Source organism: Bacillus sp. FSL W7-1346 (assembly GCF_038593335.1).
Lineage (GTDB): Bacteria > Bacillota > Bacilli > Bacillales > Bacillaceae > Bacillus > Bacillus altitudinis.
The window spans coordinates 57,672-115,342 of the sequence record NZ_CP151988.1 but is presented as its reverse complement, the minus strand read 5'-3'; the positions used below and the strand labels follow the sequence as shown (position 1 = coordinate 115,342).

Below are 57,671 nucleotides of genomic sequence, written 5' to 3'. Positions count from 1 at the left end.
ACCACCCAAGTAGTGCAATGAAGTTAAACAAAGCTTCTGGTAAATAGCCCAAGTTCTTATACTGTTCGATGAACTGGATAATTGATTCATCACGCTTGCTTAATTTCTTGCGGTTCTCGTTTACAATCAGCGTCATATGTCCGAACAGCGGAACATCCCAGCCAAATGCATTGAAGACCATAATTTGTTTAGGTGTATTCGAGATGTGATCCTCACCACGAAGAATGTGAGTCATTTTCATCAAATGATCATCCACCGCTACAGCGAAGTTATACGTTGGTGTACCATCTTTCTTCACAATAACAAAGTCACCGATGCCGTCTGTTTCAAATGAAATCTCGCCTTTGACCATATCGTCAAATTTGATGATTTCTCCTTTAGGCACTCGGAAGCGGATGCTTGGCTCTCTTCCTTCAGCAATCAGCTTGTCCTCTTCTTCTTTTGATAAATGACTGCATTTACCAGAGTATCGAGGCATTTCACTGCGGGCAATTTGTGCTTCACGCTCTTCTTCTAGTTCTTCAGCCGTACAATAGCACTTATACGCCAAGTCTTTCTCTAGCAGCTCGTCATAATATTTTTTGTAAATATCATTACGCTCTGATTGTCTGTAAGGACCGTAGCCCCCATCTTTATCAATGCTCTCATCCCAATCAATTCCGAGCCACTGCAGGTGGCGAAGCTGACTTTCTTCTCCGCCTTCTACATTACGCTTTTGATCCGTATCCTCGATTCGAATAATAAATTTGCCGCCTTGGCTGCGTGCGAACAAATAGTTGAAAAGAGCCGTTCTAGCATTCCCAATATGTAAATGACCAGTTGGACTCGGTGCATAACGAACACGCACTTCATTTCCCATGAGTTTAACTTCCTTTCATCTGCATCATGTTGTCTGACACCAATTTTTTATAAACGTATTTTATCATCAAAACCCATTCTCATCAAAACGGATTTTACTTTTTCTGAAGAAGCACTGTCGCCTGAGAGGCAATTCCTTCGCCTCTTCCTGTAAATCCAAGTTTCTCTGTCGTTGTTGCTTTGACATTCACCTGTGTGACATCTGCCTCAAGAGCTTCTGCGATTTTCTCACACATTGGCTGAATGTATGGTGCCATCTTTGGTTTTTGCGCCATGATCGTGCAATCGATATTCACCAGTGTATAGCCTTTTTCTTTTACAAGTGCCCACACGTGCTGAAGTAATTTAAAAGAGTCTGCATCTTTAAACTCAGGATCCGTGTCTGGGAAATGTCTGCCGATATCTCCTTCTGCAATCGCACCTAGGCAGGCATCCGCCACAGTATGAAGCAGTACATCCGCATCTGAATGCCCAAGTAGACCCTTTTCATAAGGGATCGTCACACCGCCAATAATAAGAGGTCTTCCCTCTGTTAATTGATGTACATCAAAACCTTGTCCTATTCTAAACATGTTCTAGTACCCTCTTTCCGCATCCATAATTGCCTTAGCAACCAATAAATCATCCGGTGTTGTCAGTTTAATATTGGTATAGTCTCCTTGGACAATATACACACTCTCACCGTGTAATTGTTCCACAAGACTGGCGTCATCTGTTCCAAGAAAGCCTGTCCGCTCCGCATGTTCATGCGCTTCTTTTAAAATAGAATGACGAAAAGCTTGTGGGGTCTGGACTGCCCACAAGCTCTGACGTTCAATGGTTTGTTCCACTTTGCCTTCTTGAACGCGTTTGATTGTGTCTTTCACTGGTACCGCTACGACTGCGGAGCCTTTTTCAATCGCTGCTTTAACGAGCAAGTCAATCTGTGTATGCTTAATAAAAGGCCTTGCGCCATCATGAACAAGCACGATGTCCGCATCTTGCACAGCCTTCAATCCTTCGTATACACTTTGCTGCCGTTCTTCACCGCCAGTGACAAGTGAAACAGGCGTTTGAAAAGCGTGTACCTTCAGTAGCCTTTCAAAGTCACGACGCTCTTCCTCATTGATCGCTAAGATCATGCGTCTACATTGTGAATGAGCGTCAAACACCTTCAGTGTGTGGATGATGACCGGCATTCTTTTCAATTCAATAAAAAGTTTATTGCGGCCGGCCTTCATTCGCTTCCCCTGCCCCGCAGCCGGAATAACTACTTCATAATACATGTTCGTTCTCCCTTTAGAGCGCCTTCTCCAGAAGTTTTGGCTTCGCAAAAATCATTCTTCCAGCAGCAGTTTGCAGCACACTCGTGACGAGCACATCAATGTCTTTTCCAATATAATTGCGTCCTTCTTCGACCACAATCATCGTACCGTCATCTAAGTAAGCAACACCTTGGTTATGCTCTTTCCCATCTTTGATGACCTGTACCTTCATTTCTTCCCCAGGCAGTACAACCGGTTTGACTGCATTGGCTAGATCATTGATGTTTAACACTGCTACTTTTTGAAGTTCGCATACTTTATTTAAATTAAAATCATTTGTCACAACAACACCTGAAGTTAACTTAGCGAGTTTCACAAGCTTGCTGTCAACCTCTTGAATATCCTCAAAGTCACCTTCGTAAATTTCAACTTTAATATCCAGTTCTTTTTGGATACGATTTAAAATATCAAGACCTCTTCGGCCTCTATTTCTCTTTAATACATCAGAAGAGTCTGCAATATGCTGTAATTCCTCGAGTACAAATTGAGGAATGACCATCACACCTTCTAGGAATCCAGTTTGACAAATATCTGCGATTCTTCCATCAATGATAACACTTGTGTCTAAAATTTTCAGCTTTTTATCTTCTATTTCAGGTTCATCATCAGCTGCTCCTTTTTTCTTTGTGACCTTTGCAGATCGGGAGAACAACCCCATCATTTCATCCTTCTTCTTAAACCCTACCTGAAATCCAAGGTATCCTAAAAAGAAAGCCAGGAAAATCGGAATAATGGTACCAAAAATATGATATGGGATATTGTTTAGCGGGATCACGTTTACAATAAGATATGCTAGAATAAGTCCAAATACTAAACCGAAACTTCCAGATATAAGATCAGGAAGAGGCGCCTTCAATAGAGAATCCTCGATCCATTTCACCCAATTAACCACATAGCCTGTGCACCATTTACCAATGATAAAGAACACAGCGGCTCCTATTAGTGCTGAAGAGTAAGCATTTGTTATGAAAGGTATGTCCTTCACATTTAACAGCAGAAATAACTCTGGAATGATAAAAATCCCTACAACTGCACCGAAAATGATAAAAAACGCCTGAACGATTCTTTTTAACATACCTTCACCTCCTTTATTTTTCATCTGTCAATCCACCTTCATCTGACATTGATATATGCTTAAGTTTCCTATCATCATGAACAGAAAACAAAACCATCATTAATATACCCATATTCATCCATTTTTAACCGTATTTAAGAAAAATTTCTCTTTTTATAGCTGACGGTCGATATAATGTTTTTCTTGCAGTCTTTTTAATCCTTTTTTTATCTTTTTCGCTCTTACTTCTCCAATTCCTTCTACTTCATCCAAATCTTGTACATCCGCTTCCATAATTCGATCTAGCACACCAAATGCTTCGACCACGTTTTCAACGATTGGCATAGGCAGTCTAGGGATTTTATGAAGTAATCTGTAACCTCTAGTGTACACATATTCGTCAATATTTGTAGATGCTGGATAGCCGAGTAACTTGTACAAAATAGAGTCATCTAAAAGTTCAAAGCTCGACATATCTTGGAGCTGTTTCAGCAGTACATATGGATCTTTGATCTTTTCTTTCACGTAATCTTTAATAAATAATGCCGCTTCCTGCTCCATATCTGTAATCAGCTCATTGACTTGCAGACGGATCAAGTGTCCTTCTGTCCCAAGCTCTTTGATATACATATTGATTTCATTTTTAATTCTAAGTACCATTTCATAACGATGTAGCACGGATAATACATCACCAAAGGTCACAAGCTCTTCAAATTCTAAGGCGCTTAACGCAGAAATGGCATGATCTAAAATGGTTTTATATTTCTCAAGTGTTTGTATCGCTTGGTTGGCCTTCGTCAAAATAAAACCAATATCTTTCAGCGTATATCGTCGATTCCCTTGGTATAAGGTAATGACGTTCCGACGTTCAGAAATGGCAATGATTAAGCAACCTGTCTGCTTTGCTACACGTTCAGCCGTTCGGTGTCTCATGCCTGTTTCTGATGAATGAATGGTTGCATCCGGCATGAGCTGTGTATTCGCATACAAGATTTTTTGACCAGAGTCACTTAAAATAATCGCCCCATCCATCTTCGCCAATTCATATAAATGTGCTGGGGAGAATGCAGAATTAATATGAAATCCTCCATCTACCACACTTTTCACTTTATCGTTATAACCAACAACAATGAGCCCTCCAGTATTGGCTCTTAGGACGTTTTCAATCCCTGCCCGCAGGGGTGTCCCAGGTGCCACAAACTGGACAATATCTAAGAGATCGACTTCTCTCGCTCCTTTTTTCTCTTTTTCCATTTCTATGATCCCCCTAGTGAAATACGAAGTGCCTCTGCTACATTTTCTACACCGACTAACTCAATCCCTCTCGGTTTTTTCCATCCATCTATATTCGCCTGAGGAATAAACATTCGCTTAAATCCTAGTTTAGCAGCTTCCTGCACACGCTGTTCAATTCTTGATACTCTTCTGACTTCTCCCGTCAGACCCACTTCTCCTATAAAGCAATCTGCTTGATGCGGCGCTGCATCTTTAAAGCTTGATGCAATACTAACGGCAATAGCCAAGTCAATCGCTGGTTCATCAAGTTTCACACCACCTGCGACTTTTAAATAGGCATCTTGGTTTTGCAGTAGCAGCCCTACCCGTTTTTCTAAAACGGCCATAAGCAATGACACTCGGTTATGATCAAGGCCAGTAGCCATTCTTCGTGGATTCCCAAAGCTCGTCGGTGAAATAAGTGCTTGTATCTCCACTAGAACAGGTCTTGTTCCTTCCATTGAGGCAACAACACACGATCCAGATACACCTGCTGACCGCTCTTCTAAGAAGATTTCTGATGGGTTTAATACCTCTGTGAGCCCTTCCTCTCTCATTTCAAAAATTCCTAATTCATTCGTTGAACCAAAACGGTTTTTCACTGCCCTTAAAATACGAAACGTATGATGACGCTCCCCTTCAAAATAAAGAACTGTATCTACCATATGCTCTAAAAGGCGCGGCCCAGCAATCGAGCCCTCCTTCGTTACGTGACCAACGATAAAAATAGGAATACCATTCGTTTTGGCAATTTTCATCAGCTGGGCAGTGCATTCCCTCACCTGAGAAACAGATCCAGGAGCTGACGTGATATCGCTTTGATAAACGGTTTGAATTGAATCGACCACAACAAAAGCGGGTTTCATCTCTTGTATAGCAGACGTTATATACTCCATATCGGTTTCAGCCAAAACATGTAAAGAGGCACTTTCAATACCGAGACGGTCCGCCCTAAGCTTCGTTTGTTTGATTGATTCCTCACCAGATATGTATAACACATTCTGATTTTGATCTGATAGCTGTGCTGAAACTTGTAATAATAGTGTGGACTTCCCAATCCCAGGATCACCGCCAATAAGAACGAGTGAACCTTTGACAATTCCACTTCCTAATACTCGGTTAAATTCTTCTAAATTCGTTTTAATTCGGGGTTCTTCGGATGTTTCAATTGCAGATATAGGTGAAGGTTTTTGAATGGTTTGAACAGAATGATTAAACGCACTTCGACGATTTGCCGGCTCTTTACGAACGACCTCTTCTGTCATACTGTTCCAAGTGCCGCAGCCGGGACATTTCCCCATCCATTTGGCTGACTCATAACCGCACGATTGGCATATAAATTTTGATTTTGACTTAGCCATAGATTGAAGAATACAACTCCTTATACTGGTCAGAAAATAAGTAAAGGGAGGCATCCAACTTACTGGTATGCCTCACACTTTTTTCTTACTATATTAGTTCGTAGCAGCCGTTGCTTTTACGACAATTTCTCCATCTTCTACATCTAATACGATATGTTGGCCCTTTTCAATATTGCCTTTCAGCAATTCCTCAGAAAGTCGATCCTCGACGTGCTTTTGAATCGCTCTTCTTAACGGACGAGCACCATACTCAAGATCTACGCCTTCGTCGGCAATCTTGGCTTTTGCTGCTTCCGTCAATTCAATTGAAAGGTCCTGCTCTTTTAGTCGTTTTGTCAATTGATCAGACATGAGAGACACAATCTCTTTTAGATGTTTCTTTTCGAGTGAGTGGAAGACAATGATTTCATCAATACGGTTGATGAACTCCGGTCTAAACGCACGTTTCAACTCACCCATTACTTTGCCTTTCATATCTTTGTAATTTTGACTTTCATCCTGCACGTTAAAGCCAACATATTTATTGCGCTTCAGCTCACTAGCTCCAACGTTTGAAGTCATAATCAAAATCGTATTTCTAAAGTCAACAGTACGACCTTTAGAATCAGTGAGACGACCATCTTCTAACACTTGAAGTAAGATATTAAACACATCAGGGTGCGCCTTTTCAATCTCATCTAGAAGCACGACAGAATATGGCTTTCTTCTCACTTTTTCAGTCAGCTGACCGCCCTCATCATAACCCACATAGCCTGGAGGTGATCCAACAAGTCTTGAAGTCGAGTGTTTTTCCATGTACTCAGACATATCAATACGAATCATCGCTTCTTCATCACCGAAGATAGACTCAGCGAGTGCTCTTGCAAGCTCAGTCTTACCAACACCTGTTGGCCCTAAGAAAATAAAGGAGCCAATCGGACGTTTCGGATCTTTTAGTCCAGCACGGGCACGTCTTACAGCTTTTGCAACAGCAACAACTGCTTCATCCTGTCCAATGACGCGAGAGTGGAGCAATTGTTCCATGTTTAGAAGCTTATCTGTTTCTGTTTGAGCAATTTTTGAAACAGGTACTCCCGTCCAGCTAGAAACAACCATTGCGATATCATCAACAGAAACCTCTGAATTCTCTTGCCCCTGCTTTTCTTTCCAAGATTTCTTCGTCACTTCTACCTTTTCACGCAAACGTTGCTCCGTATCACGAAGAGAAGCGGCTTTTTCAAATTCCTGACTTTGAACAGCTGCATCCTTTTCCTTGCGTACTTCATCCAGCTTTTGCTCAAGTTCCTTTAGATTAGGCGGTGTTGTGAAAGAACGTAAACGAACTTTTGAACCCGCCTCATCAATTAAGTCAATCGCCTTATCTGGAAGGAAACGATCAGAGATATAACGATCAGAAAGCTTTACCGCCGCCTCAATGGCTTCATCTGTAATAGACACACGGTGATGTGCTTCATAACGGTCTCTAAGCCCTCTTAAGATTTGAATACTTTCATCAACAGATGGCTGGTCCACTTGAATTGGCTGGAATCGACGTTCAAGTGCAGCATCTTTTTCAATATATTTACGGTACTCATCTAACGTTGTTGCCCCGATACATTGAAGCTCACCACGTGCTAAAGATGGTTTTAGAATATTAGAGGCATCAATCGCACCCTCTGCTCCTCCTGCACCAATCAGTGTATGAAGCTCATCAATGAAGAGAATGATATTTCCAGCCTGACGGATTTCGTCCATGACTTTTTTCAAACGATCCTCGAATTCACCACGATATTTCGTTCCCGCTACAACGGTTCCCATATCAAGTGTCATGACTCGTTTATCACGCAAAATTTCAGGCACTTCGTTGTGAATAATTTGCTGTGCGAGGCCTTCTGCGATCGCTGTTTTACCAACACCAGGCTCTCCAATCAAGACAGGGTTATTCTTTGTTCTTCTACTTAGGACCTCAATGACACGCTGAATTTCTTTGCTACGGCCAATCACAGGGTCCAAACTGTCTTCTTTCGCAATAGCCGTTAAGTCTCTTGCCAAGCTATCCAAAGTTGGTGTATTGGCATTGCTATTAGATCCTGCCGCAGATGCACCCGTTTCATTGCTGCCTAGAAGCTGCAATACTTGCTGGCGTGCTTTATTTAAGCTCACTCCGAGGTTATTTAAGACACGGGCAGCTACACCCTCTCCCTCACGAATAAGACCTAAAAGAATATGTTCTGTCCCTACATAGGAATGACCAAGCTTTCTCGCTTCATCCATAGAAAGCTCCGTAACCTTCTTCGCTCTAGGTGTGTAATGAGGAATAGCTTGAGACACCTCTTGCCCTCTTCCAATCAAGCTCTCGACTTCTTTTTGGATTTTATCTGAAACAAGGCCCAGTGCTTCTAATGCTTTTGCGGCGATGCCCTCACCTTCACGTACAAGACCAAGTAAAATATGCTCTGTTCCGATGTTCTTATGGCCTAGGCGAATGGCTTCTTCTTGTGCAAGTGCTAATACCTTTTGAGCTCTTTCAGTGAATCTTCCAAACATCATATCGTTTCATCCTCCTGTCCATTCCTATGCATTTCTAAGCGCAGCCTTTCTCTGATAATTGCTGCTCGTTTTATATCTCTTTCATTTGGTTCCAAGGCTCCTCCTGAATATTGCTGAAGGAAGCCAGGCTGTGTCAAAATCATGAGTTCATTCAGTATATTACTTGAAAGCCCCTTAATGATACCTAAATCAATTCCAAGTCGCACATCTGACAAACACTTAGCCGTTTCCTTAGATTCAATCATGCGGCAATTAGCCAAAATCCCCAAGGAACGGTACACTCTGTCTTCAAGTTCAATTTTAGACGTCTGATATAATGCCTTACGTGCAGATCGCTCTTGTTCAATGAGCTGTGCCGTCACACTATTCAAGTCATCTACAATATCTTCTTCTGATTGACCCAGTGTCATTTGATTTGAAATTTGAAAGATGTTTCCTATTGCTTCGCTACCCTCACCATAAATTCCTCTGACCACAAGACCTAATTGATTAATTGCAGGAATAATGCGATTCATTTGTCTTGTCAGGGCTAATGCTGGTAAGTGCATCATGACTGAAGCCCTAATACCTGTACCTACATTGGTCGGACAGCTCGTTAAGTATCCTCGCTTTTCAGAAAACGCATAATCCACTTGCTCTTCAATCCAGTCATCTATTTGGTTAGCTGCTTTTAGTGCATTAGCCAGCTGAAATCCTGGGAACAAGCATTGAATACGAATATGGTCTTCCTCATTCAGCATGACACTGATTTCTTCATTTTCTGAAAGCAAACAGCCACCAAATCTTGATTCTGCTAAATTGGGGCTAATCAAATGCTTTTCAACAAGTACCCTTTTAGCCAAAGGCTGCGTGTCATTCATTCGAATCAGAACAAAGTTTCCAATGTCCTTCACTTCCTGGCTCGCAAACTTTTGCTCGAATTGCTGAAGAACAGCTTCAGCCTCCTCTTGAGAAAACTGAGTTGGGAAACGAACATGCTCTAGATTGCGTGCCAGCCGAATACGACTGCTTAGAACAATGTCACTTTCTGGTCCTTTCTGTTTCATCCATTGACTTAATGCGTCTTGAATAAAATGCTGGAGCGACATGTCGTTAATCTCCCTCCCTCTGCTGAGATTGCTCATGCTCTAATGCACGAATTTGATCTCGAACTTCCGCTGCTTTTTCAAACTCTTCCTGTTCAATCAGCTGCTTCAGTTCTTGCTGCATTAACTCAAGTTTCCGGCGAACATGCAGACTGCCGGCAATCCGTTTAGGGACTTTTCCATTATGGACTGTATTTCCACTATGGACTTTCCTTAAAACAGGATTTAAATACTGATCAAAGGTTCGATAACATTCTGCACAGCCAAAACGGCCTGTTTTCCTGAATTGCTGAAAAGTTAAGCCACACTTAGGACATTGATCCACTTCTCTTGCCTCTTGAAAAATAGATGATCCTTTATTCGCACTTGTGGTAAAGCTAGGATCAATATTCAATAAGCCTGATAATAAGTTGTGAATCGAGAAACCTTGGTTTCCACTCATAGCATATGAATCACTGTTTTCTTTTGCACATTGTTCACATATGTGCATTTCTTGTTTTTCTCCATTTATTACTTTCGTAAAGTGAAAAGTGGCTGGTCTCTCATTGCATTCTTGACAAATCAATCTTTTCACCCGCTTTACTTTAATTTCAAAGCATTCAACATCGCTTTCATCATCCGAGCCCGCAGTTCATCTCGTTCAGGTAAATCAATGTGTAAAACAGAACGGTCCATGACACTAATCATCATCTTTGCTTCTCTTTCGGATAAAATGTTGTTCTCAACAAGACGCATGATGATATGATCAGATGCAGCCTGTGATAAACGATGATATATTTGGGAAATAATGTTGTTCAATAAATCGACTTCATCATTCATTTTGACTTTAATGATACGGATATAGCCACCGCCGCCACGCTTACTTTCGACGATATAACCTCTTTCGCTCGTAAAGCGTGTATTGATAACATAGTTAATTTGTGAAGGTACGCATTGAAACTTATCTGCAATTTCATTGCGTTTAATTTCTAATATTTCTCGACCATTCTGATCCAAGACTTCCTTCAAATACTGCTCGATGATATCAGAAATATTTTGTGCCACTCCGCCTCCTCCTCCATTGACTTTGACTATATTTGACTTTAATCTTACTATAAATTTTTTCGATCGATTTTTCAAGATAATCGCTCAACTAACAATATTATTTCCACATTTATCTGGTGCCAAACGTCCCAAAAACACAAAAAAGACCAGTTCCGATTGGAACTGATCCTTTGACAAGCTTGGCGGCGTCCTACTCTCACAGGGGGAAACCCCCAACTACCATCGGCGCTGAAGAGCTTAACTTCCGTGTTCGGTATGGGAACGGGTGTGACCTCTTCGCTATCGCCACCAAACCTGATGGAGAGAATGTTCTCTCAAAACTAGATAACAATGTTCATTTTTCACATTAGAATATAGGTTAAGTCCTCGATCTATTAGTATCTGTCAGCTCCACGTGTCACCACGCTTCCACCTCAGACCTATCAACCTGATCATCTTTCAGGGATCTTACTTCCTTGCGGAATGGGAAATCTCATCTTGAGGGGGGCTTCATGCTTAGATGCTTTCAGCACTTATCCCGTCCGCACATAGCTACCCAGCGATGCCCTTGGCAGAACAACTGGTACACCAGCGGTGCGTCCATCCCGGTCCTCTCGTACTAAGGACAGCTCCTCTCAAATTTCCTGCGCCCGCGACGGATAGGGACCGAACTGTCTCACGACGTTCTGAACCCAGCTCGCGTACCGCTTTAATGGGCGAACAGCCCAACCCTTGGGACCGACTACAGCCCCAGGATGCGATGAGCCGACATCGAGGTGCCAAACCTCCCCGTCGATGTGGACTCTTGGGGGAGATAAGCCTGTTATCCCCGGGGTAGCTTTTATCCGTTGAGCGATGGCCCTTCCATGCGGAACCACCGGATCACTAAGCCCGACTTTCGTCCCTGCTCGACTTGTAGGTCTCGCAGTCAAGCTCCCTTGTGCCTTTACACTCTGCGAATGATTTCCAACCATTCTGAGGGAACCTTTGGGCGCCTCCGTTACATTTTAGGAGGCGACCGCCCCAGTCAAACTGCCCACCTGACACTGTCTCCCTGCCCGATAAGGGCAGCGGGTTAGAAGGTCAATACAGCCAGGGTAGTATCCCACCGATGCCTCCACCGAAGCTAGCGCTCCGGTTTCCAAGGCTCCTACCTATCCTGTACAAGCTGTACCAACATTCAATATCAGGCTGCAGTAAAGCTCCACGGGGTCTTTCCGTCCTGTCGCGGGTAACCTGCATCTTCACAGGTACTATAATTTCACCGAGTCTCTCGTTGAGACAGTGCCCAGATCGTTGCGCCTTTCGTGCGGGTCGGAACTTACCCGACAAGGAATTTCGCTACCTTAGGACCGTTATAGTTACGGCCGCCGTTTACTGGGGCTTCAATTCGCACCTTCGCTTACGCTAAGCGCTCCTCTTAACCTTCCAGCACCGGGCAGGCGTCAGCCCCTATACTTCGCCTTACGGCTTCGCAGAGACCTGTGTTTTTGCTAAACAGTCGCCTGGGCCTATTCACTGCGGCTTCTCGGGGCTTTAACACCCTAAGAAGCACCCCTTCTCCCGAAGTTACGGGGTCATTTTGCCGAGTTCCTTAACGAGAGTTCTCTCGATCACCTTAGGATTCTCTCCTCGCCTACCTGTGTCGGTTTGCGGTACGGGCACCTCTCACCTCGCTAGAGGCTTTTCTTGGCAGTGTGGAATCAGGAACTTCGCTACTAAATTTCGCTCGCCATCACAGCTCAGCCTTCACGGGAAACGGATTTGCCTATTTCCCAGCCTAACTGCTTGGACGCGGATATCCAATACCGCGCTTACCCTATCCTCCTGCGTCCCCCCATTGCTCAAATGGTGAGGAGGTGGTACAGGAATATCAACCTGTTGTCCATCGCCTACGCCTTTCGGCCTCGGCTTAGGTCCCGACTAACCCTGAGCGGACGAGCCTTCCTCAGGAAACCTTAGGCATTCGGTGGACGGGATTCTCACCCGTCTTTCGCTACTCATACCGGCATTCTCACTTCTAAGCGCTCCACCAGTCCTTCCGGTCTGACTTCACTGCACTTAGAACGCTCTCCTACCACTGTTCGTAAGAACAGTCCGCAGCTTCGGTGATACGTTTAGCCCCGGTACATTTTCGGCGCAGAGTCACTCGACCAGTGAGCTATTACGCACTCTTTAAATGGTGGCTGCTTCTAAGCCAACATCCTGGTTGTCTAAGCAACTCCACATCCTTTTCCACTTAACGTATACTTTGGGACCTTAGCTGGCGGTCTGGGCTGTTTCCCTTTCGACTACGGATCTTATCACTCGCAGTCTGACTCCCAAGGATAAGTCATCGGCATTCGGAGTTTGACTGAATTCGGTAACCCGGTAGGGGCCCCTAGTCCAATCAGTGCTCTACCTCCGAGACTCTTACCTTGAGGCTAGCCCTAAAGCTATTTCGGAGAGAACCAGCTATCTCCAGGTTCGATTGGCATTTCACCCCTACCCACACCTCATCCCCGCACTTTTCAACGTGCGTGGGTTCGGGCCTCCATTCAGTGTTACCTGAACTTCACCCTGGACATGGGTAGATCACCTGGTTTCGGGTCTACGACCACGTACTCATGCGCCCTATTCAGACTCGCTTTCGCTGCGGCTCCGCATCTTCTGCTTAACCTTGCACGGGATCGTAACTCGCCGGTTCATTCTACAAAAGGCACGCCATCACCCGTTAACGGGCTCTGACTACTTGTAGGCACACGGTTTCAGGATCTATTTCACTCCCCTTCCGGGGTGCTTTTCACCTTTCCCTCACGGTACTGGTTCACTATCGGTCACTAGGGAGTATTTAGCCTTGGGAGATGGTCCTCCCGGATTCCGACGGAATTTCACGTGTTCCGCCGTACTCAGGATCCACTCTGGAGAGAACAACATTTCAGTTACAGGGCTGTTACCTTCTTTGGCGGGCCTTTCCAGACCTCTTCGCTTATATCGTTCCTTTGTAACTCCGTATAGAGTGTCCTACAACCCCAAGAGGCAAGCCTCTTGGTTTGGGCTGTTCCCGTTTCGCTCGCCGCTACTCAGGGAATCGCATTTGCTTTCTCTTCCTCCGGGTACTTAGATGTTTCAGTTCCCCGGGTATGCCTTCTCATACTCTATGTATTCAAGTATGGATACTACTCCATTACGAGCAGTGGGTTTCCCCATTCGGAAATCTCCGGATCAAAGCTTGCTTACAGCTCCCCGAAGCATATCGGTGTTCGTCCCGTCCTTCATCGGCTCCTAGTGCCAAGGCATCCACCGTGCGCCCTTTCTAACTTAACCATTTCTTACTTTAGAAAGAATCACTATGTGTGATGAACTTTGCATTGCATTCAATGTGAATGTATTACTTATTGTTATCTAGTTTTCAAAGAACAATCCTGTCTCGCTAGAGACATGTTTGAAGGAATGATCCTTCAAAACTAAACAAGACGAAAACGCACGCTGCTCCATATATCCTTAGAAAGGAGGTGATCCAGCCGCACCTTCCGATACGGCTACCTTGTTACGACTTCACCCCAATCATCTGCCCCACCTTCGGCGGCTGGCTCCATAAAGGTTACCTCACCGACTTCGGGTGTTGCAAACTCTCGTGGTGTGACGGGCGGTGTGTACAAGGCCCGGGAACGTATTCACCGCGGCATGCTGATCCGCGATTACTAGCGATTCCAGCTTCACGCAGTCGAGTTGCAGACTGCGATCCGAACTGAGAACAGATTTGTGGGATTGGCTAAACCTTGCGGTCTCGCAGCCCTTTGTTCTGTCCATTGTAGCACGTGTGTAGCCCAGGTCATAAGGGGCATGATGATTTGACGTCATCCCCACCTTCCTCCGGTTTGTCACCGGCAGTCACCTTAGAGTGCCCAACTGAATGCTGGCAACTAAGATCAAGGGTTGCGCTCGTTGCGGGACTTAACCCAACATCTCACGACACGAGCTGACGACAACCATGCACCACCTGTCACTCTGTCCCCGAAGGGAAAGCCCTATCTCTAGGGTTGTCAGAGGATGTCAAGACCTGGTAAGGTTCTTCGCGTTGCTTCGAATTAAACCACATGCTCCACCGCTTGTGCGGGCCCCCGTCAATTCCTTTGAGTTTCAGTCTTGCGACCGTACTCCCCAGGCGGAGTGCTTAATGCGTTAGCTGCAGCACTAAGGGGCGGAAACCCCCTAACACTTAGCACTCATCGTTTACGGCGTGGACTACCAGGGTATCTAATCCTGTTCGCTCCCCACGCTTTCGCTCCTCAGCGTCAGTTACAGACCAGAGAGTCGCCTTCGCCACTGGTGTTCCTCCACATCTCTACGCATTTCACCGCTACACGTGGAATTCCACTCTCCTCTTCTGCACTCAAGTTTCCCAGTTTCCAATGACCCTCCCCGGTTGAGCCGGGGGCTTTCACATCAGACTTAAGAAACCGCCTGCGAGCCCTTTACGCCCAATAATTCCGGACAACGCTTGCCACCTACGTATTACCGCGGCTGCTGGCACGTAGTTAGCCGTGGCTTTCTGGTTAGGTACCGTCAAGGTGCAAGCAGTTACTCTTGCACTTGTTCTTCCCTAACAACAGAGCTTTACGATCCGAAAACCTTCATCACTCACGCGGCGTTGCTCCGTCAGACTTTCGTCCATTGCGGAAGATTCCCTACTGCTGCCTCCCGTAGGAGTCTGGGCCGTGTCTCAGTCCCAGTGTGGCCGATCACCCTCTCAGGTCGGCTACGCATCGTCGCCTTGGTGAGCCGTTACCTCACCAACTAGCTAATGCGCCGCGGGTCCATCTGTAAGTGACAGCCGAAACCGTCTTTCATCCTTGAACCATGCGGTTCAAGGAACTATCCGGTATTAGCTCCGGTTTCCCGGAGTTATCCCAGTCTTACAGGCAGGTTACCCACGTGTTACTCACCCGTCCGCCGCTAACATCCGGGAGCAAGCTCCCTTCTGTCCGCTCGACTTGCATGTATTAGGCACGCCGCCAGCGTTCGTCCTGAGCCAGGATCAAACTCTCCGAAAAAGTTCAAAACCGAAGTTTTGTTTTTCGCCAGTTTGACTGACTACCTATGAAATATCATAGGATTTTTTTATAAAAACTCGAATTAACAGGTACGTTTTGTCTTGTTTAGTTTTCAAAGATCATATTGGTGGAGCCTAGCGGGATCGAACCGCTGACCTCCTGCGTGCAAGGCAGGCGCTCTCCCAGCTGAGCTAAGGCCCCATAAAAGATGGTCGGGAAGACAGGATTCGAACCTGCGACCCCTTGGTCCCAAACCAAGTGCTCTACCAAGCTGAGCTACTTCCCGATCTTAATGGCGCGCCCGAGAGGAGTCGAACCCCTAACCTTTTGATCCGTAGTCAAACGCTCTATCCAATTGAGCTACGGGCGCTTATTTTATAATGCCGAGGGCCGGACTTGAACCGGCACGGTAGTCACCTACCGCAGGATTTTAAGTCCTGTGTGTCTGCCAATTCCACCACCCCGGCGTGGATGGTATAAGCGGAAGACGGGATTCGAACCCGCGACCCCCACCTTGGCAAGGTGGTGTTCTACCACTGAACTACTTCCGCATTACAGGATTTCTTTATGTTGTTTGGCAATGCGGGTGAAGGGACTTGAACCCCCACGTCATAAAGACACTAGATCCTAAGTCTAGCGCGTCTGCCAATTCCGCCACACCCGCATGAAAATGGTGAGCCATGAAGGACTCGAACCTTCGACCCTCTGATTAAAAGTCAGATGCTCTACCAACTGAGCTAATGGCTCGCTTTTAAAGCGACTTGTCTATCTTACCATATGAAAGTGGTGCCGGCAAGAGGACTTGAACCCCCAACCTACTGATTACAAGTCAGTTGCTCTACCAGTTGAGCTACACCGGCTTTATCTATCCTAACATTATGTAAGAATAAATATGGTGGAGGATGACGGGCTCGAACCGCCGACCCTCTGCTTGTAAGGCAGATGCTCTCCCAGCTGAGCTAATCCTCCATATTATGTCGTTTCGAATGTCTCTCGATCTGACAAATAGTATTATATAACGATAAGATATTGTTTGTAAAGACTTTTTTAAAATAATTTTTGAATTTATTTTAAAGCTATTTTTTCACATCTTTTCGTTAAGGCACCTAAAGAAGTTTACCACTTGTCTCTTCATTTTAAAAGTCTTTTTTTCATTTTTTTATGTTTTTTTGTTAAAAAGGGGATTAATAGCGCTTTTTCAATGTAAAAACAGCTCTTTTAAAGCTGAAAAATGTTTGTTTTATTCCTTAAATCCTCAGGTAACTTGTATATAGAAACGAATTTTTTTATTATTTTATTTTTCCGAGAAACCATTTTGTATATTTGCTTTATATTAAATTGATCATGGTCATTTTCCAAAATTCCTCTCAATGTTCCCTTTCCTCATCAAACATTTTGGTGCTTAACTCAAATCTTCCTCCTCTCTCATAGCAAACCAAGATGCCCTTTGCTCTATTATGTAGGTTTCAATGATCTAGCAGCAAGCGCAGTTCGCTACATATGGTTGCCAGAGGAGAAGATCCTTCTTAGACATGTTTACTCTTTCGATGTTGACTCTTAGCAAGATGAGCGAGCGACGAGATTGGATGATAAGAATTTTATAGAATGTCTAGAATTCCAGTGAAGGGGATGAAATGAATGAGTTATTGAGAATGTAGTGAAAGACCACCATTTTCAATATAAATAGATATATCATTTATTGAAACACAAAAAAGACCAGTTCCGATTGGAACTGATCCTTTGACAAGCTTGGCGGCGTCCTACTCTCACAGGGGGAAACCCCCAACTACCATCGGCGCTGAAGAGCTTAACTTCCGTGTTCGGTATGGGAACGGGTGTGACCTCTTCGCTATCGCCACCAAACCTGATGGAGAGAATGTTCTCTCAAAACTAGATAACAATGTTCATTTTTCACATTAGAATATAGGTTAAGTCCTCGATCTATTAGTATCTGTCAGCTCCACGTGTCACCACGCTTCCACCTCAGACCTATCAACCTGATCATCTTTCAGGGATCTTACTTCCTTGCGGAATGGGAAATCTCATCTTGAGGGGGGCTTCATGCTTAGATGCTTTCAGCACTTATCCCGTCCGCACATAGCTACCCAGCGATGCCCTTGGCAGAACAACTGGTACACCAGCGGTGCGTCCATCCCGGTCCTCTCGTACTAAGGACAGCTCCTCTCAAATTTCCTGCGCCCGCGACGGATAGGGACCGAACTGTCTCACGACGTTCTGAACCCAGCTCGCGTACCGCTTTAATGGGCGAACAGCCCAACCCTTGGGACCGACTACAGCCCCAGGATGCGATGAGCCGACATCGAGGTGCCAAACCTCCCCGTCGATGTGGACTCTTGGGGGAGATAAGCCTGTTATCCCCGGGGTAGCTTTTATCCGTTGAGCGATGGCCCTTCCATGCGGAACCACCGGATCACTAAGCCCGACTTTCGTCCCTGCTCGACTTGTAGGTCTCGCAGTCAAGCTCCCTTGTGCCTTTACACTCTGCGAATGATTTCCAACCATTCTGAGGGAACCTTTGGGCGCCTCCGTTACATTTTAGGAGGCGACCGCCCCAGTCAAACTGCCCACCTGACACTGTCTCCCTGCCCGATAAGGGCAGCGGGTTAGAAGGTCAATACAGCCAGGGTAGTATCCCACCGATGCCTCCACCGAAGCTAGCGCTCCGGTTTCCAAGGCTCCTACCTATCCTGTACAAGCTGTACCAACATTCAATATCAGGCTGCAGTAAAGCTCCACGGGGTCTTTCCGTCCTGTCGCGGGTAACCTGCATCTTCACAGGTACTATAATTTCACCGAGTCTCTCGTTGAGACAGTGCCCAGATCGTTGCGCCTTTCGTGCGGGTCGGAACTTACCCGACAAGGAATTTCGCTACCTTAGGACCGTTATAGTTACGGCCGCCGTTTACTGGGGCTTCAATTCGCACCTTCGCTTACGCTAAGCGCTCCTCTTAACCTTCCAGCACCGGGCAGGCGTCAGCCCCTATACTTCGCCTTACGGCTTCGCAGAGACCTGTGTTTTTGCTAAACAGTCGCCTGGGCCTATTCACTGCGGCTTCTCGGGGCTTTAACACCCTAAGAAGCACCCCTTCTCCCGAAGTTACGGGGTCATTTTGCCGAGTTCCTTAACGAGAGTTCTCTCGATCACCTTAGGATTCTCTCCTCGCCTACCTGTGTCGGTTTGCGGTACGGGCACCTCTCACCTCGCTAGAGGCTTTTCTTGGCAGTGTGGAATCAGGAACTTCGCTACTAAATTTCGCTCGCCATCACAGCTCAGCCTTCACGGGAAACGGATTTGCCTATTTCCCAGCCTAACTGCTTGGACGCGGATATCCAATACCGCGCTTACCCTATCCTCCTGCGTCCCCCCATTGCTCAAATGGTGAGGAGGTGGTACAGGAATATCAACCTGTTGTCCATCGCCTACGCCTTTCGGCCTCGGCTTAGGTCCCGACTAACCCTGAGCGGACGAGCCTTCCTCAGGAAACCTTAGGCATTCGGTGGACGGGATTCTCACCCGTCTTTCGCTACTCATACCGGCATTCTCACTTCTAAGCGCTCCACCAGTCCTTCCGGTCTGACTTCACTGCACTTAGAACGCTCTCCTACCACTGTTCGTAAGAACAGTCCGCAGCTTCGGTGATACGTTTAGCCCCGGTACATTTTCGGCGCAGAGTCACTCGACCAGTGAGCTATTACGCACTCTTTAAATGGTGGCTGCTTCTAAGCCAACATCCTGGTTGTCTAAGCAACTCCACATCCTTTTCCACTTAACGTATACTTTGGGACCTTAGCTGGCGGTCTGGGCTGTTTCCCTTTCGACTACGGATCTTATCACTCGCAGTCTGACTCCCAAGGATAAGTCATCGGCATTCGGAGTTTGACTGAATTCGGTAACCCGGTAGGGGCCCCTAGTCCAATCAGTGCTCTACCTCCGAGACTCTTACCTTGAGGCTAGCCCTAAAGCTATTTCGGAGAGAACCAGCTATCTCCAGGTTCGATTGGCATTTCACCCCTACCCACACCTCATCCCCGCACTTTTCAACGTGCGTGGGTTCGGGCCTCCATTCAGTGTTACCTGAACTTCACCCTGGACATGGGTAGATCACCTGGTTTCGGGTCTACGACCACGTACTCATGCGCCCTATTCAGACTCGCTTTCGCTGCGGCTCCGCATCTTCTGCTTAACCTTGCACGGGATCGTAACTCGCCGGTTCATTCTACAAAAGGCACGCCATCACCCGTTAACGGGCTCTGACTACTTGTAGGCACACGGTTTCAGGATCTATTTCACTCCCCTTCCGGGGTGCTTTTCACCTTTCCCTCACGGTACTGGTTCACTATCGGTCACTAGGGAGTATTTAGCCTTGGGAGATGGTCCTCCCGGATTCCGACGGAATTTCACGTGTTCCGCCGTACTCAGGATCCACTCTGGAGAGAACAACATTTCAGTTACAGGGCTGTTACCTTCTTTGGCGGGCCTTTCCAGACCTCTTCGCTTATATCGTTCCTTTGTAACTCCGTATAGAGTGTCCTACAACCCCAAGAGGCAAGCCTCTTGGTTTGGGCTGTTCCCGTTTCGCTCGCCGCTACTCAGGGAATCGCATTTGCTTTCTCTTCCTCCGGGTACTTAGATGTTTCAGTTCCCCGGGTATGCCTTCTCATACTCTATGTATTCAAGTATGGATACTACTCCATTACGAGCAGTGGGTTTCCCCATTCGGAAATCTCCGGATCAAAGCTTGCTTACAGCTCCCCGAAGCATATCGGTGTTCGTCCCGTCCTTCATCGGCTCCTAGTGCCAAGGCATCCACCGTGCGCCCTTTCTAACTTAACCATTTCTTACTTTAGAAAGAATCACTATGTGTGATGAACTTTGCATTGCATTCAATGTGAATGTATTACTTATTGTTATCTAGTTTTCAAAGAACAATCCTGTCTCGCTAGAGACATGTTTGAAGGAATGATCCTTCAAAACTAAACAAGACGAAAACGCACGCTGCTCCATATATCCTTAGAAAGGAGGTGATCCAGCCGCACCTTCCGATACGGCTACCTTGTTACGACTTCACCCCAATCATCTGCCCCACCTTCGGCGGCTGGCTCCATAAAGGTTACCTCACCGACTTCGGGTGTTGCAAACTCTCGTGGTGTGACGGGCGGTGTGTACAAGGCCCGGGAACGTATTCACCGCGGCATGCTGATCCGCGATTACTAGCGATTCCAGCTTCACGCAGTCGAGTTGCAGACTGCGATCCGAACTGAGAACAGATTTGTGGGATTGGCTAAACCTTGCGGTCTCGCAGCCCTTTGTTCTGTCCATTGTAGCACGTGTGTAGCCCAGGTCATAAGGGGCATGATGATTTGACGTCATCCCCACCTTCCTCCGGTTTGTCACCGGCAGTCACCTTAGAGTGCCCAACTGAATGCTGGCAACTAAGATCAAGGGTTGCGCTCGTTGCGGGACTTAACCCAACATCTCACGACACGAGCTGACGACAACCATGCACCACCTGTCACTCTGTCCCCGAAGGGAAAGCCCTATCTCTAGGGTTGTCAGAGGATGTCAAGACCTGGTAAGGTTCTTCGCGTTGCTTCGAATTAAACCACATGCTCCACCGCTTGTGCGGGCCCCCGTCAATTCCTTTGAGTTTCAGTCTTGCGACCGTACTCCCCAGGCGGAGTGCTTAATGCGTTAGCTGCAGCACTAAGGGGCGGAAACCCCCTAACACTTAGCACTCATCGTTTACGGCGTGGACTACCAGGGTATCTAATCCTGTTCGCTCCCCACGCTTTCGCTCCTCAGCGTCAGTTACAGACCAGAGAGTCGCCTTCGCCACTGGTGTTCCTCCACATCTCTACGCATTTCACCGCTACACGTGGAATTCCACTCTCCTCTTCTGCACTCAAGTTTCCCAGTTTCCAATGACCCTCCCCGGTTGAGCCGGGGGCTTTCACATCAGACTTAAGAAACCGCCTGCGAGCCCTTTACGCCCAATAATTCCGGACAACGCTTGCCACCTACGTATTACCGCGGCTGCTGGCACGTAGTTAGCCGTGGCTTTCTGGTTAGGTACCGTCAAGGTGCAAGCAGTTACTCTTGCACTTGTTCTTCCCTAACAACAGAGCTTTACGATCCGAAAACCTTCATCACTCACGCGGCGTTGCTCCGTCAGACTTTCGTCCATTGCGGAAGATTCCCTACTGCTGCCTCCCGTAGGAGTCTGGGCCGTGTCTCAGTCCCAGTGTGGCCGATCACCCTCTCAGGTCGGCTACGCATCGTCGCCTTGGTGAGCCGTTACCTCACCAACTAGCTAATGCGCCGCGGGTCCATCTGTAAGTGACAGCCGAAACCGTCTTTCATCCTTGAACCATGCGGTTCAAGGAACTATCCGGTATTAGCTCCGGTTTCCCGGAGTTATCCCAGTCTTACAGGCAGGTTACCCACGTGTTACTCACCCGTCCGCCGCTAACATCCGGGAGCAAGCTCCCTTCTGTCCGCTCGACTTGCATGTATTAGGCACGCCGCCAGCGTTCGTCCTGAGCCAGGATCAAACTCTCCGAAAAAGTTCAAAACCGAAGTTTTGTTTTTCGCCAGTTTGACTGACTACCTATGAAATATCATAGGATTTTTTGATAAAAACTCGAATTAACAGGTACGTTTTGTCTTGTTTAGTTTTCAAAGATCATTTTCTTTATCGCTCGTAAGCGACTTTAATATCTTAACATTTCGCTTCGGTTGAAGTCAAGAACTTTTTTCATTTTCTTTTTTCAACCTCGTTGCTGTTTTGCGGCAACGAATAATAATATACCATCTGGATTCTTTCCTTGCAATAGTTTTTTTAAAAAAAGTTTCATTTTATGAAAAATAGAAAGCGCCATAAATAAAATGGCGCTTTGGTTGATGTATTAGCGGTTTCTCATTTGTGGGAAAAGCAGTACATCTCTGATTGATGGAGAATTTGTTAAAAGCATGATTAATCGGTCGATTCCGATTCCTAGACCACCTGTTGGAGGCATACCGTATTCTAACGCTTCAACAAAATCGTCATCCATTAGATGTGCTTCGTCGTTTCCTTCTTCACGTTCTTTTAATTGAGCTTCAAAGCGTTCTCTTTGATCGATCGGATCGTTTAGCTCTGTGAATGCATTTGCATGCTCGCGGCGTACGATAAACAGCTCAAAGCGATCAGTAAAGCGCGGGTCTTCAGGATTTTTCTTAGCTAATGGAGAAATCTCCACTGGGTGTCCGTAAATGAATGTAGGCTGAACCAATGTTTCTTCTACTTTTTGCTCGAAGAACTCATTGATAATATGACCTACTGTCATATTTTTCGTGATTTCAACACCATGATCAGCCGCATGCTGTTTTGCTTCTTCAACAGACATCTCCTGCCAGAAGTCTACACCTGTTGCTTCTTTGACCGCTTCAACCATATGAAGTCTCTTCCATTCAGGTTTGAGATCAATTTCATCTTCTCCATATTGAATGGTTGTTGTCCCTAGCACCTCTTGGGCAATATGAGCAATCAGGTTTTCTGTCAGATTCATGATGTCTTTGTAGTCTGCGTATGCTTCATACAGCTCGATCATAGTGAATTCTGGGTTGTGACGAGTCGATACACCTTCATTACGGAATACGCGGCCAATCTCGTATACTTTCTCTAGACCACCGACAATCAGACGTTTTAAATGCAGCTCGATCGCAATACGCATATAAAGCGGCATATCAAGTGCATTGTGATGAGTAATGAAAGGACGAGCTGATGCACCACCAGGGATGCTATGCATTGTTGGTGTTTCAACTTCTAGGTATCCTTTTGAATCTAAGTATCTTCTCATTGATTGAATGATTTTGCTTCGCATGATGAACGTCTGCTTACTTTCTGGATTGACAATCAAGTCAAGGTAACGCTGACGATAGCGTTGTTCTACATCTTTTAGTCCGTGATATTTATCAGGGAGCGGGCGAAGTGCTTTTGTAAGAACCTCAAAGCTAGTCGCTTTAATTGAAAGTTCTCCTACATTCGTTTTAAATACGGTTCCCGTCACACCGATAATATCGCCTAGGTCTGAGCTTTTGAATAATTCGTAAGCTTCTTCTCCTACACTATCTTTACGTACATAGATTTGAATTTGTCCTTCTAAGTCTTGAATGTGTGCAAAGCCAGCTTTCCCTTTTCCCCGTTTTGTCATCATACGGCCAGCAATTGTTACTTGAGCTGCTTTTTCTTCTAAGTCTTCTTTTGAAAACTCGTCATATTCAGCAATAATTTGTGCAGATTGATGAGAACGGTCATATCGTTCACCGAATGGATCGATACCCTCTTCTCTCATTTTATTCATTTTGTCACGTCTTACTTGGAATTGATCATTTAATTCTTCGTTATTAAGCCCTTCATTACTCATTTATATCACTCCAATAATGTATTTTGCAGAGAAAAGCAGAAAAACTGCCAGTACGTGCACTAGCAGTGAGCTACAAAAAGAAAGATAGTCTTATCCTACTTTTATTCTTTGAAGCTCTTTTGCCTCGGCTTCGATCGTAAAGTCATCTAGAACTTTTACAAGCTCCGCTCTCGTTTCACTTTGATTGATTTGGTTTCTTACATCTGCATTGCCTCGGACACCTTTTAAGTACCATGCTGCATGTTTTCTCATTTCTCTGACAGCCACATGCTCGCCTTTCAGGTCTATGAGTCTGTCTAAGTGAAGTTTGCACACAGACATTTTCTCACGCACATTAGGCTCTTCTTTTAGTTCACCCGTTTCTAAATAATGAACCGTCCGGTAAATCATCCACGGGTTTCCTAGTGCTGCTCTTCCGATCATCACAGCATCCACACCTGTTTCATCAAGCATACGTTTTGCATCTTGAGGGGTTTTGACATCTCCATTCCCGATGACTGGAATGGAAACAGATTGTTTGACCTCTTTTATAATATCCCAATTCGCTGTTCCTTCGTACATCTGCACACGTGTCCGTCCGTGAAGCGCAACCGCTTGTCCACCTGCTCGTTCAACAGCACGGGCATTGTCGATAGCGAAAATATGGTCTTCGTCCCAACCCATTCTCATTTTCACAGTAACAGGTTTATCTACAGCTTCTACGACTGCGGATACCATTTCGTAAATCTTGTTTGGATCCAGCAGCCATTTCGCTCCTGCGTCACATTTCGTGATCTTTGGTACAGGACATCCCATATTAATATCAATAATGTCCGCCGTTGTATTCTGGTCTACAAACTTGGCCGCTTCTACGAGCGTGTCCTTTTCTCCCCCAAATATCTGAAGGCTCAACGGTTTTTCACGTTCATCAATGTACAGCATGCCCATCGTTCTGGCATTATTAATCAAGATCGCTTTGTCACTGACCATTTCAGCGCAGACTAAGCCCGCTCCAAACTCTTTCACCGTGAGTCTGAAAGCAGAGTTACACACACCAGCCATTGGTGCGAGCACTACTTTGTTTTTAATTTCGATATCTCCGATTTTAAACATCATGTCCCCTCCTTTCTTCTTCAAGTATTGGTGAAAGTTCTTCCACCGTTATATTTAAAGCATCTGCTATTTGACCAACCATTTGGTTTGTTGGTAATCGATTGCCTCGCTCAATTTCCCCTAAGACAGAGACAGAGATGCCCAGTCTTTTGGCGAACCCTTCCTGAGTATACCCTTTTAGCTTTCGGTATGCACGAATTCTTCTACCCCACATGTCTTTTTCCATATGCTTACACCTTCTTGGTCTGTTACGGCGTTTATCTGGGCTTCGCCGATTTCTGGGCAAATCTCACTCATCGGAACAAGAACGAATAAACGTTCGTACATTCTAGGATGCGGCACTACAAGTTGTTCTGTTTCAATATTTTCACGATTATAAAGTAAAATGTCAAGGTCAGCTGTCCGTGGACCCCACCTCACTTCTCTTGTTCTGCCTAACTCCTGCTCAATGTTCTGAGTCAGTGATAGAAGTTCTTCAGGACGAAGCGAGGTGGAAATCTTCACAGCCATGTTCAAGAAGTCATCCTGATTCTCGTAACCTACAGGTGTTGTCTCATATATAGATGAAATGGATTCAACTTGAACACCTGGGTGTTCGTGAAGTTTTTTGACAGCTTCTTTTAAGTAGGTTTCCTTTTTTCCTATGTTTGAACCTAAAGCGATATATGCTGTATTGTTCATGCGCGTGATCTCGTCATTTCAATAGCAACGGACTGATAGTGTCCTGGAATTGGCGGATCTGGTTTGATTACTTTTACTGTACATTCTTGAACTGTCGGAAAGTCCTTTAACACTTGGTTTGCAATTCTTTCTGTCAGCGTTTCAACGAGGTTCACTGGATCCCCTTCTACAATATTTTTGCAGATGTTGTAGAGCTCAGCATAGTTGATGGTCTCATTTAGGTCATCCGTTTGTCCTGCCTTACTTAAATCAAGTGAAGCTGTTAGGTCCACACGAAAGCGCTGGCCTAGTTTATTCTCTTCTGTAAATACACCGTGATAGCCGTAAAATTCCATTCCGTTTACATATACTTTATCGATGATAAGCGCCTCCTTTATTCAGCATGGCATCCATCATTTTTGCCATTCTTGCGATTTCTTTTACATCGTGCACTCGGACCATTGCGCTGCCCTTTTGAATCCCAAGACAGACCGTCGCACCCGTTCCTTCAGTACGTTTTTCAGGCGGCAGATCTAAAACTGCACCGATGAATCGTTTGCGGGATGTTGCTAGAAGCAGCGGATACCCAAGGTGGCAAAAATGTTCAAGTTCATTCATGACCATGAGGTTGTCAGTTTTATTTTTCGCAAATCCTACACCAGGGTCTAATATAATCATGTCATCACGGACACCCGCTTGTTTTACAATTTGAACACTTTCTTTCAGATCTGCAATCATATCTGAAATCAGATGGGTGTAATTCCGCTCTGGTCGATTGTGCATTAAGATGATTGGCACGTTGTGCTTCGCTGCCACATGCGCCATTTGAGGATCAGCTTTCGCCCCCCATACATCATTAATGATTGAGGCTCCTGCTTTCACTGCCTCATCTGCGACATGGGCTTTATACGTATCAATAGAAATAGGTATGTCCAATTCTTTTGTGATCTTCTCAATGACAGGAATGACCCTTGAAAGCTCCTCTTGCTCTGAGACAAGTGCCGCCCCCGGCCGAGTCGATTCACCGCCAATATCAATAATATGCGCCCCATCTTCTATGAGCTGCGCTGCATGAGCCAGCGCTTTATCCATTTGATTGAATTTTCCTCCATCTGAAAAAGAGTCCGGTGTGACATTTAAAATGCCCATGACCAATGTCTTTTCTTCATAACTAAGGGTATGGTGCTTGGCTTGTATGATTTTAGGCTGTTTTATCAATTGTTGTGTCATTGTGTCCACCTACTCTTTATGTTCTAGACGTGCTTTTGTATATTCTGTTCTCAGCTTGGTCGAAATCGTTCGGTTGTGGTTTTGCAGGACGTTGTCTCCGATATTTTTAAAAGGCACAATTCCCTGAACCGAATTGGTCATCCACGCCTCATCAGCTGAGAGCAAGTGTGAGAGTGGATATCTTCCTTCTATTAGTGGGATCCCCGAAGCTTGCAGCGTTTCGATACAATATCGACGGGTAACCCCGTTTAAAATGCCGGTATCAAGTGAAGGTGTATAGATCACATCTTTTTTTCGCCAAAATAGATTTGATGTAATTCCTTCTGCCACATCGTCTTCTTTTGTTAAAAAGATCCCTTCTACAGACGGATCGTTCCCTACTTCTCTTTTCGCCAGCAGGTTGTTCATGTAATGATGCGACTTGAGCCGTCTTGGACCTTCCGGTGTGTTTCTTCTTGTATCAAGAATGATTCCCTGTTTTTCATCTACTATTGATTCTGGCCGGAATGGGGAGATCATCACAAAAACAACAGGCTCCTCATAAGGGTCTGCAGAAAATCCATTGCCTCTGCCCGCAGAAACATTGAAGCGGATTCTCGCATGACCGCCCGTTATTTGATTTTGTTTGAATAATGTATGAATGATGTCGAGTACAAATGGTTTCTCTATTGTGGATTCGATGCAAAGGTCACGCAATGATTGATTGAGCCTTTCAAGATGCCAGTCTAACAAGAAGACTTGTCCTGCTAGAGAGGTAAATGTTTCGAATACACCGATGCCATATAGAAAACCATGATCAAAAGGAGAAAGAGTCGCGTCTTTCTCCTCTATATACTGACCGTTCAGGTAAATGATCATGCGTTTACTTCATTCCCCTTTTTACGATAGGTTTCAATGAAATTTCTGAGCATTTCCTTACCGAAGGACGTCATAATCGATTCTGGATGGAATTGAACACTTTCAATCGGAAGTTCTTTATGGCGAATGGCCATGAGTTCGCCTTCCTTTGTTCTCGCTGTTCTGACAAAGCACTCCGGCAGCGTCTCGTCTTTAACAATTAATGAATGATATCTCGTGGCGACGAGCGGATTTTGTAGTCCCGTGAAGACACCTTTGCCGTCGTGTTCAATCTCTGATGTTTTCCCATGCATTAACCGCTCCGCACGAATGACATCTCCACCAAATACTTGTGCAATGGATTGATGACCTAAACAGACACCGAAGATCGGAATCCTCCCAGCAAAATGTTTGATCGCTTCCATACTAATTCCTGCTTCATCCGGACTGCAAGGTCCTGGAGAAATCATCAGAAAGTCTGGCTTGAGCTCTTCGATTTCTTGAATAGTGACTTGATCGTTTCGTTTTACAATCAGTTCTTCCCCAAGCTCACCTAAATACTGGACCAGGTTGTACGTAAATGAATCGTAATTATCAATCATTAATATCATACTCTGCTCACCTCTAACTCAAAATAGTCTCTTCTTTGCTCAACTGTAATGCTTTTTTCACTGCATAGGCTTTTTTAATCGATTCTTTGTATTCGTGCTTTGGTACAGAATCGATGACAATGCCTGCACCTGACTGCATGAAGGCTCTGCCCCCTGTACAATAAGCCGTACGAATGACGATATTAAAATGCATATCTTGATTGAATCCAAACCAGCCTATAGATCCAGTATAAAGCCCACGCCTTGTTGGCTCAAGTTCTTCTATGATTTCCATTGTTCTCACTTTTGGCGCACCTGTAATCGTGCCGCCTGGGAATACAGCTCTCATGACATCTACCGCATCACAATCATCACGCAGCTCCCCTTGGACATTTGATACAATGTGCATCACGTGTGAATATTTCTCAATGGCCATAAACTCGTTCACCTTGACTGAGCCATAAGTAGACACTCGTCCAAGATCATTCCGCTCAAGATCAACGAGCATCACATGTTCTGCGCGTTCTTTTTCATCTTCAATGAGTTCTTTTGCCAGCGCTTGATCTTCCACATCATCCTTGCCTCTTGATCTTGTGCCAGCGATCGGTCTTGTTTCGAGCTGAATGCCTTTTTTCTTAATAAGCAGCTCTGGAGATCCACAGACAATTTGGAAATCTGGCGTGTGCAGATATGACATATATGGAGATGGATTCACGTGACGTAATGTTTTGTATAAATGATATGGGTGGGTATGAAGCTGTTCATCTTGTCTAATGGATAGGTTCACTTGGAACACATCACCGTTCGCGATATATTGTTTAATCGTTTCTACAGCTTCCCCGAAAGCTTCTTCAGTAAAAGGTGCAGCAGGTACACATTCCGAAGAAGACACGTTGACAGATGAATGTGCTGACTCTTCTGATGTGCTTGTCCAGCTTTGCTTTAATTCTTCGAGTCTTTGATGAACTTCACTGACAGGTTCGTCTCCTTCTGTATGAGTCATCAGCCAGAGGACGTCTTTATTATGATCAAAGACAGCGACATCATTGAATACGAGGAAATACAAATCAGGCGTCTTCAAATCATCGATGGACAGCATTTTAAAATGCTCGATATATCTTGCGTAATCATAGCTTAAAAATCCAATCGCTCCACCTTGGAAGTCAGGGTATTCGTCGTTCGTTTCGGTTTGTAGGGTTTGAAACCAATCAGCAAATGCCCTAAAAGGATCTCCCTCTTTGAACAACACCTCATTCTGATAATGGATGGTGGTCATCCCGTCCTTCCCTTTCGCTTTAGCGATCGGATGAATGCCGGCAATACTGTATTCTCCGCCACGTGCACTTTCAAGAAGGACGTGATGTGATTCATGAGCCGTTAATTGTTCGTATCGTTTCAAGAATGCATCTTTCGTAAAAGGAATTTTGATGCCCATCGGCCTACGTTGTGTCATGTTATCATCCTTTTTCATTTTCATTAATCTTATTGTAATGCAATCCATTTTAATTAGAAAATAGTATTTGCTTTCCATCTTCAGAATTCATGAAAAAACCCCAGCAAATGCTGGGGTGTATTGTTTAATCAAATTGATAAAGCGGCGTACTAAGGTAACGTTCACCGTTACTTGGAATAATCGCTAGAACCTTTTTCCCTTTACCAAGCTTCTTCGCTGTTTGAAGCGCTGCATAAATGGCTGCTCCTGAAGATATACCACCAAGGATTCCTTCTTCTTTCGCTGCCTTTCTTGCAAGTTCAAATGCATCTTCGTTTTTCACTTGGATAATGCCGTCATATACTTCTGTGTTCAAGATAGATGGAACAAAGCCTGCTCCGATGCCTTGAATTTTATGCGGACCTGGTTTCCCGCCTGATAGTACAGGAGAATCTGTTGGTTCTACCGCATAAAGCTGAATAGATGGAATGGCTTCTTTCAGGACTTCACCAGCACCTGTAATCGTACCGCCCGTACCAACTCCTGCAATAAATGCATCAAGGTCGCCGTCAAACTGTTCAAGAATCTCTTTCCCTGTTGTGCGGCGGTGAATCTCAGCATTGGCTTCATTGCTGAACTGCTGAGGCATGAAGTATCCGTGCTCTTCTGCTAATTCTTCTGCTTTTTTGATGGCACCTTTCATTCCTTCTGCACCGGGTGTTAATACAAGCTCTGCACCGTAAGCGCGTAAAAGGTTGCGGCGCTCCTGACTCATTGTATCCGGCATAACTAAAATCGCATTGATTCCTTTTGCAGCCGCGACCATCGCAAGACCGATTCCTGTGTTTCCGCTTGTTGGCTCAATGAGTGTGTCACCAGCTTTTAATGTACCTTTTGCTTCAGCATCTTCGATCATCGCTAACGCAATACGATCTTTTACACTGCTGCCTGGGTTCATATATTCAAGTTTCAAGTAGACATCCGCACTGTCTTCATCTACTAAACGGTTTAATTTAACGACTGGTGTATTTCCTATTAGTTCAAAAACTGAATTTGCAATACGAGCCATCACTAACACCTCTATCTCCGAGTAATTTTATTGTATTAATATTAAATTATCAATTTCGAAAAATTTTGTCAATGCTTTTAGTCCTGCTCTCCATCGTAAAACCATGTGACTTTTGCTTCTTTCCACAGGGTTTTGACATTCGCCTTTTCACCCAGATCTTCCATGGCGATCTGCCTTTTGATCTGATCTTTGACTTCTTCATAAGAGAAGGAGCGGCCATTTAATTTTTCTTTTAATTGTATGATGGCATAACCGTTTTTGATCTCGATCGGCTCTTTCGTCCATTCATCTGGCTGAAGCTTTTGGGCTTCTTGTATGTATAGGGCTGGAATGCTTTCTTGCTCTTCTGTGACAAATCCAAGATCTCCGCCGTAAGGAGAGGTATATCGATCGGTGGATCGTTCAGCTGCTACAGCTTCGAAACTAGATCCGCCCTTTAAATCTTTTAATACACTTTGTGCCTCGTCTTTTGTTTTCACAACAATGTGGCGAATTCGGTATGAGTCATCATATTGATACAAGTCTTTGTTTTTTTCATAAAAGGATTTGGCTTCTTTTTCAGAAACGACCGCATCTCTCGTTAGAAGCTGTTCTAATAAAATTTGATAACGAATCTGCTCTTTCCATTCCTTTTCGCTTGTATGACCGTCTTCGTAGAAATTATTAGATACCGCTTTCAGCATCAGCAGCTCACGATTGATCTCTTTTGAAGATACCTCCAGCTTGTTTTCTTTCGCAAGTTGATTGACTACCTTCTGATTGATCATTTGTTCAAGTGTTGCCTTTCCGTAGCGGTCTTCCATTTTCTTTAACCATTCTTGACGTGTGACTTTCTCTTTCCCAATAGAAGCAATTTCTTCACCGCTCTTCCCATTTGAAGAAGCCTGCGACATTTGTGATTTTGTTAATACATATGCAATGACAACGGCATTAATCATGAGCAGAACGAGGATAAATGTCCATACCACTCTTGCTTTCAGTCTCATCTTTCGTCTCCTTTCCATTCTAAAAAGAAAACCCGCTGCTTAGAGCTTAGCGGGTTATTTCTTCACGTAGCTCTTCTAGCTCTTCTTTTGTAAATACATACGTTTCGTTACAAAAATGGCATTGAGCTTCTGCTTGTCCGTCTTGTTCAATCATATCCTCAATTTCGGCTTTCCCTAGGCTGATAATACCGTTGGCAAACCGTTCTTTTGAGCAGTTACAAGAAAATTCGACAGGTACAGTTTCTAAAATTTGAGGTTTTTCACCGAGCACTTCTTCTAAAATTTCTTCAGGAGTCATCCCTTTTTCAATCAGTTTAGAGATTGGTTCAATGGTTGATAATCTCTTTTCGAGTCTTTCGATGACTGCATCTTCTGTTCCAGGCAGCAATTGAATGATGAAACCGCCTGCTGCAAGGATCGAGTTATCTGGATTGACAAGAACACCCACACCTACAGAGGATGGCACTTGTTCAGAGGAGACGAGGTAATAAGTAAAGTCATCTCCAATTTCACCTGAGACAATTTCTGTTTGCCCTGTAAAGTGGTCTTTCAGTCCGATATCTTTGACAACACTTAACGTTCCAGATGTTCCAACAGCACGTCTAACGTCCAGCTTCCCATGTTCATTTAAATCAAAGTGAACTTGTGGGTTTGAGACATATCCGCGCACCTGACCTTTTGCATTTCCATCCGCAATGATGGCTCCGATCGGCCCACCGCCTTCAATTTTGACAGTTAATTTATTCTCGCCTTTCAGCATGGCTCCCATCATGACAGTTGCTGTCATGGTTCTGCCGATTGCAGCTGAAGCAGTTGGCCACGTATGGTGTCTTCTCTGCGCTTCGTTGATTGTATCTGTTGTGTTCGCAGCATACGCACGGACTTTCCCGTCATATGCTAACGCTTTAACTAAATAATCCATTTTGATTAAACCCTCCTATAATACACCGACACGATTGCGCTCATAAATTAATTGGAGTCCTTTTAATGTGAGGAACGGATCGACAATATCAATACAGTCTGATTCATTTCCAATCAATGTAGACAAACCGCCTGTTGCAATGACTTTCGGTGTTTGTTTGGCTTGCTGCTTCATCCGTTTCACTATTCCCTCGACTTGACCAACATATCCATACAGGATACCTGATTGCATCGCACTAATCGTGTTTTTCCCTACGATATGATCCGGACGAACAATTTCAATCCTTGGCAACTTAGCCGCTCTTGTATATAAAGCCTCTGTTGAGATGGTAATACCCGGTGCAATTGCGCCACCCATGTATTGTTTTTGTTCATTGATATAGCAGTAGGTTGTGGCTGTTCCAAAGTCTACCACAATGAGAGGTGCCCCATACAGGTGAATGGCCGCCACTGCGTTCACAATTCGATCAGCGCCGACTTCCTTTGGATTGTCACACATAATGTTTAATCCAGTCTTCATGCCAGGCCCAACGATTTGAGGAGTAATGTGAAAATACTTTTCGCACATTCTTTCCAGAGCAAACATCATTGGCGGGACAACAGAAGAAATGATAATCCCTTCTATCTGGTCAAACATTAGCCCTACATAGTCAAATAAGGATCGGATTGCCATACCAAATTCATCTTCTGTTTTATGACGGCTTGTTTCAATCCGCCAATGGTAGTTCAAATCGCCATTATGATAAACACCTAAAACGGTATTTGTGTTTCCTACATCTATCACGAGTAACAACTTCATCACCACTTTGAATAGTGTCTCAAAAAGAGCATTTTTCGACTTTCTATCATACCATACACGAATTGAGTTCCATTTGTAAACAATTCGAAACCGATCCATTCATGAATCGAAATAAAAAAAGCTGCCGGTGAGCCCGACAGCTTTTTATAGAAAGAGATTAGATCTCCTCATCTTCTTCTTTTTTCTTGATGTTCACTTTCACATCATCGTTTTTCTCTTCGTCATCTGCGTATACACGCTCTGGAAGCTTTCCAGTTTCGTAAAGAGATTTAATTTGTTCAGCATCTAATGTTTCCACTTCTAGAAGAGCTTGTGCGATGATTTCTAGCTTATCTTTATTCTCAGTGAGAATTTGTTTCGCACGTTCGTAGCTTTCTTTGATGAAGCGCTGAACTTCTTGGTCAATTTCGTAAGCGATCGCTTCACTATAATTCGGCTCATTGTTGAAATCACGGCCAAGGAATACTTGACCTCCTTGTGATTGACCGAATTGAAGTGGACCAAGTTTATCAGACATACCGAACTCTGTGACCATTCTTCTTGCAATGCCTGTTGCACGCTGGAAGTCGTTGTGAGCGCCTGTACTTACTTCACCAAACGTAATTTCCTCTGCAACACGACCGCCAAGCAAGCCGACGATTTTATCAAGAAGCTCTGGCTTCGTTTGGAAATAACGGTCTTCTCTTGGAAGCATGACCGCATATCCGCCTGCCTGACCACGAGGAACGATCGTTACTTTATGCACCATGTCTGCTTCGTCAAGGATAAGCCCAATGACGGTATGACCTGCTTCATGGTACGCCACGATATTGCGTTCTTTCTTCGAAATGACACGGCTTTTCTTAGCCGGTCCAGCAATGACACGGTCAGTTGCTTCGTCGATATCACGCATATCAATTTTCTTTTTGTTTTGACGGGCAGCAACAAGCGCTGCTTCGTTTAGTAAGTTCTCAAGATCTGCCCCAGAGAAACCTGGTGTTCTGCTTGCAATGGCTTTCAAGTTGACTGTATCATCAAGCGGTTTGTTTTTCGCATGAACCTTCAGTACTTCTTCACGGCCAATGACATCTGGGCGGTCAACCGTAATTTGACGGTCAAAACGTCCCGGACGCAGCAATGCAGGATCTAGGATATCTGCACGGTTCGTTGCAGCAATGATGATAATCCCTTCGTTGGCACTAAAACCATCCATTTCAACAAGAAGCTGGTTAAGCGTTTGTTCACGCTCATCATGACCACCGCCAAGACCTGCTCCACGCTGACGACCCACTGCATCAATCTCATCAATAAAGATTAAGCAAGGTGCATTCTTTTTCGCATTTTCAAACAAATCACGTACACGTGATGCACCGACACCGACGAACATCTCGACGAAGTCAGAACCACTGATGCTGAAGAAAGGAACGCCTGCTTCTCCTGCAGATGCTCTCGCAAGCAATGTTTTACCTGTACCTGGAGGTCCTACTAGTAAAACCCCTTTAGGGATTCTTGCGCCAAGCTCCGCAAATTTACGTGGATCTTTTAAGAATTCAACCACTTCTACGAGCTCTTGTTTTTCTTCATCCGCACCGGCAACATCTTTAAATTTCACACGTTTCTTCTCTTCTGTGTAAAGCTTCGCCTTACTCTTACCAAAGTTCATGACACGGCTTCCACCGCCTTGAGCTTGGTTCAATAAGAAGAAGAACAGGATAAAGATGATGATGAATGGAATGATGGTTGTCAGAACTTGCAGCCATCCATTTGTTTCAGGTGCTGGTTCTACTTTTACATCTGTATTCTTCAGTGCACTGTAAATTTGGTCAACTCCTTGACCGTCTGGAACGTGGGTAATGAAGTATTCATCTTTCTTCGCGCCATCTAATTGACCACGAATTTCATAAACCCCTCTTACAGGCTGAATGGAGATACTCTCCACTTTTCCCGCACTTAAATTTTGCGAAAATTTGCTGTAAGACATGTTCTCAGGCTTTTGATTAGGGGATCCTAACCAACTGACAACCCCTATCACAAGTAATAAAATAAGTATATAAAAAATCGTATTACGAAAAACCCGATTCATTCCTTACCTCCTCCCACAGTAAGCACAACTATGTTCAATAGTATCATAGAAAATCATTCCAATACAACCAATAACCTCATGTAAACGTGTGCTCATTAGCCTTCGTAAACAGATGGTTTTAACACTCCAATATACGGGAGGTTTCGGTAACGTTCGGCAAAATCCAATCCATAGCCAACAACAAATGCATCTGGTACTTCAAACCCAACATAATCTGCTTTGATGTCTGCTTTGCGGCCGCTTGGTTTATCAAGCAATGTCACAATTTTAATGGAGTTTGCTTTACGGTATCGGAAAAGCTCTACCAGATAACTCAAAGTTAACCCACTGTCGATGATATCTTCCATAATTAGAATATCTCTTCCTTCAACAGAAGTATCTAGATCTTTGATGATCTTCACTTCTCCAGAAGATACGGTAGACTTTCCGTAGCTAGATACATCCATAAAATCAAGCTCTAAATATGTATCAATGTGTTTGATCAGGTCTGCCATGAATGGAAGAGCCCCTTTCAAAACACCAATAGCCAGGGGAAATTTACCATCATAATCGCTGGTTAATGTTGCACCCAGTTCCTTCACTTTTAGCTGGATCTCTTCTTCTGAGATCAAAATCTTTTCAATATCTTGTTTCATGCTTTTGCTTGCCCCCTACAAATTTTCGTGCTGTCTATATTGTAATACAATGAGATCGCTGTTTGTCATATCAATTTCTTCAAAAACGGATTTTTTCAGACCTGGGATCCAGATGATTTGATGATCCGAGTCAGTGACGATCGGCCAGCTGTCTCTTTCTGCAAGAGGCACTTTTTTATCAATAAATATATCTTTCACCTTTTTTGATCCATTCATCCCTTTAAGTTTGATTCGATCACCGTTTTTTCGTGAGCGAATGATCAAAGGAAGACGAACATGATCTTTTTGAAGCAAGAAAAAATGGTTTCCGTTCCGTGCATCCTTCGGAACATGATTTGATACCAAGATAGACTGTCCATTCGGGAGAAAAAGTTCCTCGCCAAGCTCACCTTTTAAATGATGAGTATATGACTGATCTATGACAAGCGATCGTTCAAAGGTAAACATACAGTGATCATAAGATTTGACAGCTTGTAAACCTTTTGGCAAATCTAATGATCCAGACGGTTGATCAGTATGAGATAACCAGTCCAAAGTCCCTAGAATATGCTGGTTTGAAAACGCTGATTGAGTGTTTTCATAAAGATAGTTTAATATTAGTTGAATGCCTCTTCTTTGTAAAGGCAAAGGCAGGTCAAGCAAAGGCTTCGTTTTGATCTCAATTTGCTTTGGCGTTTGATTCGTAATGACTTGATGCATTTGATCCTTTGTTAATGCCTGCAAGTACTGCTCATCCTCAGTCAGCATGTCACTTACAAACTGAAAGCTTTCATGCACATGAGGTGCCTCTTCTTTTAACACGGGAAGAACGTGTCTTCTGATCCGGTTTCTCAAGTAGTCATCGGTGTGATTGCTTTGATCAATGACATAAGGAACTTGTTCTTTTTCGCAAGCAGCGAGTACATCATCCTTAGAATATCCAATCAGCGGACGAATCAGCCACCCTTCTTGAAAAGGGCGCTTTGCTTGCATACCTGCGAGTCCTATTCCAACAGTCCCTCTTGTCAGCCTCATCACCATTGTTTCTACTTGATCGTCTCCATGATGTGCAAGCGCTATAAATTGAGCGCTGTACTGTTCCATCAATTGACGAAAGAAAGCATATCTGCACTCTCTTGCAGCTGCCTGTTTGTTTAAGCGGTTTTCTTTTGCATATTGGGTGACCTGTATACGAGCCGATTCAAAAAGGATCTCATGCTCTTTACAATACGCTTCAACAAATGCCAAATCAGCAAAGGATTCTTCTCCTCTGAACATGTGATCTACATGGGCTGCAATCAGCTGAAAAGAACCTTTTCGACGTTTGTTTAGTTCATGCAGCAAGAGCATAGAATCTGGTCCGCCAGAAACCCCGACAATGACTGTCGTATTTTCAAGGAAAACATCATGTTTTTTCAAAAAAGATTCAATTCTATTCACAACTTCCTCCTCAATAAGAGCAGGTAATTTAAAGATATACATATCCTATCACTTTCATTAGCTCCAAGCAAAGAAGAAGCCTGCTTTTTTACAGCTCTATAATAGGAATAAAACCACATAGGCACAGTAAAGAGCGAGCACACTGCATAAGATGAGAATGGTTTCAAAAAGCCCGCCTGATTTTTTGCGTACTGATGTTCTTTTCGCAGCAGCAACTCTTGATCGTGAAGGTGCGGCCTGTTGATGTTGGGAAACAGCTGGCTTTTGCCTAGTTTGCTGTGATGGCTTCTTTTGTCGTGATTTTCTTGAAGCAAGCAATTGTCCTTCTTTCAGCATCGCGCTTTTCATGTCTGCTGCTGATTGAAATTTGCCTTGGAGAGCCGCTTTTAACACCCTCTCATATCGCTTTAATAAAGGATGTCCTTCAATCGCTCGATAAAGCTGTTTTTCTGGTTCTGCCCCTTTTTTAAATTCTTTTTTATAGGCACAGTTCACCATGACCATACTTAAAGCAAATAGATCATAAGAAGGTTCTGCTTTTCTTGTACCGAAGCCCCAGTAGCCGCGGTCAAAAAACTCGGTGTATTCCTTAATCGCCCTTCCTGCCTTCGTTGTTCCTCCAACATCAATACATCGAATCGTAGCTGGGGGGCCTGAAACGATGAGATTATCAGGCTTCAAGTCACCGAAGATCCAGCCTTCCTTATGTAAGTGAGCAAGGTTAGACAACAGTTGAATCATGAGAACGACGATCCATTCATCGCCTTTTTGTTTCACAAATTCAAGCAGCAATGGCCCTCTGACATACTCCATGACATAAAACGACCGTTTCTCTGACATACCAGGATAAAGAGCATCATCCATATCATAAAAAGAAGGCCCCATGGTTTTCACAGGAGCCTTTGAAAAGGATTTTAATACATTGACTTCAGATGCAATGAGCATACTGTCATCACTCACTTTAAGGGCCACTTGCCCCTTTGGCGATTCGGCCAGATAAACCACACCGTTCGCCCCTTTTCCCAGCTCTTTTACAATGCGGTAATGTTGGTGATGCCACTTTCCCTTTATCATCGTACCTAATGGGATGTTAGAAGCCGAATTCATCATGTTTTTCCTTCGCTTCAAGCAGCCCTTTTCGTGAACGAACTGATTTGAAATGCTGGAGTGCTTCTCGAATTGCTGGTCCTGTCGGTGTAATTCCTCCTGTTGTCAGCTTCGGGAAAATTGATGATAACGAATCGAACCGAGGCGTCCAGTTCAACACAATTTCTGCATCTGAGTTTTTCCCGGGAAATACACACATCCCAAACTGATTTTCACCAATTCTCGAATTTAGACTAATAGAGAGATCGATGAGTGCTTCTTTGACCGTTGGCAGCTTCGGTTTCATACTTGCACTCGTATCCACAAGCACAAGCACTTGAAGATGAACAGTCTCACCGAGCTCGTCCACAACTTCCATCACTTCTCCACGCTTATCTGGGGGGAGTTCTTCAATTTCAGTATCTTTGCCAAGAATTTGCTGCAATTCTTTATTCACAACACCTTGTAACGTTTGCGTCATCGCCTTTTTTGTAACCATTTGTACGGTTTGAGACAATTGCTGAACGTAGACAACCTGATGAATGCCTCCGCCTGCTAGAGCAATCCCCTCTACTTCTTTCATCGCTTCATGATCGTGTCTGTTCTCTTCCATAATGCCAATGACATTGACTGTGATCCCTTGCTCCTTTGCCAATGCGGCAATCGCAAGTGGGTCTTCCCCATGATTTGAGCAGCCATCTGTAATCAGTAAGATTTGGTTTACGTGACCTTTTCGCATCTTCATTCCTCCTGGGATTGTAACTGAATGCTTATATCCCCATCATCGCCAGAAGAAATTCATATTATACGATATTTCAAGAAATCTCTTGTTTCTGAAGATAGAATGTACCTGTCGGAATGGATGCCCATTTTGGTGTATTGTGGTCGAGCCTAATGACGACAACCGTCATATCGTCATCGATTTGACCTGCTCTTGTGCGAATGACCTCCTCCATTAATAAATCAGCAATCTCTTGCGGATCTTCTGTTTTAAAGCTCTTCATTTTTCGTTTGACCCACAAATCATGATTTTCGATATGCTTTGGTCCTTCAAAGATACCGTCGCTCATCATGATAAGGAGGTCTCCTGCCTTCATCTGTTCACTCACCACTTCTACTTCAAATTCATCAATAATGCCAATAGGCAAGTTGCTGGCCTGTACCTTCATCACTTGATCACCACGTTTAATAAAACTTGGGGTGGAGCCAATCTTGAGGAACTTACAGCTCGCATCCTGTAAATCAATGATGGATAAGTCTAATGTGGAATAGACTTCATCTGTTGTCCGTAAAGATAAAATGCTATTAATCGTTTTAATCGCTACTTTTTCATCAATACCAGACGCCAAGATTTTTTCTAACAGCTTGATCGTTTCATTGCTTTCAAAATGGGCTCTTGCTCCATTTCCCATCCCATCACTAATAGCTGCGGCATATTTACCTGCACCCAGCTCCATCATGCTGTAGCTGTCTCCAGATACTAATCCTCCGCCTTTCGCTGCATGTGCTACACCTGTAGACACTCGATACGATTTTGCAGAACCGAATACAACATGACAATAACCTGTTGGATGCTCCGCACACTGCTCTGCTTTGACTAAAACTTGTTCTTCTAAAATATCCGAGAGCATTGGAGCGATGATTTTTTCGCATTCCCCATGACCTTGGCAATAGGGAATTCTCATCTCTATATCAACATTTCCCTGTTCTAAGCTATAAATTTCAACTTGCTGAATTTCAATTCCAAAGTTCTGAAGTGCTTCTATCATCTGCTCTTCCTGAATAAAATGCTGCTCTCTTTCTCGTTTTATTTCCCGGGAAAAATCCTCCATGACTTGCGAAACACCCATCAGTTGTTCGGCCACAAGGCGCCTGCTGTCTTGGACCTTTTTCTTTAAGGTCTGATTTGCTTTATAGTAAGCTATCTCCTCTTCAATCAATTCTTCTACATGCTTTGATTTTGAGCAGTGCTGACTGAATTTCTTTTTCAACTTCCGGTTATGCTCGTACGTTTTTTCATCAGATTCATGCATAACTTGTTTCATGAGTTCATAGGTTGTATCAAAGTTCTGCACCCAGCATTTATTTTTCTTATAGCACGTTTGACAGGAACGTTCTGTGATCGTACTTAAAAAAAGATCTACATCCTCTTCCTGCTTCTTTTCCTCAGGAATGGATTCGTAAAATGTCGCAAAACTCTCAGACAGCGCATGAAATACATTAGAGAATTGATCTACCTTTTTTGCTGTCACGTCTCGTACTTTTCTGGCATATTGCTGCTGTTCCTGTACATGCTCTACCGTACCAGGAATATATTTTGCCACCTTGGACGTTACTGACTGTGGTGTGAGCAAAAACAGTGCAACTGCGATGAGTGATTCATATAGCGTTGTCATTAGCCCTGCTGACCCTTCACCGTAGAGGGAGATTAGTAAAGAACCCACAATCAAGCCGATGGCGGCTCCTGCTTTTTTCCCCTCTTTTAGTAATCCGCCTAATAAGCCCGAAAAGGCAAGCAGACTCATCTGATAAAGGTTGCCAATGTTGGCGAGACCAAGAATTAATCCAGTTACAACACCCACGGTACAACCAATACTCGCTCCTCCAATAAAGGCAAAGCTCAGCACTACATATCGTGACAAAATATGCTCTGCCTGCATTCCTTGAAATGTGATCCCAGCCAGACCTGTTAAAACTGAAGCGATTAATATCATAAAGCAAATAATTTCTTCAACCTTTAAGGAGTGTTTGATTTTCCTGACTGTAAAAATCGGCAAACTTTGAAGAAAAATCAGTGTCAAAATGAAGGCAAGTCCAGCTTCAACCCCTGCCATCACATAGTCATAGCTTTGAACCGCACCCTGCTCGAGGTATACAAAAGCTCCCCTGGTTATCAGCATTGAGAGCACAATCACAACCGGTAATGTTTTCACCGGGTCTTTGATGATAAATGAAACGACCTTTGACATGAGGAGGAACACGATCAATGACGCAAACACGAATAATGCATTTTGAGGTGATATCGTCATCGCTCCAGCGAGTAAAGCAAGACAAGCAAGCATCGCTTTATCCCTTTTAATGAGCAGCATGGACCCAAAGAAAGGCAATGCAAACGGCATAATTTCAGATAAGATAAAGGCTCGTCCCAATAAAAAGCCCAGAACAACATAAATAAACCCTTTATAGAAAAAAAGAGAATGCGTATGATGAAGAAACAGGTTTTTCATCTTTTTTAACCCTGCACTGATTCTTTCAAACCCGGCTCCCGTTAAATCAGTTCTTCTTTCTAGTTTTTCCATCTTTTCATCCCCCACCTGATATTCGTTGCTTGTCATTATAGCGAAGGTGAAAAAGAAATTTTGTCAAAAGAAGTTGTCGTTTCCATAAAACGTTCGACGCTTTATTTGCCAAAGAGGCATACTTTCTTGAAAGTCGATGTCTTTCATCAGAATTTTACGAAAGCACAAAAAAACAGCTTTCCTATAGAAAGCTGTTTTGAAGATGACCCGTACGGGATTCGAACCCGTGTTACCGCCGTGAAAGGGCGGTGTCTTAACCGCTTGACCAACGGGCCTTGCTTATTGTTCTTTTTAAAAGGATAGCGGCGGAGGGGATCGAACCCCCGACCTCACGGGTATGAACCGTACGCTCTAGCCAGCTGAGCTACACCGCCATAATGTAAAATGCGCTAAGAAGCACAAGAACTATAATACAAAGGATTCGCTTGTCCGTCAATAGAAAGTTTTAAATTAAATGGCAAATGCACAAAAAACGTTGAATTTGTATTTAAAAAAAGCACCCGCTAAACAGCAGATGCTTTGTTGTGAAAAATATATAGAAAGCAGCAACAAGTTAACCTCTTCTTGCTCCGCGCCCCCCACGTTTTGATTCCGTGTTACGTTTTAAAGATGTTAAGCGATCTTCGCTATCTTTTAAGAATTTGTTCATTTTTTGCTCAAACGATTCCTTCGGACGGAAATCATTTCTGCTCGGTCTTGATTGTTGTTGTTGAGGACGATCTTTTGCTTTTTTAATGGACAAGCCGATTTTACCGTCTTTTTCAACGTTAATCACTTTCACTTCAACTTGTTCACCGACTTTTAAATGCTCATTAATATCTTTTACATAGTTATCGGCTACCTCACTGATATGAACGAGACCAGTTGAACCGCCTGGCAACTCCACAAAAGCTCCAAAATTTGTAATGCCCGTAACTTTCCCTTGTAACTTGCTGCCAACTTCAATCGACATAAAAAAAGTGCTCCTCCTTAGACTTATAAAAAAATCTCATTTGTTCAATTATACATAAACTGAATTTTAAGTGTCAACAAGGCTAATCGCTCTTATTGCCCACATCAAAGATTTTTTCGCCTTTTTTAGACATATAATAGTCCCGTCGTGCCAGTTCGAGTACGTATTCTTTGCTTTTCAGCTTTTTGATTTCATCAGAAATATCTTCCTGCTTTGTTTGTAATTGCTTCAATTCTTTTTCAAGCACAACCTTCTTCTCTTCTTTTTCTTTCAATGCAGACGATTGCGACCAGAGGGCACTTGTTACCAAAACAGCAAACATGAGCACAATGACTCCAAACACGGTAAGCCTTCTAAGGAGTCCCCGGCGTTTGCGTTTTAGGCGCTGCGCTTGCTGTTCCATTTGTTTTTGATAATCATTTTGAATTTGTGCGATATTTCTTTTTCTCTCGTTCAAGGATGAAGGCCTCCTCTCTTACTTTGTCCAGAATTGTTTCCATTTCGTTTTCATGGTACGAGATAATTTCTTGATCCCTTGTAAAATTCCTGCTCCTTTTGAGAAAAACAACCTCATTGATGTTCGCCATTTTTCGGGAATTCGATGAATAATGGTCACATTGAGTAACCAAATAAGCGGATAACAAACAATATACAGCACCTTCCACACGAGTCGAAACGCAAAACGAACAAGGCGTAAGAGCGAGTGGAACAAGAACAGAAGAGCACTTATGATCAAACCGACGATCCAGCGAATGGGCTGGAAAACCATCGACATGATCAGCCTTTTCAGGAAGAGAACAGTCTGATAAATACACCTCATCACAAACTTGAGGATGTTCATATACAGCTGTTTCATCAATGCCTGGTACATCGAGAAACCTAGAGCAACAGCTAGAAAAATATAAAGCCTGAATTCTCCCTCATTGGTCAGCAGCAGGACATAAAAGAATAAGAGACCCTGCACCACCCAAAAAAGGAGGTCGTGAATGACCAGCAGCCATTTTGCTGTTTTTTCCCGGTTCACAAACAGCTTGTACGTATCCAGCGATGCGCCCAGCCAGATGCCCATCGCCGCCATCGAAAGCATCGTATAAAACTGGACCGTCAGTGTCATTTAAACAGCTTGCTAAAAAATCCTTTAGCTTTCTCCCCGTGCTGCTCATCTACATAGATTAAGTCAAAGACACGCCCTTTAATGGACACAACGCCCTTTTCTACATCTAAGTTTTTCATTTGCAGATTTTCTCCGCGAATGGCGAGGACTCCCATGACAGTCTCAAGCAGAAATTCTTCATTATCAAAGCTCTCGACTTGTTTGACCCCAGTAATATCTAAATGCTTTCTGTTGCGCATTGTGACATGATGCTCGGCTTCTGATGACAACTTCGTGCCTTGAGGTTGATTATAATATTGATTCATTTATACATCCCCCATATCTCATACTTGCATTGTTACTGCATTGTATGTGACAGGCGGGACATTTAGAACAAGCCCTATTCTGCTGTTTTCTCTTCTTTTAGCACGGTATACATGCCAGCAGCTTCTTCTTTTTTCGTTGTGTCTTTTAACTCGTTGACTTGAACAGTCACAAGCTTTTGGCCAAAACGAATTTGAAGCTCGTCCCCTTCTTTCACGTCAGAGCTGGCTTTCGCCTGCGTGCCATTAATGGAAATTCTCCCTTGATCGGCTACTTCTTTTGCCAATGTTCTTCTTTTGATTAAACGAGACACTTTTAAGAATTTATCTAGTCTCATGTGTGTTCACCTCTTTCTATGCGTTTGGCATCGTTCCACAGATCGTCCATTTCTTCTAGGGTCAAGTCCTCTAGTGAACGCCCTATATCCTTTGCTTTTTGTTCAATATGCTGAAAGCGCCGCATGAATTTTGTGTTTGCAGAAGAGAGGGCGGTTTCAGGCTCTAGATGATAAAATCTTCCAATGTTGACGAGAACAAACAAAAGATCCCCAAATTCATCCTTCATCTGCTTTGTTGCACCTTCATCCGTCTTATCTGCCACTTCCACAAGGAATTCCTGCTTTTCCTCTTCGTATTTGTTCCAAATATCCTCTACTTCTGTCCAGTCGAAGCCCACTTTTGCTGCTTTCTTTTGGAGCTTATAGGCTTTTGTTAAAGCTGGAAGAGTCGTTGGAATGGATTGCAAAATAGATGCTGCACGCTCCGGTTTTTCCTGCTGCTTGATTTTTTCCCAGTTGGCGACGACATCTGATGCTTCAGACACATCCGTATCACCGAACACATGCGGATGTCGTCGAATCATTTTTTCTGTCACATGCTGAATGACGTCATCCATTGAGAAATAACCATCATCTTCACCAATTTGAGCATGGAGTAAAACTTGAAGCAGTACATCTCCGAGTTCTTCAACCATATGATCTGGATCGTCTTCATCTATGGCTTCCAGCAGCTCATAACATTCTTCAATTAAATATGGTTTGAGCGACTCATTCGTTTGTTCTTGATCCCAAGGACAGCCGCCAGGACCTCTTAATGTACGAATGACTTCACGGAAAGTGTCAAATTGTTGATAGAGTAGCTTTTCATCTTGGATTGGAGGCACATAAACACTCGTTAAGTTATTTATCGACACATCTCGATCAAGTTCAAATAAAGGAACACCTGTAATCTGTTCCTGACTGCTTCCAGCTGCCGTTACGATAAAGACTTCATAATCGTCAGGTAGCTTTTCCATGAGGGTCAGCTTCACATTCGAGGCTGTCATCTGATCATATACCTGACAGATCAGCACATGCTGGGTCAACTTCAGATCATCCGCTCTCATATCCCCTGCGTCAACGAATTGCAGCCCTTCAATTGGGTCAATCTGTAAGGAATTAAACGTCGCATCCAAAAAGCTTTGTCCACCAGCGACGTACACCTCAACCCCGCGCTCCTTCTGTTGTGAAACAAGAAGCTGCACTGTCTTTTCCGCTACAAACGGGTGACCTGGTACTGCATACACAATATCTTTCCCCTCAGCCTCTTGGAAGAGAATGTCTGTGATTTCCTCATACACTGCATCAAACTGATCATGCTTTTCATATATCTCATCAAAAAAGGTCAGAGACGGGACCTCCTGCATCAATTCTGCGGTGAGTGGATGATCCTGCGTTCTCATGTATACTTCTTTCGCCTGCTTCAGCTGCTTATATACACCGAGCGTCAGCTGATCCATGTCGCCTGCCCCAAGACCAACGACTGTAATCTTACCTGCCATTTCGATTCCCTCTCATCTGTTTAAAATATAAAATCTTTTCTCCTAATGGAATGAGTCTCCATTCCTCTTCCGTAAATACGTCTAGCTTAAGAATACTATATAAAAAGGCGAAACCACCAATAAAAACTGAAGTCAGGCTCTCTAAAACAGAAAACGGACGTTTCTCAAAGGGAATGACCCAAGAAAACAATGCCTGATATCCAATTAAAACGACAGCCATGAATGCTGCTGATAAAAGAATTTTCACTGGGAATAGCTCTCTTATTGAAATCCACCCTTTATTCTTCAAATACACCGCATTGAGCGTAGCGGCGGCGAGAAACCCACAAACAGTCGACCATGCGGCTCCATAAATGCCGAATAACGGGACAAGAGCCAGCGTCAGACCCCATTTCACCAGTACACTGATCAGGACCACAACAGCCGGGTACACGGTATGTCCCAGCCCCTGAAGTAAAGCGGTTTGCGTAATCGCCATTGATGTAAAGGCAATGGATATGCAAAATATTTGCAGCGCATCTGTCCCTAAGTCATTACGAAAAAGCATGATGTTCACAGACGATAAAATACATATAAGACCGACAGCTGAACCAATCCCCAGCACCGATGTTGCCTTAAACGATGTACGTACTTTTTCACGAATTGCTTTATGCTGCCCTTTTCTTAAGGCCGACGACAAAAACGGAACAAGAGACGTCCCGATACTAATTGCAAACACCGTCCCGAGCTGCAAGAACGGCTGACCTCGGTCATACACGCCTTTTGCCGCCTTTGCATCTGCTTCACTCAGTCCCTCACTGCGCAGCAGCGCATACAGGTGAAAAGCATCGATCATTTGCATCCATAGGATCAGCAATCCACTCACACAAATCGTCAATGTATACAGCACCAAACTCTTCAGCACATCTTTTTTCCGCAGTGTAGCCTGTTTTAATGTCTTGCTCGCTGACGACCGCTTCCGATAGGTCAGCCAAAGGAAAAGAAGCAAAATGAGTGAAGCCGCACTTCCAGCTATAGAAGAGAACACCGCACCCGCTCCTGTTTCATAAAGCGAATAGCCATGTCTCACAAAATAGAAAGATAAAACAAGCAGGACGCCTACTCTGATGAGCTGCTCAGCCAATTGAGAGACCGCAGTGGGGAGCATCAGCCCATCACTCTGAAAAACACCCCTCAGCATCACGGTAAGCGGCAGAAACAAAAACACAAACGAACTCATCTGGATGAGCAGCATTAATTGACTGTCCGCCATGAGATTCGCAATTGTGCCTGCTCCTATGTATAAACAAAGAAATAAGGCCAAGCTCAGCAAAGTGATATACACCAAGGATACCTTTGTAATGATTCGGCGATTCTCCTCACCATGCTCGCTCAGGAGCTTGGACACCATCACAGGAAAACCAGTGGTGCCGAGCATGATCGCAATGCCAAGAAAGGGATAGACCTGCTGATAAATATAAAAACCTGTGTCTCCTACGATATTTTGAAAAGGGACACGATATACGGCACTCAGTACCTTTGATAACAAGCCTGCGATGGTTAAAATCACCGCACCTTGGAAAAGCCAATGCGGCTGATTTACAGCATTTTTCATGGATGACTCCTTTATGTTCAATCAAAAAATATACCTGCATTTAAACGCACTCATTATATCATACGTGACTGGCAAGCCGTTTCTTTCTAAGGAGTAGACGATACATTCATTGTTTTGTTTCATCCCATATAAAAAACGCCGACAAAATCAGATGATTTCATCGGCATTCTTTCGTTTTATCAAAATGATATAGATTTATTAGACCTAATGTTCCATTTGACGGGCTAAGAAGCCAGCTGCCGTTTCTGCCGCTTTATGCTCCACTTCTCCCATTGAACGCTCTTTAGAAAATAAGACGACGGCGCCAATTGGATCTCCGTTTGCAACAATAGGTGCAATGGTATAAGCTGATACATCATCATCAATACCATCCACAAGCTGAATTTCTTTCTTGCTGTCCTCTAATACAGAATTACGCTGATCCATTGTTCGTTCAAGTAAATCACTAATGGATTTGTTTAAATACTCTTTTTTTGAACTACCGGATACAGCAATATACGTATCACGATCACAGATGAGGATAGAATGACCCAAACTGTCGAATAATGCATCAGCATATTCCTTCGCAAAGTCTCCTAGCTCACTAATCGGTGAATACTTCTTCAAAATGACTTCTCCATCGCGGTCGACAAAAATCTCAAGTGGATCTCCTTCCCGGATGCGCAATGTTCTGCGAATCTCCTTCGGTATAACCACTCTACCTAGATCATCGATGCGGCGTACAATTCCAGTTGCTTTCATTCACTGCTGCCTCTCTTTCGTTTGATGATGTGTTGGGTGAATGGAACAAAAGCGTCCACTTTATGCAACATTCACCACTTGACCCTGAGATTAGTATCCGTCACATCAAACGTAATATACACGAGAGACCAACAAAATTTTATGAAGATGGAATGGTTTCTTTTTTCACATCTTGAAGACCTCGAAGCATACGAAGAATGACTTCAAGCCACTCCTCCGTTTTCTTGCCTTTTGTTTGGACAGAAATAATCAGCTTGCTGCCTTCCATGCCAAGACCGATATCACGTCCATATTGACTGCCAAGCTCAAATAATTTTTGACCATCGATGTCGCTGCTTGCTTTTTCATCGAGAGTGAGTCTAACAATGCCTTTCTCCATCTTGATCAACTCGACACGTTCCTGCACAGCGTACACCTTCATCGTCGCAATCGTGAACAAATCAGCCACTTCTTGCGGATATTCTCCGAATCGGTCAATCATTTCATCTTGAAGCTCTTTCCGCTCTTCTATTGATCCAATCGCTCTAAACTGTTTATACATCTCGATCTTTTGTTTGCCATCAGAAATATAGCTATCTGGAATGTAGGCATCAATTTGGAGATCAATTTCCGGCTCAAATTTTTCTTGAGCAGTCGTATCGCCTCTTCTTTCTTCAATGGCTTCTTTCAGCATTTGAGAGTAAAGGTCGAATCCAACAGAATCAATAAATCCATGCTGCTGTGCACCAAGTAAGTTCCCTGCTCCTCGAATTGTTAAATCACGCATCGCAATTTTAAAGCCTGACCCAAGCTCAGTGAATTCTTTAATGGCTTGAAGTCTTTTCTCAGCTACTTCAGAAAGCACTTTATCTTTTCGATAAGTGAAATAAGCATAGGCCACACGATTCGAGCGCCCAACTCGTCCTCTTAACTGGTACAGCTGCGAAAGCCCCATTTTATCAGCATCGTGAACAATGAGCGTGTTCACATTTGGAATGTCTACGCCCGTTTCGATAATGGTTGTACTGACGAGTACATCCGATTCACCTTCTAGGAAATTAATCATCACGGATTCCAGCTCGTTCTCACTCATTTTCCCATGTGCGTAGCTTACTTTTGCGTCTGGAACAAGCATCGAGATTTCATCTGCTTTTCGTTCAATGTCCTCCACTCGGTTATAAAGGAAGTACACTTGACCGCCTCTTGCCAGTTCTCTCTCAATGGCTTCTCTAACTAACGCACCATTGTACTCGACAACATAGGTTTGAACTGGGAAACGGTTCTCAGGTGGTGTTTCAATAACAGATAAGTCACGTACGCCAAGCATCGACATATGAAGCGTACGAGGAATTGGCGTTGCCGTTAACGTCAGCACATCAATATTGGCTTTCATTTGTTTAATTTTCTCTTTATGCGTCACACCGAAGCGCTGCTCTTCATCGATAATTAACAGTCCTAAATCCTTGTACACAATGTCTTTTGAAAGAAGACGATGCGTCCCAATGACCATATCAATCGTTCCGTTTTTCAGCCCTTTTAAGGTTTCTGTTGTTTCTTTTCGTGTACGGAAGCGGCTAAGCTGAGCGATTTTAACAGGATAGTCTTGGAATCTGTCCATAATCGTGTCAAAATGCTGCTGCGCTAAGATCGTTGTTGGTACAAGCAGTGCCACCTGTTTCCCGTCAGCAATGGCTTTGAAGGCCGCTCGAATCGCCACCTCTGTTTTTCCATAGCCCACATCTCCACAAAGCAGACGATCCATCGGGCGCTCCCGCTCCATGTCTTGCTTGATTTCATGAATCGAGCGAATTTGATCGTCTGTTTCTTGGTAAGGGAATGCAGATTCAAACTGGCGCTGCATCTCATGGTCAGGCGAGAAGGCATACCCTTTGCTTGCTTCACGTTCTGCGTACAGCTTAATTAGATCATCTGCAATGTCCTGCACAGATGATTCTACTTTTTTCTTCACGCGCTTCCAGTCGCTACCGCCTAGTTTGTATAGCTTTGGTTCTTTTCCTTCTGACCCTACATACTTCTGCACCTGATCAATTTGTTCAACAGGGACATAAAGCTTGTCGCTTCCTTGATAATGAATATTTAAATAATCTTTATGAATGCCGCCAATTTCAAGCGTTTCAATTCCTAAATACTTACCGATCCCGTGGTTAATGTGCACCACGTAATCGCCCACTTGCAGCTCTGAATAGCTTTTGATTCGCTCTGCGTTCGTCAGCTTTTGCTTACGTGCCTGCTTCTTCACACGTTTCTTGAAAAGTTCACCCTCTGTAATGACAGCAATTTTGGATAAAGGCAGTTCAAAACCTGTTTGCAGCTCACCTTGTAAAATATATACTTGCCCGCTGACAAGCTCAGCATCAGGTTTAGCAAGAGCTGCTTCAATGTCATAATCATGCAAGACAGATGACAGCTTCTCTGTCCGCTCTTCATCCGCACCTAAAAAGACTACCGTATAATTCTGCTTTTTGTAGCGTTCAATTTCACTTGCAAGCACATTCATCTGCCCGTGGAAATTCTGCATTTGCTTACTAGATACATTGACGATATTTTGTGGATTGGTCTGCTGAACATGTCTCAAAAATAAGGAATAGTACAGAATCGATCTCGATTGCTGATTGAACAGCTCTTGAAATGGGAAGGAAAGGGCTAGATCATGCAGGATATTCCCTTCTTCGAGCAGACTAATTGTCCAATCTGCTTCTTCCTGTTCAAGCTGTTCTTCCATCTCCTGAATTCTGCTGATTTCATCTAGAATGATTATCGTATCCTGCGATGTATAATCTAGCAAACTAGCAGGCTTTTCATAGAAATAGGACAGATACTTCGTCATTTCTTGTGTCACAATACCTTCTAGCAGCTTCTCACGATCAGCAGAAATATTCTGATGGAGCAGTTCTTTTTGTTTATCCGAGTTGAATTTCTTTAAGCTGCTGGCAAGACCTTCGTCAAGCTGTTCAATCGCTCTCACTCGTTCAGGCCCTCTTACAATCAGCTCTTTCGCCGGGCCAATCTTGATTTCTTGAAGTGTTTCCAATGAACGCTGCGTGTCAGAGTGGAAGGACCGAATAGAATCCACTTCTGTATCAAACAGCTCAATACGGATCGGGTGGTCTTCCGTTAACGCATAAATGTCAATGATGCCTCCGCGCACACTAAAGTCTCCGGGCGCAGCGACCATGGACGTCCGGTCATAACCGATTTGCACGAGTTGTTTTGAAAACGCCTCCAAATCAATTTCTTCACCAACCTTTAAATGGATCTGACTCTCCTTCCAGAGCTCAACAGGAGGAAGCATTCTACGCACTGCAGCTGCTGGGGTCACGACAATCGGATTTTCTCCATTCGCGAGACGATTCAATACATCAAGACGCTGCGCTCTAAGCTCCGGGCTTGCCACAGCAATTTCAGATGCAATGAGTTCATTGACAGGATAAAGAAGAACCGAGCGATCTGGCATCACACTTGCTAGATCATCTGTGACCTTCTGCGCTTGATATAAGTTGTGTGTCACAATAAACATCGGCCGCTTTAATTCGTCTGATATGGCGGCTGTAAATAAAGATCTGACGGAGCCTGATAGTCCGGCGAGCAGTTGTTCTTTTAAACCTTCCTTTAGCCCATTAAAAATGGACTGAAAATCATCACTTTGTTTGATAAATGATTGTATATTTTTCATTTGGCTCCTCCTCCCTGCTTGTTTAAAACAGAAAAACGCTTTGGTCTATTATCTACACCAAAGCTTTTTATTGAATAAAGGTATGATACTGATGGTAATCAGGATTTCTTTCGAGCGCCTCTTGGCAATCCTCACAAATGGTTTGTACATGTAAATCACCATTTTCCCTATAAGAAATCATATCGTTTCTTTCCTCATTTGTTAAGTGATGAAATCCAAGTGCTTCACTTTGGACAGCGGATTCATCTAGACTGCCAACCTTTACACCACAGTGCCGGCAGTAATAGTGCAAAGCCATACGTGATCCTCCCATGCTGAGATTTTATGATCAGTATGTGCTTTGCTTATCATTCTTATACCTTCTTGTTAAAATCATTCATCACTTCTAAAAATGGCTTTGTTAAAGCCGCTTCACAAGCTTCAACAGATGCTTGAATAGCAGATGAGATATCAGGCTGTTCTTCCTCTGAGAAGCGTCCTAGTACGTAATCGACGACCTTCATGCCGTTTTGTGGACGGCCGATGCCGATACGGAATCGGTCAAACTCAGGTGAACCTAAATGCTGAATCAACGATTTGATTCCGTTATGTCCGCCTGCACTTCCTTTAGTACGCAAACGAATCCGGCCCGTTGGCAAATCAAGATCATCATAAATGACCTTCAAATGTTCAAGGGGAATATCATAGTAATCCATCAGCGGACGCACACATTCCCCTGATAAGTTCATATATGTAAGAGGCTTCACAAGTAGAACCTTTTGCCCCGAAACAAACCCAGTTCCATATTGTCCATGGAATTTTGATTGATTTAATGGGATGTCCCATTTTTTTGATAGTTCATCTATTGTCATAAACCCGACGTTATGTCTTGTTTTTTCATATTCTTTTCCTGGATTACCCAATCCAACGAACGCAATCATGAAACCAATAACCTCCTTTGTCGCACATGCACACGCCTAAAAAATGAGCCAATGTGATTGCCTCATGCAAAACGTATGAATTCTTTTCATTCTAGCACAAAAGACGTAACCGCGGGAGGGTTACGTCTCTAATTGACCAGTTATTCTTCGCTGTCATCTTTTTCTTTAATGGCCTCAGGCTCTTGCGTTTCCTCTTCACTATCTGGCTCAGGAACCTCTGATTGCTGAGGCGGTAAGATCGAAGCAACAACTTCTTCTGGATCATTATTAATTTGATACGTAGATTGAACAGTCAGATCACCAACTGTTAGTACGTCATTTACTTCTAAGTTTGTAATATCAGCTTCAATATTTTGCGGGATATCCTTTGGTTTTGCTGTAATGGATAGCTCAAATAGTGGCTGCTGAAGCACACCGCCATCCTTTACACCTTTGGATTCGCCAATGAGTTGTACAGGTACATCTGCGTCAATTTCTCGCTGTAAGTCGACCACTTGGAAATCAGCGTGGACAAGCTCATTTTTCAACGGATCTGTTTGCAGTTCTGTTACCATCACAGATTTTGTTTCACCGCCAACGTCTAATGTGATGATTGTGTTTTTTCCTTCATCACGTAATGTCTTTAATAAATCAATACTGTCTAATGAAACAGCCAGGTTGTCTGTATTTTTTCCGTATATGACACCAGGAACGTGTCCTGAATGACGGATTTTTTGCAGTGTGGAACGTTTGAAATCAGTTCTTTTATTTGCTTTTAAAGTTGCCATATTCAGCACCATCCTATTTCTTTTTTGTCACTACTTTCATAAATACCCATAACTGAATCATTTTAAACATGTTTGCCTTTCATTTATCACAGCAAAAAGACCCCAAGCTGATGCCTAGGGCCTTTTTCAATCAGAAAATTAGCTGAAAAGGTAGCTCACAGATTCTTCTTCATGTACACGGATGATGGCTTCTGCAAGCAAAGGCCCAACTGAAAGCGGAATGAATTTTCCAACTTTCTTGTCATCTGTTAAGTGAATACTGTTTGTCACAACTAATTCTTTAATTTTAGAGTTTGTAATACGTTCTACTGCTGGTCCAGACAATACTGGGTGAGTACAACAAGCATAGACTTCAGCCGCTCCATTTTCCACAAGTGCATTTGCAGCAAGTGTAATCGTACCAGCTGTATCAATGATATCATCGATGAGAATCGCCGTTTTGCCTTCAATGTTCCCAATGATGTTCATCACTTCAGCCACGTTCGGCTTCGGACGACGTTTGTCGATAATTGCGATTGGTGCTTTCAGGCGGTCCGCCATTTTGCGCGCACGCGTAACACCACCGTGGTCAGGAGACACAACAACGATATCATTCAAGTTTTTCTGTTCAAAATAGTTTGTTAAGATTGGCACAGCCATTAAGTTATCGATTGGAATATCAAAGAAACCTTGGATTTGCGGCGCATGAAGGTCAAGTGCAATGACACGTGTAGCACCTGCTGTTTCAAGTAAGTTCGCAAAAAGCTTCGCCGTGATTGGCTCACGAGGTTTCGCCTTACGATCTTGACGTGCATATCCGTAATAAGGGATAACAATATTGACCGTTTTCGCAGAAGCGCGTTTTAGTGCATCTACCATAATGAGTAGCTCCATAATGTGCTCATTGACTGGCGCACTAGTAGATTGAATAACATAACAATCACAGCCACGGATACTTTCTTCAATATTGATTTGGACTTCACCGTCACTAAAACGTTTAACAGAGCTCTTTCCTACATCAACTCCGATACGATCGGCAATTTCTTTGGCAAGTTCAGGGTTTGAATTCAAAGAGAATATCTTTAAATTCGCATCAGCATAACGATTAGACATGGTAAACCTCCGGGTATTTGGATTATTTTTTATGAATATTTTTCACATAATCTTCTTTATTGACTTGTCTTGCTCTAGCAATAGACAATGCATCCTGCGGTACATCTTCTGTAACCGTTGAACCGGCTGCAACATATGCCCCTTTTCCGACAGTGACTGGTGCAACGAGATTTGAATTGCAGCCAATAAATGCGCCATCTTCAATCTTCGTTAAGAATTTGTTCTTCCCATCATAATTAACTGTAATAGATCCACAACCAAGGTTTACATCCGTTCCGACCTCTGCATCTCCAATATAGCTTAGATGAGACGCTTTGCTTCGGTCACCGAAAACTGTTTTCTTGATTTCGACAAAATTCCCGATCTTCACTTCATCGCCAATTTTCGACAACGGGCGAATATGAGCAAACGGTCCAATTGTCACATCTACCCCAACTTCACTATCGCAGACAACAGACTGCTTAATGACTGTCCGATCTCCAATTACGCTATCAACAATCTCAGTGTTCGGACCGATTGTGGCATCTGCACCAATCTTTACATTCCCTTTGATGACCGTCCCAGGATAAATCATTGTATCTTCACCGATGACTGCATCTGGCGAGATATACGTGTTCTCAGGATCAATCAAGGTTACACCATTCTTCATATGCTGATGATTAATACGTCGCTTCATGAATTGCTCTGCTTGTGATAGAGCGATACGATCATTGACTCCAAGTGTTTCTTCAAAATGCGGTGTTTGATACGCTGCAACCGTCTGTCCTTCATTCTTTAGAATTTCAATGACATCCGGCAAATAGTATTCACCTTGTGCATTTTCATTTGACACTTGCTCAATCACACGGAAGAGATCTTCATTTGAAAAGCAATAGGTTCCAGTATTAATTTCATTCACTTGACGTTCAGCATCATTTGCATCTTTATGCTCGACGATTTTTACTACAGCACCTGTTTCATCACGAATAATACGTCCATAACCTGTTGGATCATCCGCGTGTGCTGTCAAAATCGTCACTTTCGCTTGTTGTTTTTGATGCTCGCTTAACATGGCTTCCATTGTTTCCGCTGTCAATAATGGTGTATCTCCACAAATGACAATGGTTGTTCCCTTTTCCTGCGCGAGGAACGATTTAGCTTGTTTGACGGCATGTGCTGTTCCCAGCTGTTCTTCTTGAAGTGCATATTCACTTCTGTCCCCAAGCTGCTTCTTGACGTCCTCTGCTCCATGACCGACAATCGTCACAAGCTTGGCTAAAGATAGCTTTAACGCTTGATCTGCCACATGCTCGACCATTGGCTTTCCGCAAACTGGATGAAGTACTTTGTATAACTTTGACTTCATTCTTGTTCCTTTTCCCGCTGCTAAAATCACTGCGAACCGCTTATCCATTGATTGGCCTCCAATATCCCTATTATCCATAGAAAAATATATCCTAAATAAGGACTGATTTCAAGGATACAAGAGGAAGTGCATTAATTTTCTAATGAACGGGAGACATAAGGAACAAGAGAAAAAACGCAAAAAAGACAGCATTTAAAAGAAAACATTCATTTTCTCTTAAAGCTGTCTTTTTAGGTTCACATATCTTTAAGAAGCTCCAGCTTCTTCATATTCAATTGTCTCTTCCTCTTCGCCTAAGCGATGATACTCATTTAAAACAGCATCTTGGATTTTACCCCGAGTGCTTGAATTAATTGGATGTGCAATGTCGCGAAACTCTCCATCAGGCGTACGTTTGCTAGGCATTGCAACAAACAAGCCATTGTTTCCATCAATCACACGAATATCATGAACAACAAATTCGTGGTCCAGCGTGATGGATGCAATCGCCCTCATGCGACCATCGGTATTCACGCGGCGTAATCTTACGTCAGTAACTTCCACAGTAGTTCACCACCTTTTCCCAATATAAAAGCATTAATTAGGTATTCAACGATTGTGGTGATTCTCCTGCTCTTTTTTTAAACTTTTTTTGAAATATCGGGATATTTATACATTTTTTGTCATTTTAATGACGGCGCTTACATCGGTTGCGTGAAAAAAGACATCATGACGATGCCTTTTCATACATATAATGAAACCAAACGGCCTCCAAAGAGATGGTCTGTTTATTTCACTAATGCCACAACTTCAATTTCTACAAGTGCATCTTTTGGAAGTCTGGCTACTTCTACACATGAACGAGCTGGCTTATGTGTATGGAAGTATTCACCGTACACTTCATTCACTTCAGCGAATTGTTCCATATCTTTAATGAAAACCGTTGCTTTCACGACTGTTTCAAAGGAAGCACCCGCTGCTTCAAGGACGGCTTTAAGATTATGAAACACTTGATGTGTTTGTTCTTTAATATCTCCATTCACAAAATCTCCAGCTGGCGTTAATGGAATCTGCCCTGAGCTGTAAAACATGTTATTGACGATAATCCCTTGAGAGTAAGGTCCAATGGCTGCTGGCGCGTTTTTGGTTTGAACAACTTTTGTCATATCAATCTCTCCCATTCAAATACATGTTTGATCAAAACTTAAGCTTTCGAATGAAAAAACTCGTGGAAATTACCTTCATTAATCTCAATGATTTTCTGCTTCATATCAATGGTTGAAAGCTTTAAAAGTGATACATAT

General features: G+C 43.7%; 46 protein-coding genes, 11 tRNA genes and 6 rRNA genes (2 of these 63 cut by a window edge). All 63 read right to left on the bottom strand.

Annotation, left to right across the window (positions count from 1 at the left end; translation table 11 throughout):
• Positions 1–859, bottom strand: the 5' portion of a protein-coding gene (gene gltX, locus NST09_RS00615; protein ID WP_007496275.1) for a glutamate--tRNA ligase. The gene continues 593 nt to the left of window position 1, outside the view; only the first 859 of its 1,452 coding nucleotides appear in the window; its start codon is at positions 857–859; the stop codon falls past the left edge of the window.
• Between the two features lie 94 nt (positions 860–953).
• Positions 954–1,430, bottom strand: a complete 477-nt coding sequence (gene ispF / locus NST09_RS00610; protein WP_007496273.1) for a 2-C-methyl-D-erythritol 2,4-cyclodiphosphate synthase — start codon at positions 1,428–1,430, stop codon at positions 954–956.
• Between the two features lie 3 nt (positions 1,431–1,433).
• The gene (ispD, locus tag NST09_RS00605) at positions 1,434–2,123 is read right to left on the bottom strand and encodes a 2-C-methyl-D-erythritol 4-phosphate cytidylyltransferase (protein ID WP_008345432.1); all 690 of its coding nucleotides are present in this window, start codon (positions 2,121–2,123) and stop codon (positions 1,434–1,436) included.
• A gap of 13 nt (positions 2,124–2,136) precedes the next feature.
• Positions 2,137–3,237 carry a PIN/TRAM domain-containing protein gene (locus NST09_RS00600; protein WP_003217214.1) on the bottom strand — a complete coding sequence of 367 codons (1,101 nt, stop codon included), beginning with the start codon at positions 3,235–3,237 and terminating at the stop codon, positions 2,137–2,139.
• A gap of 153 nt (positions 3,238–3,390) precedes the next feature.
• The gene (disA, locus tag NST09_RS00595) at positions 3,391–4,470 is read right to left on the bottom strand and encodes a DNA integrity scanning diadenylate cyclase DisA (protein ID WP_007496267.1); all 1,080 of its coding nucleotides are present in this window, start codon (positions 4,468–4,470) and stop codon (positions 3,391–3,393) included.
• Positions 4,471–4,472: 2 nt separating this feature from the next.
• The gene (radA, locus tag NST09_RS00590; protein ID WP_017359160.1) at positions 4,473–5,852 is read right to left on the bottom strand and encodes a DNA repair protein RadA; all 1,380 of its coding nucleotides are present in this window, start codon (positions 5,850–5,852) and stop codon (positions 4,473–4,475) included.
• 93 nt (positions 5,853–5,945) lie between these two features.
• Complete coding sequence (gene clpC, locus NST09_RS00585; RefSeq protein WP_007496263.1) at positions 5,946–8,381, bottom strand: ATP-dependent protease ATP-binding subunit ClpC; 2,436 nt, start codon at positions 8,379–8,381, stop codon at positions 5,946–5,948.
• Complete coding sequence (locus tag NST09_RS00580) at positions 8,378–9,469, bottom strand: protein arginine kinase (protein ID WP_008345444.1); 1,092 nt, start codon at positions 9,467–9,469, stop codon at positions 8,378–8,380. Before NST09_RS00580 ends, clpC begins: the two co-directional genes overlap by 4 nt.
• A gap of 4 nt (positions 9,470–9,473) precedes the next feature.
• Positions 9,474–10,031 carry a UvrB/UvrC motif-containing protein gene (locus NST09_RS00575; RefSeq protein WP_007496258.1) on the bottom strand — a complete coding sequence of 186 codons (558 nt, stop codon included), beginning with the start codon at positions 10,029–10,031 and terminating at the stop codon, positions 9,474–9,476.
• Between the two features lie 14 nt (positions 10,032–10,045).
• The gene (locus NST09_RS00570; protein ID WP_003217184.1) at positions 10,046–10,510 is read right to left on the bottom strand and encodes a CtsR family transcriptional regulator; all 465 of its coding nucleotides are present in this window, start codon (positions 10,508–10,510) and stop codon (positions 10,046–10,048) included.
• Between the two features lie 177 nt (positions 10,511–10,687).
• A 5S ribosomal RNA gene (rrf, locus tag NST09_RS00565) occupies positions 10,688–10,803 on the bottom strand.
• Positions 10,804–10,864: 61 nt separating this feature from the next.
• Positions 10,865–13,795, bottom strand: a 23S ribosomal RNA gene (locus tag NST09_RS00560).
• A gap of 181 nt (positions 13,796–13,976) precedes the next feature.
• A 16S ribosomal RNA gene (locus tag NST09_RS00555) occupies positions 13,977–15,525 on the bottom strand.
• 125 nt (positions 15,526–15,650) lie between these two features.
• A tRNA-Ala gene (locus NST09_RS00550) sits at positions 15,651–15,726 on the bottom strand.
• Positions 15,727–15,734: 8 nt separating this feature from the next.
• Positions 15,735–15,811: transfer RNA gene (locus NST09_RS00545), tRNA-Pro, on the bottom strand.
• Positions 15,812–15,818: 7 nt separating this feature from the next.
• Positions 15,819–15,895, bottom strand: a tRNA-Arg gene (locus tag NST09_RS00540).
• 11 nt (positions 15,896–15,906) lie between these two features.
• A tRNA-Leu gene (locus NST09_RS00535) sits at positions 15,907–15,992 on the bottom strand.
• A 12-nt stretch (positions 15,993–16,004) separates the two neighbouring features.
• Positions 16,005–16,076: transfer RNA gene (locus NST09_RS00530), tRNA-Gly, on the bottom strand.
• 30 nt (positions 16,077–16,106) lie between these two features.
• A tRNA-Leu gene (locus NST09_RS00525) sits at positions 16,107–16,189 on the bottom strand.
• Between the two features lie 7 nt (positions 16,190–16,196).
• Positions 16,197–16,272, bottom strand: a tRNA-Lys gene (locus NST09_RS00520).
• A gap of 37 nt (positions 16,273–16,309) precedes the next feature.
• Positions 16,310–16,385: transfer RNA gene (locus NST09_RS00515), tRNA-Thr, on the bottom strand.
• A gap of 33 nt (positions 16,386–16,418) precedes the next feature.
• Positions 16,419–16,494, bottom strand: a tRNA-Val gene (locus tag NST09_RS00510).
• Between the two features lie 778 nt (positions 16,495–17,272).
• Positions 17,273–17,388 (bottom strand): 5S ribosomal RNA (gene rrf / locus NST09_RS00505).
• Positions 17,389–17,449: 61 nt separating this feature from the next.
• Positions 17,450–20,380, bottom strand: a 23S ribosomal RNA gene (locus tag NST09_RS00500).
• 181 nt (positions 20,381–20,561) lie between these two features.
• Positions 20,562–22,110 (bottom strand): 16S ribosomal RNA (locus NST09_RS00495).
• The 16S, 23S and 5S rRNA genes sit together here with 9 tRNA genes alongside, the layout of an rRNA operon.
• Before the next feature lie 342 nt (positions 22,111–22,452).
• Positions 22,453–23,952 carry a lysine--tRNA ligase gene (gene lysS / locus NST09_RS00490; protein ID WP_025206611.1) on the bottom strand — a complete coding sequence of 500 codons (1,500 nt, stop codon included), beginning with the start codon at positions 23,950–23,952 and terminating at the stop codon, positions 22,453–22,455.
• A gap of 90 nt (positions 23,953–24,042) precedes the next feature.
• A complete protein-coding gene (gene dusB / locus NST09_RS00485; RefSeq protein ID WP_057078731.1) occupies positions 24,043–25,044 on the bottom strand; it encodes a tRNA dihydrouridine synthase DusB in 1,002 nt (333 codons plus the stop codon).
• A complete protein-coding gene (locus NST09_RS00480; RefSeq protein WP_008341798.1) occupies positions 25,037–25,270 on the bottom strand; it encodes a helix-turn-helix transcriptional regulator in 234 nt (77 codons plus the stop codon). Before NST09_RS00480 ends, dusB begins: the two co-directional genes overlap by 8 nt.
• Positions 25,222–25,725: a 2-amino-4-hydroxy-6-hydroxymethyldihydropteridine diphosphokinase gene (gene folK, locus NST09_RS00475; RefSeq protein ID WP_007496156.1), complete on the bottom strand. Its 504-nt coding sequence runs from the start codon at positions 25,723–25,725 to the stop codon at positions 25,222–25,224. Before folK ends, NST09_RS00480 begins: the two co-directional genes overlap by 49 nt.
• Positions 25,722–26,084 carry a dihydroneopterin aldolase gene (folB, locus tag NST09_RS00470; RefSeq protein WP_217816663.1) on the bottom strand — a complete coding sequence of 121 codons (363 nt, stop codon included), beginning with the start codon at positions 26,082–26,084 and terminating at the stop codon, positions 25,722–25,724. Before folB ends, folK begins: the two co-directional genes overlap by 4 nt.
• A complete protein-coding gene (gene folP / locus NST09_RS00465) occupies positions 26,077–26,934 on the bottom strand; it encodes a dihydropteroate synthase (protein WP_217816654.1) in 858 nt (285 codons plus the stop codon). The genes folB and folP overlap by 8 nt, the downstream gene beginning before the upstream one ends.
• A gap of 9 nt (positions 26,935–26,943) precedes the next feature.
• The gene (gene pabC, locus NST09_RS00460; protein WP_025206608.1) at positions 26,944–27,792 is read right to left on the bottom strand and encodes an aminodeoxychorismate lyase; all 849 of its coding nucleotides are present in this window, start codon (positions 27,790–27,792) and stop codon (positions 26,944–26,946) included.
• The gene (pabA, locus tag NST09_RS00455; RefSeq protein ID WP_025206607.1) at positions 27,789–28,382 is read right to left on the bottom strand and encodes an aminodeoxychorismate/anthranilate synthase component II; all 594 of its coding nucleotides are present in this window, start codon (positions 28,380–28,382) and stop codon (positions 27,789–27,791) included. Before pabA ends, pabC begins: the two co-directional genes overlap by 4 nt.
• A 13-nt stretch (positions 28,383–28,395) precedes the next feature.
• The gene (locus NST09_RS00450; protein WP_025206606.1) at positions 28,396–29,814 is read right to left on the bottom strand and encodes an anthranilate synthase component I family protein; all 1,419 of its coding nucleotides are present in this window, start codon (positions 29,812–29,814) and stop codon (positions 28,396–28,398) included.
• 124 nt (positions 29,815–29,938) lie between these two features.
• Positions 29,939–30,862 (bottom strand): cysteine synthase A, encoded by a 924-nt coding sequence (gene cysK / locus NST09_RS00445; RefSeq protein ID WP_008341814.1) that lies wholly within the window; start codon positions 30,860–30,862, stop codon positions 29,939–29,941.
• 77 nt (positions 30,863–30,939) lie between these two features.
• Positions 30,940–31,842: a peptidyl-prolyl cis-trans isomerase gene (locus tag NST09_RS00440; protein WP_025206605.1), complete on the bottom strand. Its 903-nt coding sequence runs from the start codon at positions 31,840–31,842 to the stop codon at positions 30,940–30,942.
• A gap of 52 nt (positions 31,843–31,894) precedes the next feature.
• Positions 31,895–32,770, bottom strand: coding sequence for an Hsp33 family molecular chaperone HslO (hslO, locus tag NST09_RS00435; protein WP_007496169.1), 876 nt, complete (start codon positions 32,768–32,770; stop codon positions 31,895–31,897).
• A 15-nt stretch (positions 32,771–32,785) separates the two neighbouring features.
• Entirely contained in the window at positions 32,786–33,562 is a 777-nt protein-coding gene (locus NST09_RS00430; RefSeq protein WP_008341820.1) for a type III pantothenate kinase, read from the bottom strand.
• 163 nt (positions 33,563–33,725) lie between these two features.
• Positions 33,726–35,630, bottom strand: a complete 1,905-nt coding sequence (gene ftsH / locus NST09_RS00425) for an ATP-dependent zinc metalloprotease FtsH (RefSeq protein WP_008341822.1) — start codon at positions 35,628–35,630, stop codon at positions 33,726–33,728.
• A gap of 95 nt (positions 35,631–35,725) precedes the next feature.
• On the bottom strand, positions 35,726–36,265 hold the full coding sequence (gene hpt / locus NST09_RS00420; RefSeq protein WP_007496175.1) for a hypoxanthine phosphoribosyltransferase: 540 nt from the start codon (positions 36,263–36,265) through the stop codon (positions 35,726–35,728).
• A gap of 15 nt (positions 36,266–36,280) precedes the next feature.
• Positions 36,281–37,684 carry a tRNA lysidine(34) synthetase TilS gene (gene tilS / locus NST09_RS00415; protein WP_171464885.1) on the bottom strand — a complete coding sequence of 468 codons (1,404 nt, stop codon included), beginning with the start codon at positions 37,682–37,684 and terminating at the stop codon, positions 36,281–36,283.
• Between the two features lie 96 nt (positions 37,685–37,780).
• Entirely contained in the window at positions 37,781–38,791 is a 1,011-nt protein-coding gene (locus NST09_RS00410; RefSeq protein WP_171464884.1) for a protein kinase family protein, read from the bottom strand.
• On the bottom strand, positions 38,775–39,509 hold the full coding sequence (locus NST09_RS00405; RefSeq protein WP_057078742.1) for a VWA domain-containing protein: 735 nt from the start codon (positions 39,507–39,509) through the stop codon (positions 38,775–38,777). Before NST09_RS00405 ends, NST09_RS00410 begins: the two co-directional genes overlap by 17 nt.
• A gap of 76 nt (positions 39,510–39,585) precedes the next feature.
• Positions 39,586–42,069, bottom strand: coding sequence for a stage II sporulation protein E (gene spoIIE / locus NST09_RS00400; protein WP_035391551.1), 2,484 nt, complete (start codon positions 42,067–42,069; stop codon positions 39,586–39,588).
• Between the two features lie 203 nt (positions 42,070–42,272).
• Positions 42,273–42,344 (bottom strand) — tRNA-Glu (locus NST09_RS00395).
• A 25-nt stretch (positions 42,345–42,369) separates the two neighbouring features.
• Positions 42,370–42,443, bottom strand: a tRNA-Met gene (locus NST09_RS00390).
• 179 nt (positions 42,444–42,622) lie between these two features.
• Positions 42,623–43,021, bottom strand: a complete 399-nt coding sequence (locus NST09_RS00385; RefSeq protein ID WP_003217901.1) for a S1 domain-containing RNA-binding protein — start codon at positions 43,019–43,021, stop codon at positions 42,623–42,625.
• 82 nt (positions 43,022–43,103) lie between these two features.
• Positions 43,104–43,478, bottom strand: a complete 375-nt coding sequence (locus tag NST09_RS00380; RefSeq protein ID WP_017366439.1) for a septum formation initiator family protein — start codon at positions 43,476–43,478, stop codon at positions 43,104–43,106.
• A gap of 18 nt (positions 43,479–43,496) precedes the next feature.
• Complete coding sequence (gene yabQ, locus NST09_RS00375) at positions 43,497–44,135, bottom strand: spore cortex biosynthesis protein YabQ (protein ID WP_007496188.1); 639 nt, start codon at positions 44,133–44,135, stop codon at positions 43,497–43,499.
• Positions 44,132–44,440: a sporulation protein YabP gene (gene yabP, locus NST09_RS00370; RefSeq protein WP_007496190.1), complete on the bottom strand. Its 309-nt coding sequence runs from the start codon at positions 44,438–44,440 to the stop codon at positions 44,132–44,134. Before yabP ends, yabQ begins: the two co-directional genes overlap by 4 nt.
• 74 nt (positions 44,441–44,514) lie before the next feature.
• On the bottom strand, positions 44,515–44,775 hold the full coding sequence (locus tag NST09_RS00365) for an RNA-binding S4 domain-containing protein (protein ID WP_008341839.1): 261 nt from the start codon (positions 44,773–44,775) through the stop codon (positions 44,515–44,517).
• Entirely contained in the window at positions 44,772–46,256 is a 1,485-nt protein-coding gene (gene mazG / locus NST09_RS00360; protein WP_342493238.1) for a nucleoside triphosphate pyrophosphohydrolase, read from the bottom strand. The genes NST09_RS00365 and mazG overlap by 4 nt, the downstream gene beginning before the upstream one ends.
• Positions 46,246–47,850 (bottom strand): polysaccharide biosynthesis protein, encoded by a 1,605-nt coding sequence (locus NST09_RS00355; protein WP_322536157.1) that lies wholly within the window; start codon positions 47,848–47,850, stop codon positions 46,246–46,248. Before NST09_RS00355 ends, mazG begins: the two co-directional genes overlap by 11 nt.
• A 204-nt stretch (positions 47,851–48,054) precedes the next feature.
• On the bottom strand, positions 48,055–48,591 hold the full coding sequence (gene spoVT, locus NST09_RS00350; RefSeq protein WP_007496196.1) for a stage V sporulation protein T: 537 nt from the start codon (positions 48,589–48,591) through the stop codon (positions 48,055–48,057).
• 139 nt (positions 48,592–48,730) lie between these two features.
• Positions 48,731–52,264 (bottom strand): transcription-repair coupling factor, encoded by a 3,534-nt coding sequence (gene mfd / locus NST09_RS00345; protein WP_008341846.1) that lies wholly within the window; start codon positions 52,262–52,264, stop codon positions 48,731–48,733.
• Between the two features lie 67 nt (positions 52,265–52,331).
• Positions 52,332–52,562 carry an anti-sigma-F factor Fin family protein gene (locus tag NST09_RS00340; RefSeq protein WP_003217967.1) on the bottom strand — a complete coding sequence of 77 codons (231 nt, stop codon included), beginning with the start codon at positions 52,560–52,562 and terminating at the stop codon, positions 52,332–52,334.
• Between the two features lie 55 nt (positions 52,563–52,617).
• On the bottom strand, positions 52,618–53,184 hold the full coding sequence (gene pth / locus NST09_RS00335; protein ID WP_007496201.1) for an aminoacyl-tRNA hydrolase: 567 nt from the start codon (positions 53,182–53,184) through the stop codon (positions 52,618–52,620).
• A gap of 140 nt (positions 53,185–53,324) precedes the next feature.
• Positions 53,325–53,951, bottom strand: coding sequence for a 50S ribosomal protein L25/general stress protein Ctc (locus NST09_RS00330; protein WP_017359319.1), 627 nt, complete (start codon positions 53,949–53,951; stop codon positions 53,325–53,327).
• 138 nt (positions 53,952–54,089) lie between these two features.
• Entirely contained in the window at positions 54,090–55,043 is a 954-nt protein-coding gene (locus NST09_RS00325) for a ribose-phosphate diphosphokinase (RefSeq protein WP_003217907.1), read from the bottom strand.
• A 22-nt stretch (positions 55,044–55,065) separates the two neighbouring features.
• Positions 55,066–56,436: a bifunctional UDP-N-acetylglucosamine diphosphorylase/glucosamine-1-phosphate N-acetyltransferase GlmU gene (gene glmU, locus NST09_RS00320; protein ID WP_041091578.1), complete on the bottom strand. Its 1,371-nt coding sequence runs from the start codon at positions 56,434–56,436 to the stop codon at positions 55,066–55,068.
• Positions 56,437–56,634: 198 nt separating this feature from the next.
• On the bottom strand, positions 56,635–56,931 hold the full coding sequence (spoVG, locus tag NST09_RS00315) for a septation regulator SpoVG (RefSeq protein ID WP_008357439.1): 297 nt from the start codon (positions 56,929–56,931) through the stop codon (positions 56,635–56,637).
• Between the two features lie 224 nt (positions 56,932–57,155).
• On the bottom strand, positions 57,156–57,533 hold the full coding sequence (gene ridA, locus NST09_RS00310) for a 2-iminobutanoate/2-iminopropanoate deaminase (RefSeq protein ID WP_008341860.1): 378 nt from the start codon (positions 57,531–57,533) through the stop codon (positions 57,156–57,158).
• Between the two features lie 38 nt (positions 57,534–57,571).
• Positions 57,572–57,671, bottom strand: partial view of a pur operon repressor gene (purR, locus tag NST09_RS00305; RefSeq protein ID WP_007496210.1) — the 3' portion only. 734 nt of this gene lie beyond the right edge of the window; 100 of the gene's 834 nt are visible here — the last part of the coding sequence; its start codon lies off the right edge, out of view; its stop codon occupies positions 57,572–57,574.

What these genes read in the sequence shown, in the direction of transcription:
- NST09_RS00410 (WP_171464884.1), bottom strand. Translation starts at nt 38,791, where the DNA reads ATGAATTCGGCTTCTAACATCCCATTAGGTACGATGATAAAGGGAAAG.
- NST09_RS00450 (WP_025206606.1), bottom strand. Translation starts at nt 29,814, where the DNA reads ATGACACAACGTAGGCCGATGGGCATCAAAATTCCTTTTACGAAAGAT.
- glmU (WP_041091578.1), bottom strand. Translation starts at nt 56,436, where the DNA reads ATGGATAAGCGGTTCGCAGTGATTTTAGCAGCGGGAAAAGGAACAAGA.
- hpt (WP_007496175.1), bottom strand. Translation starts at nt 36,265, where the DNA reads ATGAAACAAGATATTGAAAAGATTTTGATCTCAGAAGAAGAGATCCAG.
- ispD (WP_008345432.1), bottom strand. Translation starts at nt 2,123, where the DNA reads ATGTATTATGAAGTAGTTATTCCGGCTGCGGGGCAGGGGAAGCGAATG.
- mfd (WP_008341846.1), bottom strand. Translation starts at nt 52,264, where the DNA reads ATGAAAAATATACAATCATTTATCAAACAAAGTGATGATTTTCAGTCC.
- hslO (WP_007496169.1), bottom strand. Translation starts at nt 32,770, where the DNA reads ATGGATTATTTAGTTAAAGCGTTAGCATATGACGGGAAAGTCCGTGCG.
- NST09_RS00480 (WP_008341798.1), bottom strand. Translation starts at nt 25,270, where the DNA reads ATGGAAAAAGACATGTGGGGTAGAAGAATTCGTGCATACCGAAAGCTA.
- folK (WP_007496156.1), bottom strand. Translation starts at nt 25,725, where the DNA reads ATGAACAATACAGCATATATCGCTTTAGGTTCAAACATAGGAAAAAAG.
- pabC (WP_025206608.1), bottom strand. Translation starts at nt 27,792, where the DNA reads ATGATCATTTACCTGAACGGTCAGTATATAGAGGAGAAAGACGCGACT.
- NST09_RS00355 (WP_322536157.1), bottom strand. Translation starts at nt 47,850, where the DNA reads ATGAAAAATGCTGTAAATCAGCCGCATTGGCTTTTCCAAGGTGCGGTG.
- spoIIE (WP_035391551.1), bottom strand. Translation starts at nt 42,069, where the DNA reads ATGGAAAAACTAGAAAGAAGAACTGATTTAACGGGAGCCGGGTTTGAA.
- ispF (WP_007496273.1), bottom strand. Translation starts at nt 1,430, where the DNA reads ATGTTTAGAATAGGACAAGGTTTTGATGTACATCAATTAACAGAGGGA.
- pth (WP_007496201.1), bottom strand. Translation starts at nt 53,184, where the DNA reads ATGATTGCGTTCGTTGGATTGGGTAATCCAGGAAAAGAATATGAAAAA.
- pabA (WP_025206607.1), bottom strand. Translation starts at nt 28,382, where the DNA reads ATGATATTAATGATTGATAATTACGATTCATTTACGTACAACCTGGTC.
- spoVT (WP_007496196.1), bottom strand. Translation starts at nt 48,591, where the DNA reads ATGAAAGCAACTGGAATTGTACGCCGCATCGATGATCTAGGTAGAGTG.
- disA (WP_007496267.1), bottom strand. Translation starts at nt 4,470, where the DNA reads ATGGAAAAAGAGAAAAAAGGAGCGAGAGAAGTCGATCTCTTAGATATT.
- cysK (WP_008341814.1), bottom strand. Translation starts at nt 30,862, where the DNA reads ATGGCTCGTATTGCAAATTCAGTTTTTGAACTAATAGGAAATACACCA.
- NST09_RS00405 (WP_057078742.1), bottom strand. Translation starts at nt 39,509, where the DNA reads ATGCGAAAAGGTCACGTAAACCAAATCTTACTGATTACAGATGGCTGC.
- NST09_RS00600 (WP_003217214.1), bottom strand. Translation starts at nt 3,237, where the DNA reads ATGTTAAAAAGAATCGTTCAGGCGTTTTTTATCATTTTCGGTGCAGTT.
- ftsH (WP_008341822.1), bottom strand. Translation starts at nt 35,630, where the DNA reads ATGAATCGGGTTTTTCGTAATACGATTTTTTATATACTTATTTTATTA.
- radA (WP_017359160.1), bottom strand. Translation starts at nt 5,852, where the DNA reads ATGGCTAAGTCAAAATCAAAATTTATATGCCAATCGTGCGGTTATGAG.
- yabQ (WP_007496188.1), bottom strand. Translation starts at nt 44,135, where the DNA reads ATGACACTGACGGTCCAGTTTTATACGATGCTTTCGATGGCGGCGATG.
- NST09_RS00365 (WP_008341839.1), bottom strand. Translation starts at nt 44,775, where the DNA reads ATGAGACTAGATAAATTCTTAAAAGTGTCTCGTTTAATCAAAAGAAGA.
- NST09_RS00330 (WP_017359319.1), bottom strand. Translation starts at nt 53,951, where the DNA reads ATGGCAACTTTAAAAGCAAATAAAAGAACTGATTTCAAACGTTCCACA.
- NST09_RS00325 (WP_003217907.1), bottom strand. Translation starts at nt 55,043, where the DNA reads ATGTCTAATCGTTATGCTGATGCGAATTTAAAGATATTCTCTTTGAAT.
- dusB (WP_057078731.1), bottom strand. Translation starts at nt 25,044, where the DNA reads ATGTTTAAAATCGGAGATATCGAAATTAAAAACAAAGTAGTGCTCGCA.
- NST09_RS00580 (WP_008345444.1), bottom strand. Translation starts at nt 9,469, where the DNA reads ATGTCGCTCCAGCATTTTATTCAAGACGCATTAAGTCAATGGATGAAA.
- NST09_RS00340 (WP_003217967.1), bottom strand. Translation starts at nt 52,562, where the DNA reads ATGGCTTTGCACTATTACTGCCGGCACTGTGGTGTAAAGGTTGGCAGT.
- lysS (WP_025206611.1), bottom strand. Translation starts at nt 23,952, where the DNA reads ATGAGTAATGAAGGGCTTAATAACGAAGAATTAAATGATCAATTCCAA.
- folP (WP_217816654.1), bottom strand. Translation starts at nt 26,934, where the DNA reads ATGACACAACAATTGATAAAACAGCCTAAAATCATACAAGCCAAGCAC.
- mazG (WP_342493238.1), bottom strand. Translation starts at nt 46,256, where the DNA reads ATGGCAGGTAAGATTACAGTCGTTGGTCTTGGGGCAGGCGACATGGAT.
- clpC (WP_007496263.1), bottom strand. Translation starts at nt 8,381, where the DNA reads ATGATGTTTGGAAGATTCACTGAAAGAGCTCAAAAGGTATTAGCACTT.
- ridA (WP_008341860.1), bottom strand. Translation starts at nt 57,533, where the DNA reads ATGACAAAAGTTGTTCAAACCAAAAACGCGCCAGCAGCCATTGGACCT.
- NST09_RS00385 (WP_003217901.1), bottom strand. Translation starts at nt 43,021, where the DNA reads ATGTCGATTGAAGTTGGCAGCAAGTTACAAGGGAAAGTTACGGGCATT.
- yabP (WP_007496190.1), bottom strand. Translation starts at nt 44,440, where the DNA reads ATGAATCAATATTATAATCAACCTCAAGGCACGAAGTTGTCATCAGAA.